Origin of the sequence: Allobosea sp. 2RAB26 (assembly GCF_052115465.1) — a bacterium.
In the GTDB taxonomy this organism is placed as follows: Bacteria; Pseudomonadota; Alphaproteobacteria; order Rhizobiales; family Beijerinckiaceae; genus Allobosea.
The window spans coordinates 278,857-320,409 of record NZ_JBFRGS010000009.1; the positions used below are offsets into that span (position 1 = coordinate 278,857).

The 41,553-nt window shown below is 66.2% G+C and carries 34 protein-coding genes (1 of these 34 only partly in view); 20 read left to right on the forward strand and 14 right to left on the reverse strand.

The window, feature by feature from the left end; translation table 11 throughout:
- The 11 genes from AB4118_RS19625 to AB4118_RS19675 all read left to right on the forward strand — a co-directional run.
- A protein-coding gene (locus AB4118_RS19625) for an ABC transporter substrate-binding protein (protein WP_441491328.1) crosses the window boundary here: on the forward strand, positions 1-613 show its 3' end. 956 nt of this gene lie to the left of the window's left edge; only the last 613 of its 1,569 coding nucleotides appear in the window; the start codon falls outside the window, past its left edge; its stop codon occupies positions 611-613.
- Between the two features lie 11 nt (positions 614-624).
- Positions 625-1,560: an ABC transporter permease gene (locus tag AB4118_RS19630; RefSeq protein WP_441491329.1), complete on the forward strand. Its 936-nt coding sequence runs from the start codon at positions 625-627 to the stop codon at positions 1,558-1,560.
- A 28-nt stretch (positions 1,561-1,588) separates the two neighbouring features.
- A complete protein-coding gene (locus AB4118_RS19635) occupies positions 1,589-2,518 on the forward strand; it encodes an ABC transporter permease (protein WP_441491330.1) in 930 nt (309 codons plus the stop codon).
- Entirely contained in the window at positions 2,515-3,465 is a 951-nt protein-coding gene (locus AB4118_RS19640; RefSeq protein WP_441491331.1) for an ABC transporter ATP-binding protein, read from the forward strand. The genes AB4118_RS19635 and AB4118_RS19640 overlap by 4 nt, the downstream gene beginning before the upstream one ends.
- A gap of 1 nt (position 3,466) precedes the next feature.
- Positions 3,467-4,459 (forward strand): ABC transporter ATP-binding protein, encoded by a 993-nt coding sequence (locus AB4118_RS19645; protein WP_441491332.1) that lies wholly within the window; start codon positions 3,467-3,469, stop codon positions 4,457-4,459.
- A complete protein-coding gene (locus AB4118_RS19650) occupies positions 4,456-6,564 on the forward strand; it encodes a hydantoinase/oxoprolinase family protein (protein WP_441491333.1) in 2,109 nt (702 codons plus the stop codon). The genes AB4118_RS19645 and AB4118_RS19650 overlap by 4 nt, the downstream gene beginning before the upstream one ends.
- 4 nt (positions 6,565-6,568) lie before the next feature.
- Positions 6,569-8,428, forward strand: a complete 1,860-nt coding sequence (locus AB4118_RS19655; protein ID WP_441491334.1) for a hydantoinase B/oxoprolinase family protein — start codon at positions 6,569-6,571, stop codon at positions 8,426-8,428.
- On the forward strand, positions 8,425-9,636 hold the full coding sequence (alr, locus tag AB4118_RS19660; RefSeq protein WP_441491335.1) for an alanine racemase: 1,212 nt from the start codon (positions 8,425-8,427) through the stop codon (positions 9,634-9,636). The genes AB4118_RS19655 and alr overlap by 4 nt, the downstream gene beginning before the upstream one ends.
- 1 nt (position 9,637) lies before the next feature.
- On the forward strand, positions 9,638-10,687 hold the full coding sequence (locus tag AB4118_RS19665) for a LacI family DNA-binding transcriptional regulator (protein ID WP_441491369.1): 1,050 nt from the start codon (positions 9,638-9,640) through the stop codon (positions 10,685-10,687).
- A gap of 69 nt (positions 10,688-10,756) precedes the next feature.
- Positions 10,757-11,689 carry a pyridoxal-phosphate dependent enzyme gene (locus AB4118_RS19670; RefSeq protein ID WP_441491370.1) on the forward strand — a complete coding sequence of 311 codons (933 nt, stop codon included), beginning with the start codon at positions 10,757-10,759 and terminating at the stop codon, positions 11,687-11,689.
- A gap of 65 nt (positions 11,690-11,754) precedes the next feature.
- The gene (locus AB4118_RS19675) at positions 11,755-12,306 is read left to right on the forward strand and encodes a cysteine hydrolase family protein (RefSeq protein ID WP_441491336.1); all 552 of its coding nucleotides are present in this window, start codon (positions 11,755-11,757) and stop codon (positions 12,304-12,306) included.
- Between the two features lie 219 nt (positions 12,307-12,525).
- Here AB4118_RS19675 and AB4118_RS19680 read toward each other — a convergent pair whose 3' ends face one another.
- Positions 12,526-12,813 (reverse strand): hypothetical protein, encoded by a 288-nt coding sequence (locus AB4118_RS19680; protein ID WP_441491337.1) that lies wholly within the window; start codon positions 12,811-12,813, stop codon positions 12,526-12,528.
- A gap of 363 nt (positions 12,814-13,176) precedes the next feature.
- Entirely contained in the window at positions 13,177-14,040 is an 864-nt protein-coding gene (locus AB4118_RS19685) for a LysR substrate-binding domain-containing protein (RefSeq protein WP_441491338.1), read from the reverse strand.
- Between the two features lie 190 nt (positions 14,041-14,230).
- Here AB4118_RS19685 and pbfA point away from each other — a divergent pair, with 190 nt between their 5' ends.
- Complete coding sequence (gene pbfA / locus AB4118_RS19690; protein ID WP_441491339.1) at positions 14,231-15,592, forward strand: (R)-1-hydroxy-2-aminoethylphosphonate ammonia-lyase; 1,362 nt, start codon at positions 14,231-14,233, stop codon at positions 15,590-15,592.
- Positions 15,593-15,626: 34 nt separating this feature from the next.
- Positions 15,627-16,637: a 2-hydroxyacid dehydrogenase gene (locus tag AB4118_RS19695; RefSeq protein ID WP_441491340.1), complete on the forward strand. Its 1,011-nt coding sequence runs from the start codon at positions 15,627-15,629 to the stop codon at positions 16,635-16,637.
- Between the two features lie 32 nt (positions 16,638-16,669).
- Here AB4118_RS19695 and AB4118_RS19700 read toward each other — a convergent pair whose 3' ends face one another.
- Positions 16,670-17,569 (reverse strand): LysR substrate-binding domain-containing protein, encoded by a 900-nt coding sequence (locus AB4118_RS19700; RefSeq protein WP_441491341.1) that lies wholly within the window; start codon positions 17,567-17,569, stop codon positions 16,670-16,672.
- Positions 17,570-17,684: 115 nt separating this feature from the next.
- Here AB4118_RS19700 and AB4118_RS19705 point away from each other — a divergent pair, with 115 nt between their 5' ends.
- The 4 genes from AB4118_RS19705 to AB4118_RS19720 are packed head-to-tail and all read left to right on the forward strand — an operon-like array spanning position 17,685 to position 22,586.
- On the forward strand, positions 17,685-19,055 hold the full coding sequence (locus AB4118_RS19705; protein ID WP_441491342.1) for a M20/M25/M40 family metallo-hydrolase: 1,371 nt from the start codon (positions 17,685-17,687) through the stop codon (positions 19,053-19,055).
- A 48-nt stretch (positions 19,056-19,103) separates the two neighbouring features.
- Entirely contained in the window at positions 19,104-20,714 is a 1,611-nt protein-coding gene (locus AB4118_RS19710) for an ABC transporter substrate-binding protein (protein WP_441491343.1), read from the forward strand.
- A gap of 58 nt (positions 20,715-20,772) precedes the next feature.
- Positions 20,773-21,753 (forward strand): ABC transporter permease, encoded by a 981-nt coding sequence (locus tag AB4118_RS19715; protein ID WP_441491344.1) that lies wholly within the window; start codon positions 20,773-20,775, stop codon positions 21,751-21,753.
- Positions 21,750-22,586 carry an ABC transporter permease gene (locus tag AB4118_RS19720; protein ID WP_441491345.1) on the forward strand — a complete coding sequence of 279 codons (837 nt, stop codon included), beginning with the start codon at positions 21,750-21,752 and terminating at the stop codon, positions 22,584-22,586. The genes AB4118_RS19715 and AB4118_RS19720 overlap by 4 nt, the downstream gene beginning before the upstream one ends.
- Before the next feature lie 186 nt (positions 22,587-22,772).
- On the opposite strand, the gene mnhG is transcribed toward AB4118_RS19720, so the two are convergent.
- The 6 genes from mnhG to AB4118_RS19750 are packed head-to-tail and all read right to left on the reverse strand — an operon-like array spanning position 22,773 to position 28,770.
- Entirely contained in the window at positions 22,773-23,141 is a 369-nt protein-coding gene (gene mnhG / locus AB4118_RS19725; RefSeq protein WP_441491346.1) for a monovalent cation/H(+) antiporter subunit G, read from the reverse strand.
- The gene (locus tag AB4118_RS19730) at positions 23,138-23,419 is read right to left on the reverse strand and encodes a K+/H+ antiporter subunit F (protein WP_441491347.1); all 282 of its coding nucleotides are present in this window, start codon (positions 23,417-23,419) and stop codon (positions 23,138-23,140) included. The genes mnhG and AB4118_RS19730 overlap by 4 nt, the downstream gene beginning before the upstream one ends.
- Entirely contained in the window at positions 23,416-23,901 is a 486-nt protein-coding gene (locus tag AB4118_RS19735) for a Na+/H+ antiporter subunit E (RefSeq protein WP_441491348.1), read from the reverse strand. Before AB4118_RS19735 ends, AB4118_RS19730 begins: the two co-directional genes overlap by 4 nt.
- Positions 23,898-25,532: a monovalent cation/H+ antiporter subunit D gene (locus AB4118_RS19740; RefSeq protein ID WP_441491349.1), complete on the reverse strand. Its 1,635-nt coding sequence runs from the start codon at positions 25,530-25,532 to the stop codon at positions 23,898-23,900. The genes AB4118_RS19735 and AB4118_RS19740 overlap by 4 nt, the downstream gene beginning before the upstream one ends.
- Positions 25,532-25,873, reverse strand: a complete 342-nt coding sequence (locus AB4118_RS19745) for a Na+/H+ antiporter subunit C (RefSeq protein WP_441491350.1) — start codon at positions 25,871-25,873, stop codon at positions 25,532-25,534. The genes AB4118_RS19740 and AB4118_RS19745 overlap by 1 nt, the downstream gene beginning before the upstream one ends.
- Positions 25,864-28,770 (reverse strand): monovalent cation/H+ antiporter subunit A, encoded by a 2,907-nt coding sequence (locus AB4118_RS19750; protein ID WP_441491371.1) that lies wholly within the window; start codon positions 28,768-28,770, stop codon positions 25,864-25,866. The genes AB4118_RS19745 and AB4118_RS19750 overlap by 10 nt, the downstream gene beginning before the upstream one ends.
- A 1,049-nt stretch (positions 28,771-29,819) precedes the next feature.
- Between AB4118_RS19750 and AB4118_RS19755 the strand changes: the two genes are divergently transcribed.
- From AB4118_RS19755 to purU, 3 genes are all read left to right on the forward strand, one after another.
- On the forward strand, positions 29,820-30,590 hold the full coding sequence (locus AB4118_RS19755; RefSeq protein ID WP_441491351.1) for a DeoR/GlpR family DNA-binding transcription regulator: 771 nt from the start codon (positions 29,820-29,822) through the stop codon (positions 30,588-30,590).
- 73 nt (positions 30,591-30,663) lie between these two features.
- Complete coding sequence (locus tag AB4118_RS19760; RefSeq protein WP_441491352.1) at positions 30,664-33,093, forward strand: GcvT family protein; 2,430 nt, start codon at positions 30,664-30,666, stop codon at positions 33,091-33,093.
- A 4-nt stretch (positions 33,094-33,097) separates the two neighbouring features.
- Positions 33,098-34,000, forward strand: a complete 903-nt coding sequence (purU, locus tag AB4118_RS19765; protein ID WP_441491353.1) for a formyltetrahydrofolate deformylase — start codon at positions 33,098-33,100, stop codon at positions 33,998-34,000.
- 338 nt (positions 34,001-34,338) lie between these two features.
- Here the strand turns inward: purU and AB4118_RS19770 are convergent, their stop codons facing one another.
- The 5 genes from AB4118_RS19770 to phnY form a co-directional block, all read right to left on the reverse strand.
- Positions 34,339-36,003 carry a Na/Pi cotransporter family protein gene (locus AB4118_RS19770; protein WP_441491354.1) on the reverse strand — a complete coding sequence of 555 codons (1,665 nt, stop codon included), beginning with the start codon at positions 36,001-36,003 and terminating at the stop codon, positions 34,339-34,341.
- 43 nt (positions 36,004-36,046) lie between these two features.
- On the reverse strand, positions 36,047-37,762 hold the full coding sequence (locus tag AB4118_RS19775) for a putative 2-aminoethylphosphonate ABC transporter permease subunit (protein ID WP_441491355.1): 1,716 nt from the start codon (positions 37,760-37,762) through the stop codon (positions 36,047-36,049).
- Positions 37,759-38,850, reverse strand: coding sequence for a putative 2-aminoethylphosphonate ABC transporter ATP-binding protein (locus AB4118_RS19780; RefSeq protein WP_441491356.1), 1,092 nt, complete (start codon positions 38,848-38,850; stop codon positions 37,759-37,761). Before AB4118_RS19780 ends, AB4118_RS19775 begins: the two co-directional genes overlap by 4 nt.
- A gap of 156 nt (positions 38,851-39,006) precedes the next feature.
- Positions 39,007-40,026 (reverse strand): putative 2-aminoethylphosphonate ABC transporter substrate-binding protein, encoded by a 1,020-nt coding sequence (locus tag AB4118_RS19785; RefSeq protein WP_441491357.1) that lies wholly within the window; start codon positions 40,024-40,026, stop codon positions 39,007-39,009.
- A 102-nt stretch (positions 40,027-40,128) separates the two neighbouring features.
- A partial coding sequence (gene phnY, locus AB4118_RS19790; protein ID WP_441491358.1) for a phosphonoacetaldehyde dehydrogenase occupies positions 40,129-41,553 on the reverse strand: 1,425 nt, incomplete at its 5' end.

Here is a 41,553-nt window from a genome sequence, read left to right on the forward strand (position 1 = left end):
CGAGCCCTCGGCGGTGCCGGCTCCTGCCTCGGCCTGGTGGTACAATGCCAAGGCGGCTGATGTCCTGGCCTTCAACCTTGAAAAAGCGAAGGCTCATCTCGCCAAATCCCGTTATGCGTCCGGGGCCGAATTCGAGTTGCTCTATTCGTCGCAGGGTTATCTGCTGGACGTCGCGGACGCGGCCCTCTTCATCCAGGCATCGCTGGCCCGGCTCGGCATCAAGGTCAAACTCCAGCCGCTCGAGACCGGCCAGCTCATCGAGCAGGTTTTTGGCGGCAACCAGACCTCCGCGCTCATGGCGGTGATCGGTCCCTCCGATCCAACCTTCATCATTCAGGGCATCTATACACCGAACCAGGTGATGACGCGCAGTTCCGGCTACAGCAACGAGCGGCTCAATACGCTTCTGACCGAGAGCTTCCGTGTCGACGACGAAAAGTCTCTGGGACCGATCCTGGCCGATATGCAGGCGATACTGGCGGCGGACTCGCCCTCGACCTGGATCGGCGCGGTCCACAGCTTCAACCTCTGGCGCAGCAATGTGCAGGGCTTCGAGCCGAACACCGGGATCACGCTGCGCCTGACCGATGCGGCCGTGGCCGATCTCCGCTGAGGCGAGAAACCATGTGGTTTGCCAGTCGCATACTCAGCAGTCTTGCCGTGCTCGTCGTGGTCAGCGCGCTCCTCTTCGCGCTCACGCGATTGACCCCGCTCTCGCCCGCGCGGATCGTGCTCGGCACGGACGCCACCGTCGAGCAGATCCATGAGTTCGAGCGCGATCGCGGTCTCGACCGCGCTCTGCCCGCCCAATACGCAGCATGGGTTGCGCAGCTTCCCCACTCGGGCTTCGGCACCTCCTACATCACCGGCCGTTCGATCGATCTCGAGTTGCGCGAGAGCCTGCCGGTCACCGTCGAACTGGTGGTCGCGACCTTTCTCCTGACGCTGGTCGGCGCGATTCCGCTCGGCCTGGTCGCCGGGTTGACGGAAGACCGCTGGCCGGACCACCTGATCAGGGTGCTATCCCTGATGGCGGTGTCGGTCCCGGGATTCTGGCTCGCCCTGATCCTGATCCGTGTCTTTGCCGTCAGGCTGGGCTGGGTGCCGCCGATCGGGATCACGCCGCTCTCGGAAGGCTGGCACGCCCATCTCGCCTCCCTGGTGCTGCCGGCCCTGTCGATCGCGCTCTACTATATCGGTGCGCTCAGCCGCCTGATGCGCGCCTCCGTCATCGAGATCCTGGGCCAGGACTACGTCCGCACCGCCCATGCTCTCGGCTTGAGACGCAGTCTCGTCGCGCGCTACGTGGTGAAGAACGCGCTTCCACCCTTCGTCAGCGTCGCCGGCATGTCGTTCGGCTACATGTTCGGCTGGGCGATCATCATCGAGCTGGTCTTCAACATACCGGGTCTTTCGCGGGCCCTGCTGACCGCCATCACGCAACGCGACTATCCGATGATCCAGGCCACCGTCCTGGTCGTCACGGTGATGTTCATCCTCTCAAATCTCGCTGCCGATCTCATCCAGCGGCTGATCAATCCGAGGCTGAGACATGCTTGACGCCGCGCGTTCGACAGCACCTGCGCCAATGGCATCGGCCGCCGGCATCCGCGCCGTGCCCCGGCTGTCCGGGCTCACCGGCACGATGTGCCGCCTTGCTCAGACGCGCATCGGCCTGGTCGGGTTGGTCATTGTCGGCTTCGTCGTCCTGGCTGCGCTTCTCGCCCCTTGGCTCCCTCTGCACGATCCCCTCGATCTGATGATGGAGCATCGGCTGGAGCCTCCGGGGCCGTCATTCCTGCTGGGCACGGACGAGGTCGGCCGCGACATCCTCGCCCGGCTCGTCTGGGGTGCGCGCGGATCCCTGATGATCGGCGTGCTGACCGTCGCGATCGGCCTCTCCGGCGGGCTCTTGGTCGGTATCCTCTCCGGGTATTACAGCGGCACGCTCGTCGAGACCGTCCTGCTCGGCCTGATGGATATCTTCGCGGCGATCCCGCTGCTCGTCTGGGCGATCGCGATCGTCGGAATCTTCGGCACCGGGTCGGTGCAGCTGGGGCCGCTCGTGCTCCCCAACGAAGCCAAGATCATTCTCCTCGTCGGCTTGCTGTTCATCCCCGGGCTGGCGCGCGTCGCCCACGGCCTGGCCCTGGCCGAGGCCAGGGCGGATTACGTAGCAGCGCGGCGCCTGCAGGGCGCGGGGTCCTGGTCCATCATGGCCAGCGATATCCTGCCCAACATCCTCTCGCCGATCTTCGTCCAGGCGAGCGTCCTGATCGGCATCGGCATCATCATCGAAGCCTCGCTCAGCTTCATCGGTCTCGGCGTGCAGCCACCGACCCCGAGCTGGGGTGGAATGCTGGCCGATGCGCGCTCGCTCGCCTTCTCCGACGAATGGTGGGTCGCGACCTGGCCGGGCCTGGCGATCTTCCTGACCGTGATCGGCTTCAACCTCGTCGGCGACGCCCTGCGGACGGTGCTCGATCCCCGGCGGCGTGATGGGGGACCGGCACTATGAGCGCGCCCGTGCTGTCCCTGAATGACCTGTCCATCGCCTTTGGTCAGGGCGCCGCGGCCCGGACGGTGGTTCACGGCGTCACCCTCCAGGTGCGGGCCGGCGAAAAACTCGCGATCGTCGGCGAGTCGGGCTCGGGCAAGAGCGTCACCGCGCTGGCGATCATGCACCTGCTTGGGCGCTCGGGCCGGGTCGTGGGGGGCGCGATGAGCCTCGAAGGGCAGGACATCACGGCCATTCCCGAGAGCGCCTGCCGCGACCTGCGCGGCCGCAAGGTGGCCATGATCTTCCAGGATCCGATGACCGCCCTCAATCCCGCCTTCACGATCGGCCGGCAGCTCGTCGACGCCATTCGCAGCCATGACGATCCGGGCCCCGGGGCGGCCCGGTCGGAGGCCGAACAGCTCCTCGGCAAGGTCGGCATCGACGATCCGCGCCGCCGGAGCGGCCAATATCCCCATGAGCTCAGCGGCGGCATGCGCCAGCGCGTGCTGATCGCGATGGCCATCGCCTGCCGGCCGCGCCTGCTGATCGCAGACGAGCCCACGACGGCGCTCGACGTCACCGTTCAGGCCCAGGTGGTTGCGCTGCTGCGCGACATCAGCGCGACATTCGGGATCGCCCTGCTGTTCATCTCGCATAATCTCGATCTCGTCGCCGAGTTCTGCGACCAGATCGCGGTGATGTATCGCGGCCGGATCGTCGAATCCGGCAGCACGCAGGCGATCTTCACGTCTCCGCGTCACCCCTACACGCGCCTCCTGCTGGACTCCGTGCCAAGGCCAGGCCGCCCGCTGCGCGCCGCTGAGCCCGGTCGCCTGACCGGGGCCCCCGGCGAAGGCGCCTGCGATTTCCTGCCGCGCTGCCCTCTGGCTGACACGGACTGCAACTTGCGGCCGAGCCTGCGGGGTGAGGGCGGCCATGTCAGCGCCTGCTGGCGGAGCGCCTGAGATGAGCCAAGCCGAAACAGTCCCGCCGCCGCTCCTTGCCGCCGCAGGCGCAAGCCGGCGCTACCCCCTGGCGCGTTCGGCGCTGGCGCGCCTGCTCGACCGGAGGACGACGTCGGCTCTGCTCGGGGCGAGCTTCGACGTCCGGGCCGGCGACGTGCTCGGCATCGTCGGCGAAAGCGGCAGCGGCAAGTCGACGCTCGCGCGGCTTCTCGTCGGGCTCGACCGCCCGAGCAGCGGTCAGGTCTCGTTCGAAGGACGCGATCTTGCGAGCTTTGCGGCCGCGGACTGGCAGCGTTTCCGAAACCGCGTGCAGTTTGTCTTCCAGGGCGCTCACACGGCCTTGAACCCGCGCAAGACCGTCGCGCGCAGCCTGAGCGAAGCCTTCGGCGGGCCGCTCGCGCCGGGAGCGCTCGATGCCCTGCTGGCGCAGGTCAGCCTCGGGCCGGAACTGCTCGATCGGCTGCCGCATCAGCTATCGGGCGGCCAGAAGCAGCGGATCGGGATCGCCCGCGCGCTCGCCCGACAGCCGGAGGTGTTGATCGCCGACGAGCCGACATCGGCTCTCGACGTCTCCGTGCAGAACGAGATCATCGCGCTGCTACAGCAGCTGCATCGCGACAGGCACCTGACGCTGGTGATCATCAGCCACGATCTCGGGCTCGTCGGCGCGTTCTGCGACCGCGTGCTGGTGATGTATGCCGGCAGGATCGTCGAGAGGGGGCCCGCCGCGGAAATCCTGGCGGAGCCGGCGCATCCCTATACGCAGCGCCTGGTCGCTGCCATTCCGCGCGGGCTCGCCGGGCGCAATCGCCCGGCCGAACCGCCACTGCCCGAAGCGGCCCGCCATGGCGGCTGCCCCTTCGAACCCCGTTGCAGCAACCGGATTCCGATCTGTGCGCAAAGCGAGCCACCCGAGGTTCACCTCGGCGATCGGCTCGTCCGTTGTCACGCAGCGCCCATCTCGGTCCAAAACCTAGCGGAGACCAACCTATGACAGCGCGCTCGTTTCGAGTGGGTGCCGATATCGGCGGCACCTTCACGGATATCACCTTCCTGGAGAACGGTCAGACGGTCCATTCGTTCAAACGACCGTCGACGCCCGACGACTACAGCCGCGGCATCGTCGAGGGCGTGCTTGCGTTGCTGGCTCGCATCGGCGGCAAGCCGACCGAGATCGAGGAGGTCGTGCACGCCACGACCGTGGCAACCAACGCGATCCTGGAGGGCAAGGGCGCCACGACCGCGCTGCTGACGACGCGCGGATTCCGCGACGTCCTCGAGCTTGGCCGGCTGCGCATGCCGGAGCTCTACAATCTGAATTACGAGAAGCCGACGCCGCTGGTGCCGCGCCATCGGCGCTACGAGATTGCCGAGCGCATGGGAGCCCATGGCGACATCGTCCTGCCCCTGGACGAGGACAGCGTCGTCGAGGCGGCGCGCAGCATCGCGGCGAGCGACACACGCGCGGTCGCGGTCAGTTTCCTGCACGCTTATGCCAACCCGCAGCACGAGCGGCGGGCCTGCGAGATTCTCGCCGGGATGCTCGGCCCCGAGGTCTTCGTCAGCTGCTCCAGCGATGTCCTGCCGGAGATCCGCGAATACGAGCGTACGAGCACGGTGGTGGTCAACGCCTATCTCGGGCCCGTCGTGCGCTCCTATCTGCGTGCCCTGTCGACGCGGCTGCGCGACGCCGGCATTCACGCACCGCTGCAGGTCATGCAGTCGAGCGGAGGGGTGATGAGTGCCTTGTCCGCGAGCGAGAAGCCGGCCTGCATCATCGAGTCCGGTCCCGCTGCCGGCGTCATCGCCGCCGCCCGCATCGGCGCGGCGGGAAGTTCGAACGATATCATCACGATCGACATGGGCGGGACGACCGCCAAGGCCGCGATCATCGAGCAGGGCCAGCCCGCGCGCACGACGGAGTACGAGGTCGGGGCCGGGATCAACATATCGAGCAAGCTGATCAAGGGCGGTGGGCACGCGGTGAAGCTGCCCTTCATCGACGTCTCCGAGATCGGCGCCGGCGGCGGCAGCATCATCCGGGTCGATGCCGGCGGCCTGATCCAGGTCGGTCCCGACAGTGCCGGCGCCGTCCCGGGCCCGGCCTGCTACGGCACGGGCGGAACCCGCCCGACGCTGACCGACGCGCTCGTCGTGCTCGGCTACATCAATCCGGAATACATCGCCGGCGGCGCCGTGCGCCTCGATGCGGAGCGCTCGCGGCGTGCGATCAGCGAGCAGGTCTGCGCCCCCACGGGGCTCGACCTCGAGACGGCCGCCCATGGCGTCTACGCCATCGCGGCCTCGACGATGATGCGAGCCGTCAAGGCGGTCTCGACCTATCGCGGCCGCGATCCGCGCGACTTCACCCTCTTCGCCTTCGGCGGCAACGGTCCGGCGGTGGCCGCCGAGATCGCGCGTCTCCTCGACATGAAGCGTGTCGTCGTCCCGTCCCATCCCGGCGTCTTCAGCGCGCTTGGCCTGCTCTACTCGACGACCGAGCACGACCTGATGCAGACCTATTTCTGCGCGCTTGAGGCGATCGATTCCGACAGGCTCGATACGGCCTACCGCAAGCTCGAGACCAGCATGTTCGCCGGCCTCGAGGCCGATGGCTTCACCAGAGCGGACATCGAAATCGACCGCCTTGCCGACCTGCGTTACGCCGGACAGGCCTATGAGCTGACGATCGGGCTGACAGACCGTCCGGGCGACCCCATCGACATCGCCGCCATGGGCGCGGCCTTCCACCGTGAGCACAAGCAGACCTATGGCCATGCATCGACGAGCGATCCGCTCGAGATCGTCAATATCCGCGTGACCGGCCGTCCCCGCAGCGACAGGACCGACGCCTATCGGCCGTCAGCCCCGGACGCGCGAACGGGGGTGGCGGGTTCTCCATCGATGCGGACCTGCTGGTTCGGGCAGGACTGGGGGCACCTGGAGACGCCGATCATCACGCGTCTCGACCTCGCGGCCGGCGACCGGGAAAGCCCGCTGATCGTCGAGGAATACGACGCCACCTGCGTGGTTCCTCCTGGCTGGACGGCGGGTCTCGACGAATTGGGCAATCTCGTACTCACAGCCTCGGAAAGGTGACGTCATGCTCGCCCCTCACAGTGCCCCCCATTCTGCCCCTGAAATCTCGCGCTCCGATCCGGTAACCCTGGAGATCGTCAAGAACGCGCTCGCGTCCATCGCCGACGAGATGGCGCTGGTCATCCTGCGCAGCGCCTATTCGCCGATCGTCCGGGACTCGATGGACTACTCGACGGCGCTCTGCGATCGAAACGGCCTGATCATCGCCCAGGGCCTGACCAATCCGGTGCATCTCGGCTCGTTCCCGAGCGTGATGGTCAACATCCTGAAACGCTTCGGCGGGACGATGCAGCCGGGCGACGGCTACATCACCAACGACCCCTACGGGGCCGGAGGCATGCATTTGCCGGACGTCTATCTGGTCAAGCCGGTGTTCCACGCCGGCCATGTCGAAGGCTTCGTAGCGAGCCTCGTCCACCACACTGATCTCGGCGGCATGGCGCCGGGCAGCATGGCCCTGCATGCCACTGAGATCTTCCAGGAAGGATTGCGGATCCCGCTTATCAAGGTGATGCACGAAGACCGGATGGACGAGAACCTCCTGGCTTTCCTGGAGGTCAATTCCCGCGTTCCGGAACAGGTTCTGGGCGATCTTCGGGCCCAGATCGCCGCCTGCGCCGCCGCCGAACGCGGCTTCGGCAAGGTGCTCGAAAAATACGGCGCGCCGGCCATGCGCGGAATGCTGGCGGAACTGCACGACTACGCGGAAAAGCTCGTCCGCGACGAGATCCGCGCGATGCCTGACGGCGTCTATGAGGCCGAGGATTTCATCGACGGCCTCGGCGAGGGCGGCGGGCCGATCCGCTTCAAGGTCACGATCACGGTTGCAGGCGACGAGCTTGAGATCGACTGGACGGGAACCAGCGGGGAGGTGCCGGGCGCCATCAACGGACCTGTGGCGATCACCTATTCGGTCGCCTATGCCGCCTTGCGCTGCGCCGTCCAGGCGGCGGTTCCAAACTGCGAGGGTTATACGCGGCCGGTTCGGGTCGTGGCTCCGCTCGGCACCATCGTCAACCCGCGTCCGCCGGCGGCCTGCGCAGCCCGCGGCGTCATGGCCTATCGGATGCTCGATGTGCTGTTCAACGCGTTTGCCCAGATCGTGCCGGACCGGATGCCGGCCGCCGGCGAAGGCGGACCATCCGCCGTGTCGCTCAGCGGCATCCACGAGGGGAAGACCTGGCTGATCACCGATGGCATTCTCGGAAGCTGGGGCGGCCGGGCCACGAAGGACGGAGTCGACGGTATCGCCAACCCCGGCGCGAACCTCTCGAACATGCCGATCGAACTGATCGAGGCACGCTATCCCTTGCGGATCGAGAGCTATGGTCTCGTCGCCAATTCAGGCGGTGCCGGCCGCCGCCGTGGCGGCATGGCGATCACGCGCTCGTACCGTATCCTCGGGGATGACGCGCAGCTGACGATCCGTTCCGACCGGCGCGCGCATCTGCCGCCGGGCCTCTTCGGCGGATGTCCGGGCTCTCCATCGCTCAATATCATCGATCGGAACGGCACGACTGAACTGCTCCCGGTGATGCCGATGCGGACGCTCGCTCTCAGCAAGGGCGATCTCTTCACCCATGTCGCCCCGGGTGGGGCAGGCAATGGCGATCCGCTCGAGCGTGACCCGGACCATGTCGCAGCCGATGTCCGCGACGGCCGCTTCACCAGGGAGTTCGCCCGCGACGTCTATGGTGTCGTCACCGGAGCGAACGGTCGCGCAGACCGGGTCGCAACGGACATTCGTCGCGATGGCCTGGCGTCCGATTTGCCGAAACTGGCGGAAGCGCAGCTCCGTCTCTTCATGGAAGGGGATCAAGGCCGGGCGGCGCTGAGCCCGGAATATGAGGGAGAGCTGGCATGACGGCGCAAGTCGCACTCTCGGCAATCGATCCGGGCCACAACCGGACCGATTGCCGCCGGCACGATCTCGCCCGGCTCCTGCGCCCAAGCTGGGCGGAGCTCGATTTCGGTGCATTGAGCCGGAATGTCGCGGCAACGCGCAGTCTGGTCGGACGGGATGTTCGCATCTACTTCGTCTGCAAGGGCGACGGCTTCGGCTTTGGCGCCGCCGCGGTCGCGAAGGCCGCGGAACGGGCCGGCGTCGACGGCTTTTGCGCCGGCAGCCCTGACGAAGTCGTTTCGATCCGCAGCACCGGCACGACGCTTCCCGTCCTGTTGTTCGCGTCGACCACGCCGGGCGATCTGCCGGCCGCCGCCAGGCTCGGCGCCACGGTCACGGTCCAGAGCATGGCCGATATGGACGCGGTGCTGACGGCTGGCGAGCGGATCGAGGTCTTTGTCGAGGTCGATTGCGGGCTCGGCCGCTACGGCCTGCGCCCCGAGCAATGGCCCGGCGTGCTGCAGCGTCTTCGTGCCGCCGATCATGTCAGGGTGCGCGGCCTGTACTCGCATCTCAGCACTCCGGATGATCCGGGCGTCAGCAGGCGCCAGGCAGAGCTCTTCCGGCAGGCGGCAGCCGCTGCTGCGGCAGCCGGCCACGACGATCTCATCCTCATGCTGGCGTCGAGCCGGGTGGTGCTGGCCTATCCCGACATGCTCTTCAATGCGGTCGACCCTGGGCGCCTGATCTATGGCGGCGGGCTTGACGAGCACTGGATGGAGAGCGGCGGCCTCTCGCCTCTGCTCACCGCCGTGAAATCCCGGATCATCCAGGTCCAGGAGCATCCTCCGGGAACGGTGCTGGGGATCGGCTATGGCGCGCCGATCGCCATCGAACGCGGCATGCGGACCGCGGTCGCGCCGATCGGCTTCTGGGATGGGCTGAACCATGTTCCGCCGCTCGGGGAGGTTCTGATCCACGGCCAGCGCTGCCCCGTGCTCGGGCGCCGGACCTTTCAGCATTCGGTCATCGACGTGACGGGGATCTCCAACGTCGCCCCCGGCGATGAGGTCGTGGTCCTGGGGCGGCAGGGCACCGACGAGATCTCGATCCATGATCTCGCGGAGGCGATCGGCATCACGGTCATCGAACTGGTCCCGCGGCTCGCGCGCTCCTTGCCGCACGTGTATGTCGGCCAGGGGCAGGAGAGGGACGGTTGGCGTGGCTAAGATGGGGACGAGGCAGTCGGCGGACGAGCCCAGGCCGATCACGATCAAGGACGTCGCGAGCCGGGCCGGTGTCGGGCTCGGCACCGCTTCACGGGTTCTCAATGGCAACGAGAATGTCGCGCCTCATTTGCGCGAGCAGGTTTTCAAGGCCGTCCAGGACCTGGGCTATCACCCCAATTCCGTGGCGCGCTCGATGCGGCTCGGCAAGAGCTACGCGGTCGGCTGCCTCGTCACGGATATCCGCCAGCCCATAGCCGCTGAAATGATCGCGGCCGCGGAAAACACCCTGCGTCGCGCCGGCTACACGCTGATCGTCGCCAGTACGCATTTCGACGACAGCCGCGAGGCCGAGATCCTGTCGCTGCTGCAGAACCGCGTCGTCGACGGCATGCTCCTGGCGGTCAATCGCGACAATGATCCGGAGACGGCGCGGCGGCTTACCGCCATCACCATTCCCATGGTGCTCTGGGAGCGCAGCCCCGATGGCGGTTTCGATACCGTCCTGACGGAGCATCGTGTCGGCGCTCGCAGGGCAACCGAGCATCTGCTCGCGCTGGGGCACCGCGAGATCGCGCTCGTTGCCGGTCATCTCGACACCTGGGTCGGCCGGGAGCAGCGCGCCGGATTCGATGCTGCGTTCACGGACCGGGGGCTGGAACCGCCGGCAGGCCGTATCTTCGAGGTGGGCGCATTCGGGGCTCGCAAGCTTGAGGCCCTATGCCGTGGCGAGCGGCCGATCACGGCGATCATCGCCAATATCGACGAGATCCCCGGTATCCTGCATTTCTGCGCGAAACGCGGCCTCGTGCTGCCGCGCGACATGTCGATCGTGTCGATCGGTGACGCCAGTATCCTGGAAGTCATGACGCCATCGATCACGGCCGTGCGCGGCAATGGCACGAAAGTAGCCCAGCTCGCAGCCACGCTTCTGCTAAAGAAAATGTCCGACAAGCAGCCGGAAACGGCATCGGAGCGCTTATCCGTCGGCATGCAACTCAAGGTCCGGCATTCCACGGCGCCTTTGAACGATGGCGGCGGCGGGCATGTCTAGCGTCCGCAAAATCGTTGCTGATCACTGATCGATCGTCTCGGCTCCACGATGGTGGAGAGGAAAGTCATGATGTCCCTCCATGTCAGAACACCGACTTACCACTCGTCTGCTCTCTCCCGGGCGAGCGGGCGAAGGGTGTGGCTGAAGCTTGAATCCCTTCAGCCCTCGGGGTCCTTCAAGCTCCGCGGAATTGGCCTTGCGTGTCAGGACCATGCCAGGCGCGGGGTCAGGCGTTTCGTCAGCTCGTCTGGCGGCAATGCCGGGATCGCCGTCGCCTATGCCGGGCGTGAGCTCGACATCCCCGTCACGGTTGTCGTCCCCGAGACGACATCGCCAAGGGCCTGTCGCCTGATCTCGGACATGAAGGCCGACGTCCTGATCCACGGTGCGTCCTGGCAGGAGGCAAACGAGCGCGCGCTTGCGATGCTGGGCGACAGCGATGCGTTCATCCACCCCTTCGACGACCCGGTGGTGTGGCGGGGGCACTCGACGATCATCGATGAGGTGGTCGAGGATGGAGTGCAGCCTGACCTCGTCATCCTCTCCGTCGGCGGCGGCGGATTGCTGAGCGGCGTCATCGAAGGCTTGCAGCGCCACACGCTGAACTGTCCGGTTCTTGCGGTGGAGACGACGGGCGCGTCCTCCTTTGCCCAGTCGGTTGCCCGGGGCGAGCGCATCGTTCTGCCAGCGATCGAGAGCATCGCCACCTCGCTCGGTGCGCGCCAGGTCTCGGAGCATGCCTTTGCTCTCCTTGCACAGCATCGCATCGACTGCGCCGTGGTCTCGGATCTTCAGGCGGTGGAGGCGTGCCTGCGGTTCCTGGACGACCATCGCATCCTGGTCGAACCAGCATGCGGGGCGAGTCTCGCCACGCTTTACCAGAATGTCGCGGAACTCGCCGATTATCAAAAAATACTGGTCATCGTCTGCGGCGGGGCGACATCGACGGTGGAGCAATTGACTGCATGGCGCCACGGCCTCGCGTCAGAAAGTGAAATCTAGGACGAGGCCTGTGTTTCCGCAGCGCGTGTCAAACAACGATTGAAATTCAACTTGGGGTGATTGTGATGTCGGTCGATATTCGGGGCGAATACATCGCGAGAGCGGCCCTCGTTGTCATGCATTATCAGGTCGACGTGTTCGAGATCCTGTTCGGGGAGAAGCCATCGCCCTTGCTGGATCGGTGCAACGCACTGATCCGGCGCTGGCGCGCCACGGGCCGGCCGGTGCTGTTCCCGAATTTTTCGCTGGGCGCAGACTATGAACATGCCCCGCCGGGAACCAACCGCCAGATCACGCCCTATCTCCCGAGCGGACGATTTCGCACCGGTCTGCCCGTCGCGGGCCTCGCGATCGAGCGGGGCGACCTCGTCTATGCCTGTCCGCGCGCCAGCGTCTTCCACGGCACGTCACTCGACGCCGACCTTCGCACGCGCGGTGTCAGCACGCTCGTCATGGCCGGGATCAGCACCACCGGCGTGGTCCTGTCCAGCGTCGCCTGGGCCTGTGATGCGGATTACGATCTGCGTCTGGTTCAGGACTGCTGCTTTGATCCGGATCAGGAGGCCCATGACGCCCTGTTCCGCTCCGGGTTCGGCGGACGCGTCCTGGTCCTGTGAGGCGGAATGCAGCTTGACCTGCGGCGGGACGCTGGGCCGTTCGAAGGACGCGGAGGGAGGGGCCGACGCGCAGGATCACAGGCAGCGTCGTCATGCCGACAATCCCAACTGGCGCGCCCTGTGCCCGGATTTCGCGGGGAAGGGAACCGCGAGCGGACACCGCAAGACCCCGGTAGAGTGTGCCAGGCTTGGCGGATGCTGACAGGCGTTGCCTGTCTGTCAGCGGGGCGGCTTGTCGGACTCCGAGGATGCCGATGGCGTTGGCTGCGGACTGGCCGCCTTGGCGGTGGGGCCGGGGTCCGGAACCGCCTCGGCCATTGCGATGGCGTCGCTCTCGATCGAGGCGGCGAGGCGGCGGTAATCGTCGAAGTTGAACATCGCGCAGCGCCCGTCCTGGGACCACTGGGTGATCACCTCCCAGACGAGATCGTACTCCTCGCAGACGCTGCGAAACCGTAGATCCTGCATTCGTGCGAAGCGATTGCGGAACGCAGGAATCTTAAGCATGAGACGGGCAAGCCCGCGTTCTTGAGCCGACATGGTACGCCCCTCGTGAACCCACCAGAAGACATAGGCAAGGAACGCATAGGCAAGGGCGGAAGGCGGCAGCGATATCGAGTGTCGCAATTTCTGCCGGGAATACTGACACGAAGCGACATCCGCTTCAAATATACTTTCAAGTGACGTCGACCATTTGTGTATGGGATGCGGGATCGTAGTTAAGGCAGGTTTGCCGGATTCGCAGAGAGTCGCCACCGGGTTTCCAATGCTGCGTTCAAAGCAACGATTTGGACCGGCTGCGTTGCCGTCAGCCCTTGGCGCGCGCGGGCGTGGTGCGAGACGGAACGGGGCGGGTTTAGTCCAGCCTGATCAAGAAAGATCCCGCGCGACGTCCAGAAAGGCCTTGATCGCCTTGTTGTCCCGGCGTTCGCTCAAGCAGATCAGGGATTCCTCCATCAGGATCGGCGGCCCGTCGAGGGCGATGCGCACCAGGCCGCGATCGCCGCGCAGCTCGGCCTCCGAGACGAAACCGATGCCGCCACTCGCCGCCACGATGTCGAGCGCAGCCTCGCGCCCTTCGACCTCGATGGCGTAGGTCAGCCTGACGCCGGTCTCGGACGCGCGCTGTTCGAGCAGCCGGCGCGTCCGCGAGCCGCTTTCCCGGATCACGAGCGCCATGCCGGCAAGCTCCGCCAGCGACAGCGACCGGCGCGCGGCAAAGGGATGGTCGGCTGCGACGACGGCGATGATCCGCGCTGCATTCAGCGCAATGATCTCGAAATCACGGTGCGGGGCCATGTCGCCGAGGACGCCGATATCGGCCTCGTAGCTTTGCAGTTGCGCCACGATGGTCTCGGTATTGCCGGCGCTCACCGTGATCCGCACACCCGGATAGATCTCGCGGAACGCCGTCAGCACATGCAGGACATGATGGACGGAATCGGCCGCGAGCCGCAGGGTCCCGAGCCGCAAGGCGCGCGACTCTAAGAGCAGCCCGCGCGCCTGGTCCTCGGCATCGAACAGGCGGTGCGTGATCGAAAGCAGCCTTTCGCCCATCGCGGTCAGGGCGATCTGCCTGTGCTGCCGGCTGAACAGCAGCACGTCATACTCCTCCTCGAGCTTGCGGACCTGATCGGAGATCGCCGGCTGCGTCAGGTTCAGCTCGCTCGCGGCGCGTGAGAAGCCGCCGGCGAGCGCGACCTGGTGGAAGGCACGGAGCTGGACATAGCGCATGGCGGGATCCGGGCAGGGTGGAGCCGGGGAGGCGATACGCATCAATGCAACGATTCAATTTATGGGTCGATCGAAAATAACGATTTTTCAGATGCTGTATTGCCGACGATGATGCCGACATCGAAAGCAGTCGCCAGGGGAACAACACGCCGCAACGCCGGTGCGTCGCCTTGGCCCGGGAGTTTCAGATATGTCAGGTCTTTCCGCCAAGCTCGTGCATACCGAAGGCGAGTCGAACACCTCGGCGGCGCGCGGCGCCTGGTCGGCGCGGCTCGATGACAAGGCGACGCAGAGCCTGCTGAAGCGCGACGCGGACGCCTTCCTGCACCAGAGCCTGTCGAGCCCCTGCGTCACGGCGATCGCCAAGGCCGAGGGCATCTGGATCCAGGACACGGCCGGGCGCCGCTACATGGATTTCCATGGCAACAGCGTCCACCATATCGGCTATGGCCATCCCCGCCTGAAGGCTGCGATCAAGCAGCAGATCGACGATCTCTGCTTCGCGCCGCGCCGCTTCACCTGCGAGCCCGCGGTCGAGCTGGCCGAGACGCTGGGCCGCCTTGCCCCGGGCGATCTCGGCAAGGTGCTGTTCACGACGGGCGGTTCGGATGCGGTGGAGGTGGCGCTCAGGCTCGCGCGCGCCGCAACCGGGCGCTTCAAGACCTTGTCCTTCTGGGATGCGTTTCACGGTGCGGGCTTCGGCGCCTCGAGCGTCGGCGGCGAGGCGACCTTCCGCTCCGGCATTGCCGGGCCGCTCCTGCCGGGCGCGGAGCATGTCGCGCCCTGGGCGAACCATCACTGCGCCTATGGCCATAACAGCCTGGAGGATTCGGCTCGCGCCTGCGCCAGCATGATCTCCTATGTGCTCGGCCGGGAGGGCGATTTCGCGGCTCTCGTCGCCGAGCCGATGCGGGCGACCCCGAACCCGCCGGCGCCCGGCTTCTGGAAACTGGTGCGTGAGGCTTGCGACCGCCACGGCACGCTCCTGATCTTCGACGAGATCCCGACCGGGCTCGGCAAGACCGGCCGCTTCTTCACCAGCGAGCATGACGGGGTGACGCCGGACATTCTCGTCGTCGGCAAGGCGCTGGGCGGCGGCATCCTGCCGATCGCCGCGGCGATCGCGCGGCGCGACCTCGATGTCGCCGGCGATTTCGCGATTGGCCACTACACCCATGAGAAGAACCCGGTGACGACGCGCGCGGCGCTGACCACGATCGCGATCATCCGCGAGGAGGGTCTGCCGGAGCGCGCAGCTGAGCTCGGTGGCCTGGCGATGGCGCGCCTGCGCGCCTTCGGCGAGGGCTCGCCCCATGTCGGCGACGTGCGCGGGCGCGGGCTGATGTTCGGGGTCGAGATCGTGGCCGACAAGGCGGACATGGCGCCCGACAACGCGCTCGCCGAACGGGTCTATTATCGCTGCCTCGAAGCCGGGCTGAGCTTCAAGATCAGCCAGGGCAACGTGCTGACGCTCTCGCCGCCGCTGGTGATCCCGCAAGCCGACCTGGACCGCGCGCTCGACATCGTCGAGACCGCGATCGCGGCCGGCTGAGGCGCCTCTGACTTCCCGACCGAAAGGGTCCGCTATGAAAGCCGTCCGCACGGACCGTGAACTGGAATGCCCCGAGATCGACGCCGGCCTGCGAGCCCGCGGCGTCGAGCTCGTCACCTTGCCCGATGGCATCCCGGAGGCCGCGCTGATCGAGGCCGTCGCCGACGCCGAGCTGATCCTGATGTGCTACACGCCGATCACGGCTCGCGTCATCGCGGCTGCGCCCAGGCTCAAGGGCATCGTCAAATACGGCGTCGGCATCGATGCGATCGATATCCCCGCCGCAAGCGCGCGTGGCATCCCGGTCGTCAATGTTCCTGAATATGCCGAGGAGACCGTCGCGGAGGGCGCCTTCGCCCTGATGATCGCGCTGGCCAAGCGCCTGCCCGAAATCGGCCGCGCCATGGCGACTGAGGGCTGGATCTGGCCGGAACAGCGCTGGATCGGCCGCGATATCTCCGGCGCCACGCTCGGGCTCGTCGGTGCTGGCAAGATCGGCCGCAGCATGGCCCGGATGGCGGGGCAGGGCTTTCGGGCCCGGGTTCTCGGCTACGATCCCCATGTCGACCGGGCAACGCTCGCTGAGGCCGGCATCGAGAAGGTCGACGATCTGCATGCGATGCTGCGCCAATGCGATTTCGTCTCGCTCCATTGCGTGCTGAACGCGGCGACGCGCGGCTTGATTGGCCGCGCCGAGCTCGCCTGCCTGAAACCCTCCGCCGTGCTGGTCAACGTCTCCAGGGGAGCGCTGATCGACGAGGCGGCGCTCGTCGAGGCCGTGCTGGCCGACCGTCTCGTCGGCGTCGGGCTCGACGTCTATTCGACGGAACCGCTGGCCAAGGCCGGGCATGTGCTCAGCCCGCTCTTTGGCCGCGACGACGTCATTCTCTTCCCGCACCTGACCTTCTTCACGGTCGAGGCGATGCGGCGCCTCTCGGAGGATACGCTCGCCCGCTGCTTCGAGGTTCTCGACGGGCGGCCGGTCGAGGTGCGCTCGCGTGATCCACGGCTCCGCGCGCAGCGCGAGAACGTCGCCTTCGCCTGACGCGCAAATGTACCCGCTTCACCCGGGCGGCTTCATCCCGACCGCAGCGCGCGGATGTCGCTGCGGTCGTCCGGCAGCTTGGCCGTGACGTCGAAGAAGGCTTTGACGACGGAACGCATCCGCTCGCTCTTGAGGCAGGCGACATAATCCGTGCTCGCCACCTCGCCATCGCTGAGCTGCAGGGTGGTGAAGCGTCCGGAGCCATAGGCTTCGAGCTCCCAGACGATGCCGTGGCCGAGGCCGGCCGCCACCGCCTCGCACAAGGCCTCGCGGCTGCCCAGTTCGAGGACATAGCGCGGCTTGGCCTTGGCGCGGGCGAAGGCGGCGTCCACGAGCTTCTGCGTCATCGAGCCGTCTTCGCGACCGATCATCGCCTCGCCGTCCAGCTCGGACAGCGAGATCGATTGGCGACCGGCCCAGCGGTGGCTGTTGGCGACGATCACCACGCCGCGGTGATGCCAGAGCGGCATCGCGTGGATATGCGGATGGTCCGCGACGGCGGGCAGGATGCCGATATCGACATGGCGGTCGAGCAGCGCCTGCCGCACCATCCGGCTGTTGCCGGTCGAGACCGAGAGCCTGACCCGCGGATGCAACGCCATGAAGCGGGCGAACAGGCCCATCACGATATGGGGGCCGTCCACAGCCAGCCGCAGGCTGCCATCCTGCAGTTCCTGCGACGCCGCCAGCGTTTCCTCGATCAGCTCGTCCAGGCTCGCGAGCTGGCGCGACAGCGAATAGAGCCGCTCGCCCGCCTCGGTGAGCCGGACACGCCGTCCTTCGCGATGCAGCAGCTTGATGCCATGCCGCTCCTCCAGGGCTTTGACCTGGATCGTCAGCGCCGGCTGCGTCAGCCCGAGCACCTCGGCTGCCCGCGAAAAGCTGCCTTCGCGCGCCACCGCATCGAAGGCCCGGATCTGCGTGTAGATCATCGGTGATCGCACTCGTACCCATTAATTTCTCTATGTATCGATATAAAACTTCTAATTTGTCTAATAGTTTTAGCGCTGCGACGTTCGGCTCATGGATCAACCCGAGGCGAACATCGTGGACAGCGCAGAAACACATTCGCAGGCAGCAGCAGCACTCGCGCTGGCCAGGAGCCGGCGCGCCCAGAGCGTCGCAGCCCTGGCCGAGATCGTCCGGATCCGCAGCCTCACGGGAGAGGAGGGGGCGGCGCAGGGGCGCATGGTCGAGATCCTGTCTTCCGCCGGGGCTGCCGTCACGCAGGCCGAGCCGGATGTCGAGGCGATGTTCAAGGCCTTCCCCGATGTCGCGCAGTATCCGACGCATTGGCAGCACGACCTGATCCTGCCCTATGCCGGGCTCCCGACCTTCGAGGCCCTGCGCGACAGCGGCCTCGAGCCGGTGCTGAACTATGATGGCAGGCCCAATGTCGTCGGCACCTGGCGGGGCACGGGCGGCGGGCGCTCGCTTATTCTCAACGCCCATATCGATACGGTCACCGTCGAGCCCCTGGCGCAATGGACGCGCGATCCCTTCGGCGCGGAGATCACTGACGGCCTGATGTATGGCCGCGGCACCTCCGACATGAAGGGCGGTCTGATGGCCGCGCTGCTGGCGATGCGCTATCTCAGCGAGGCCGGAACGCGCCTGAACGGCGACGTCACGCTGCACTGCGTCGTCAACGAGGAGCATGCCGGCAACGGCACGCTCGACCTCGTCACGCGTGGGGCTGCGGCCGATGCGGCCGTGGTGCTGGAACCGACCAGCAACACCATCGCCTACAGCCATCCCGGCGGTCTCTACTGGCAGGTCACGCTGAGCGGGGTCCAGCGCTCGCCGGGCGCGCGCTGGAACGGCGGCACGCTGGAGGGGCTGGGAGCGGTCGACATGCTGCCGCCGGTGATCGAGGCGCTGCTCGGGCTCGAGCGCCGCTACAACCAGGGCACGCCGGCCGGCGCCAAGCCGCCCTTTTCACTGACCATGGGCAAGATCGCGGGCGGCCATTACGAGACGGTTACGGCCGGGGAGGTGGTGATCAAGGGCGGTGCCTATTTCGCGCCCTCGCTCGGTGCCGTGACCGATATCATGGATGGTTTCCGTGACGCGATCGCAGGCGCCAACGCCGCCGACGAGAGGCTGCGCCGCCATCCCGCCAGGCTCGAATTCCTGCATCATGACGACAGCACGGATCAGCCCGCTGACCTTCCCGTTGCGCGTGTGATGGGGGAGGTGCTGGCGCGACGGGGGGGAGACGGCACGGCCTATCCCGGCCATTTCTGTTGCGACATGCGCCATCTCGTGAACCAGGGCGGAATCCCGAGCATCATCTTCGGGCCGGGCTCCATCGCCCAGGCGCACAAGCCCGACGAGCATATTCCGATCGACGATTTTCTCGCGGCGATCGAACACCTGATCGCGTTCATCGCGGAGTGGTGCGGCACGGAACGGTAGGAGGCGGCCCAGCAAGGGTTCGCCCAATCATAAAGGGGATGTCCAGACATGGGTATGAGCAGGCTTCCGGCTATCCTCGCAGCAACGCCGCTGGCGCTCGCTCTTTGCGGCGCCGCTGCGCTGGCACAGAGCTGTCCCAAGACCGGCGGGACGCTGACCTATGTCTATTCGCTCGAGCCGACCTCGCTATCGACGATCGCCACCTCGGCCGTTCCGGTCGCGCTGATCTCGACCAAGATCTATGAGAGCCTGCTGACCTATGAGGGCCCGGCCCTGACGCCGAAGCCGGGCCTCGCCGAATCCTGGACGATCTCCGACGACAAGAAGACCTATACGTTCAAGCTGCGGCCGGGCGTGACCTGGCATGACGGCAAGCCCTTCACGGCGCAGGATGTGAAGTTCAGCGTCGAGGACATCATCCGCCCCTATCATTCCCGCGGAAAAGTCTATTTCGGCGACGTCGAGGCGGTCGAGACGCCCGATGACCTGACCGTGGTGTTCAAGCTCAAGGCGCCGGTGCCGTTCTTCATGAACGTCTTCCAGCCCGGCGAGGCGCCGATCATGCCAAGGCACGCCTTCGACGGCGTCGACGTGAAGGCGGTGGCTGCGGTCCGCGCTGCGCCGATCATGCAGAACCCGGTCGGGACCGGCCCGTTCCGCTTCAAGGAATGGCGCAAGGGCAGCCACATCACGCTGGAGCGCAATCCAGGCTACTGGCGCAAGGGCTTCCCCTGTCTCGACCAGGTCGTGCAGCGGATCATGCCGGACGGCGCGGCGCGCGCCATCGCCATCGAGACCGGCGAGGTCGATCTCGCCCCGATGAGCAGCCTGCCCGAGGCGGAGGTGCAGCGGCTCGAGAAGATCCCGGCGCTGGAGGCCTCGCAGGCCGGAGCCGAGGCGCTCGGTCCCAATCTCTGGCTCGAGGTCAACATGCGCGATAAGCCGCTCGCCGATCTCAAGGTCAGGCAGGCGCTCAGCCTCGCGCTTGACCGCGAGCGCATCGTCGATGTGATCTGGTACGGCCAGGGCAAGCCGGCGCGCGGTCCCGTCGTCAGCACGAACTCCGCCTTCAACACGGCGCTGAAGCCCTATGAGTACAACCCGCGCAAGGCCAACCAGCTTCTCGACGAGGCCGGCTATCGGCGCGGTGCCGACGGGGTCCGCTTCAAGATCACCCAGCATTTCCTGCCCTATGGCGAGAACTGGGCCCGGCTCGGCGAATATGTCCGCCAGGAGCTCGGCAAGGTCGGCATCGCGGTCGAGACCCAGAGCGCCGATCTCGGCGGCTGGCTGAAGGCCGTCTACACCGACTGGAGCTTCAATCTCACCAGCACCTTCTCGCATAACTATTCCGATCCCTCGATCGGCGTGGAGCGCACCTTCCATTCCGACTTCATCAGGAAGGGCGCCACCTTCACCAACTCGATGGGCTACCGGAATGCGCGGGTCGACCAGCTCTTCGGGCTCGCCGCCCGCGAGATCGATCCGGCTGCCCGGAAGAAGCAGTTCGACGAGCTGCAGCAGATCCTGCACGACGAGCTGCCGGTGATCTTCCTGATGGAGATGTCCTACACCCATGTCTGGAACCGCAAGGTGAAGGGTCTGATCACCAACGGCATCTCGATGTATTCATCCTGGGACGGGGTCTCCAAGGACTGATGGGAACGCTGATGCGCTCGCGCCCCGTCATCACCTCCTCGTTCCGGGAAACGGCCTGATGTCCTCCCTGTCACTCGGTTTCGTGTCCGTTCGCCTGCTCCAGGTGGTTCCGAGCGTGCTGGGCATCGCGGTGCTGAACTTCGCGCTGCTCCACCTCGCGCCCGGCGACGCGGCCGAGATCATCGGCGCGCAGTCCGGCGGTGCATCGAAGGAGTTCGTCGACGAACTCCGGCGCTCGTTCGGCATCGACCGGCCGCTCTACCAGCAGTTCTTCATCTATCTCGGCAAGCTGCTGACCTTCGATCTCGGCGTCTCCAACGTCCAGCAGCGGCCGGTGCTGGACCTGATCGCAGACCGCATGCCGGCGACGCTCCTGCTGATGCTGACGGCGATCGGGATTGCCATCGTGGTCGGCGTGCTCTGTGGCGTCGTCGCGGCGATGCGGCACCGCAAATGGGTCGACACGATCGTCTCGGTGCTGGCGCTGCTATGCTATGCGATGCCGCAGTTCTGGCTCGGCCTGATGCTGATCGTGCTGTTTTCGGTGACGCTGGGCGTGCTGCCTTCGGGCGGCATGATGACGATCGGCGCGCAGATGGGGCCGCTGGCCCGCGCGCTCGACATCGCCCGCCACCTCGTGCTGCCGGCGCTGACGCTCGGGCTCTTCTATGCCGCGGTCTATGCCCGGCTGATGCGGGCCTCGATGCTCGAGGTCTATTCATCCGATTTCATCACCACGGCCCGCGCCAAGGGCCTGTCGGAGGGACGTATCAGCCTGACGCATGCAGCCCGCAACGCGCTGATGCCGGTTGTGACGCTGGGCGGTGTCCAGATCGGCCATATGCTCGGCGGTTCGATCCTGGTCGAGACCGTGTTCGGCTGGCCGGGCCTCGGGCGCCTGCTGTTCGACGGCCTGCTGCAGCGCGACCTGAACCTGCTGCTCGGCATCCTGTTCATCTCGTCGATCCTGGTCGTGCTCTGCAACCTGCTCGTCGACCTCGTTTATGGCCTTATCGACCCGAGGATCCTGGCGCGATGAAGCGGAGCTTGCATTTCTGGCGGCGTTTCCGCCGCAACCGGGGCGCGGTTGTCGGCCTCGTCCTGCTGCTGGCGATCGTGCTCGCGGCGATATTCGGCCCGATGGTCTACACGGTCGATCCCTTCGACATGATCGGGCGACCGGCGCAGACGCCCTCCGCGCGCTTTCCGCTCGGCACCGACGTCACCGGCCGGGATATCCTCGCCGGCCTGCTGCATGGCGGCCGGGTCTCGCTGCTGATCGGGGTGGCGGCGAGCCTGTGCGCGACGATCCTGGGTGTCGTCGTCGGGGCGGCCGCCGGCTATTGCGGCCGGGGGAGCGACATCCTGCTGATGCGGCTCACCGATTTCTTCCTGACGATTCCCTCCTTCGTCCTGGCGGTCGTGATCATCGCGATCTTCCGGCCCTCGCTGATCAGCGTGATGAGCGCGATCGCGATCGTGTCCTGGCCGCCGGTCGCGCGGCTGGCACGGGCCGAATTCATGGCCCATCGCGACCGGGAATACGTCCAGGCCTGCCGCTCCATGGGGATGTCCGATTTCCGCATCGCGGCGCGGCATATCCTGCCCAACGCCCTGCCACCGGTCATCGTCGTCTCGTCCCTGCTCGTGGCGACGGCCATCCTGACGGAATCCGGCCTGTCCTTCCTCGGGCTCTCGGACCCGAACGTCGTCTCCTGGGGCTATATGATCGGCATCGGCCGGACCATGCTGCGGACGGCGTGGTGGATGTCGGCGATCCCCGGCATGGCCATCCTGCTGACGGTGCTCTGCATCAATCTCGTCGGCGAGGGCCTGAGCGACGCGCTCAATCCGAAGCTGCAGGAGCGCTGAGGCAACACCCGCTGAACTGGCATGTACGGCATGGGGCGACCATGCAGAAGTCGCTCCGGACGGCGCTCTGCTGGTGAGCGACGACGCCACCGCAGCGATCTTTCGCGTCGCGCCGGGCTCTCGCCGATAGTGTTTCGCTGCATCGAGGGCTGCGCCGGCTGCCGGCTCCAGGTTGCGACGCAGCGCCTATCCACCGTGCGTGCGGCGCAGGAGCGAGCGCGGAGGCGCCTCTCCGTTTCCCTCCGTTCGGTCGCGATAGAGGGCCGCGCGGGCGAGCAGCATGAGGGTGACCGGCGTCGTGACGATCATGAAAACGCCGATCAGGAGTTCATGCACCACCGGCCGGGAACCCAGCACCGAGAAGCAGACAATGGACGCGAGCCCGATCGCACCCGTCCCCCAACTCGTGCCCAGCGTGGGTGCATGAACCCGCTCGAAGAACCTGCGAAAGCGCAATGTTCCGATGGCTCCGAGGAGTGTCAGCCCGGAACCGAGAAAGACGAGGAAGGCCGTCACCAGGGCCGCCCAGGCGGGGAGGTTCTCGGCGTGGGTCATTCGATCACCTCGCCGCGCATAAGGAATTTGGCGAGCGCGATGCTCGATACGAAACCCAGTACTGCGATGATCAGGGCCGCCTCGAAATAGATCGCGCTTCCCGAGCGGATGCCGATCGTCAGCACCAGGAGCATGGCGGTAACATACATGGCGTCCAGGCAGAGGACCCGGTCCTGCGCTCGCGGCCCCCGGATGACCCTGTAGGCGTAGCACCCCATGGCGACGACGAGCATGGCCTGGGCGGCCGTCACCGACCACAGGAGGATCGCGGCCGTCATTCGAAAATGTCCATAAGCAGCGCCTCATAGCGGTTCTTGATCACGGCGATCCACTCGGCCTCGTCGGCGAGGTCGAGGACATGGAGCAGGAGCACGCCGGATTCGGGGGCATATTCGACCCAGGCCGTCCCCGGCGTGCTGGTAACGATGCATGCCAGCACTGCCAGCGCCGTCCTGTCGCGCAGGTCGAGCGGTATGGCGACGAAGCCCGCGACACGATCGCGACGATCTCCGCGGATGATGATGCCGGCGACGGCGATGTTCGACTGCAGGATATCCAGCGTGACGATGCCCAGAAGCTTCGGAAGAAGCTGCCATCGCCTCAGCCGGGGCTTGGATGGATGGAGCGCCGCCATCGCAAGGGAGGCCCCGATCGCGACGGCCGCCCCGACGAGGAATTGCCCGGTCGAGAAAGAGGTCAGCAGGAGCCACATCAGCAGCAGCGCCGCGGTCAGCAGCGGATAGGGGAGAAGGCGGTTCATTGCGCACCGCCCGGCGGATGACCCGTTCCCAGCACGCTCTGGATATAGGTCGACGGGGCGTGAAGGGAACGGGCCGCAGCCTCCGTGTAACTGAGCATCGGACCGCCCCACACGGCCAGGACCGTGCAGAGCGCCAGCAGTGCGACGATCGGCGCGACCTCAACCATGACCACGCGCGGAACGAGTTCCTCGAGGGGCGCCCAGAAGATCCGGACGCCGCTGCGCATCATGGCCACAAGGGTCGCAAGGCCCGACAGGATGATCAGCGCAACCAGCAGCCAAATGCGCCCCGGGATCTCGGCGAGAGAGCCGAGTCCGTCCGGATTCAACATGCCCGTCAGCATCGCGAACTTGGCGATGAACCCCGATAGCGGCGGCAAGCCCGCGAGCAGGAGCGCGACGCATCCAAACGAGACGCTGAGGATGGCGAGCGCCCCCGGTACGGTCACGCCGACCTCCTGATCCTCGTGCTCCTCGCTCTCGTCCGTCTCGTCGCCATACGCCTCCATGGTGACCGACAGCACGTCTGCCGCTGGTTCACGTGTCCGCTCGACCAGCTCGATCAGCAGGAAAAAGGCAGCGACGCTGAGGCTCGAACTGACGAGGTAGAACAAGGCGCCCGACACGACCGCAGTGTTGCCGATGCCGACGGCCGCGAGCAGAGTCCCCGAGGAGATCAGAACGCTGAAGCCCGCGAGCCGGCCCAGCGCCTGGGACGAAAGCACCCCGGATGTCGCGAAGAGGATCGTCGCCATCCCGCCCCAGAGCAGCACCGTCCCGCCGAAGCCCGCCGTGCCCCCGGCCTCGGGGGCAAAAAGCAGCAGGGAGAGGCGCAGAAGCACATAGGTGCCGACCTTGGTGAGCACGACGAAGATCGCGGCAACGGGGGCGGCCGCCGCCATATAGGCGGAAGGCAGCCAGAAGCAGAGCGGCCACATGCCGGCCTTGACCAGGAACGCGATGCCAAGGATCGCGGCGCCTGTGTGAAGGAGCGCCCGGTCCTCTGCGGACAGTCCCGGGAGGCGGACGGCGAGGTCTGCCATGTTCAGCGTTCCGGCGGTCCCATAGATCAGGCTGACGCCGATGAGGAAGAGAAGCGAAGCGGCCAGGTTGATCGCGATATAATGGAGGCCGGCTCGTACCCGGAACGCGCCCGATCCGTGCAGCAGCAGGCCGTAGGACGCCGCCAGCGTGACCTCGAAGAAGACGAAAAGATTGAAGAGGTCGCCCGTGAGGAACGCGCCTGCGAGCCCCATGAGCATGAACTGGAAGAGCGTGTGGAAATGCGGGCCGGCCCGGTGCCAGCGCGCCGTCGAGAAGACAAGCGCGGCGACCGCCAACGTGGATACGAGGGCGAGCATCAGCGCCGACAGCCGATCGAGCACGAGCACGATGGCGAACGGCGCCGGCCAGTTGGCGAGGGCATAGGATGAGGAGAGGGCGCCGCCTCCGTCGGCAACCCCGTCCGCCAGTCGCATCAGAACGATCGCGGTCACCAGGAGCAGCACGCCCGACGCAATGCTGAGACACGCCTTCAGTGTGTGGCGCAGCTCGTCGATCAGCAGGAGAGCCGCCCCCGTGATCAACGGGAGCAGGATCGGGACGATGAGAAGGTGTCTCGTCCAGTCCATCAGTTCGGCTCTCGCCCGTCGACGTGATCGTTGCGGGTCAGCCCGCGGGCGACGAGCAGCACCACGAGGAGGAGGGCGGTCGTCGCAAAGCTGATCACGATCGCCGTGAGCACGAGCGCCTGCGGAACCGGGTCGGCCAGATCCGCCGGATTGCCTGCACCGCCGGGCCCCAGCACGGGCGCTGCAGCGACCCGCAAACGGCCCATGCTGAAGATGAAAAGGTTCACCGCATAAGAGAGGAGCGAAAGGCCGATGACGAGCTGATACGTGCGCGGACGCAGGACCAGCCAGACTCCCGATCCGGTGAGCACACCTATGGCGATCGCAAGCGTCAGTTCCATCGCTGGCGCTCCTCTTCGAGACGGGCCGCGCGCAGGCGGCGGATGGATTGATGGGCGATAGCGATCAGCATCAGGACCGTCGCCCCGACCACGACGCCGAACACGCCGAGATCGAACAGGGTCGCGCTCGCCAGAGGGACCTTCCCGACGATCGGCAGCTCCAGATACCGGAAATACGAGGTGAGGAAGGAATCGCCCAGGAGCATCGAGGCCGCTCCGGTGGACGCCGCAAGCAGGAGACCGCCGCCGATCCAGGCAACGGGAAGGATGCGCAGCCTGTCCTCGACCCAGATTGTCCCCGCCGCCATGTATTGCAGGATGAAGCCCGCCGCCATCGCGACGCCTGCGGCGAAGCCTCCTCCCGGAGCGTCATGACCGCGCAGGAAGAGATAGGCGGCCAGTACGATCACGACCGGGAACATCCACTGCATGATGACGGACGGCACGTAGAGATATTCCGCCTTGGTCGCTCCGACCTCCGTGTCCGGCTCAGCCTCGTCATTGGAGCGCTGGATGCGCTGCTGCTCGGGCCTCTCGATGCTGTCCGGTGCGGGGCGGAAACGCCGGAGCAGCGCGAAGACGGTCAGTGCCACGACGGCGAGGACCGTGATCTCGCCAAGCGTGTCGAAGCCGCGGAAATCGACGAGAATGACGTTGACGACATTCAGGCCGCCGCCTTCGCTATAGGCCTTCTCGACGAAGAATTTCGCGATCGAGTCCGGCGGCGTCCGCGTCATCACCGCGTAGGAGATCGCCGTCATGCCCAGGCCTGCGACGACGGCGATGGCAAGGTCCCGGAAGCGGCGCAGGCGCGGTTGCCAGCCCCTCGGTTCGGGCACGTCCTGCGAGCGCTTGGGCAGCCACCGCAGACCGAGCAGGATGAGCACCGTGGTCACGATCTCGACGACGAGCTGGGTGGCCGCAAGGTCCGGCGCAGAAAGCCAGACGAAGGTCAGGCAGGTCACGAGCCCTGTCCCGCCGAGCAAGGCAAGGGCTGCGAGCCGATGGAACTTGGCCTGATAGGCGGCAGCGACGGCGCAGATCATGCCGACGGACCAAAGGCCGGTGAAGGCGAAATCCGTCGTCCCATTGCCGGAAGGACCGAAGGAGAGGCCTGAAGCGAGCAGCGGGACGGTCCCTGCGGCGACGGCCACCGCCACCAGCAGGCGCATCTGGGGCTGAAGACGATTGGTGCCGAACGCGCCCTCGAACAGATGCGCCCATCGCCACGAAATCGCGACCATGACCCGCTCGAAGATGCGCTGTCCCTGAATCCGACCAAAAAGGGGGGGACGCTCGCAACGTTCGAGGTAAGCGCCGGCGACGCGATACAAAAGCACGCCAGCGACCAGCGCGACGATGCTCATCGCCAGGGGAAGATTGAAGCCGTGCCACAGAGCCAGGCTGTATTCCGGCGCGGCGCCGCCGAGCACGGACGACACCGCGACATGCAGGAACGGGCCGATGGTGTAGGCCGGGAAGATCCCGACGACGAGGCAGGCGACGACCAGGAACATGACCGGGAACCGCATCCAGAACGGCGGCTCGTGGGGTTCGCGGGGAAAGCTCTCGGGCGGCGCTCCCAGGAAGATCGAATGGATCAGCCGTAGGGAATAGGTCACGGCCAGGGCGCTGCCGAGCACGGCGGCGTAGGGGGCGGCGGTGTCCAGCCAGGAATCGGCGTGGGTCTCCACGGCTTCGGCGAAGAACATCTCCTTCGACAGGAAGCCGTTCAGCAGCGGTACGCCAGCCATGGCGGCGCAGGCCACCATGGCCAGCGTGCCGGTGATCGGCATGTACCGGAACAGTCCGGAGATCCGCCTCATATCGCGCGTGCCGGTCTCGTGGTCGATGATGCCGGCCGCCATGAACAGCGATGCCTTGAACGTCGCGTGGTTGAGCATGTGGAAGATGGCCGCGCCGGCGGCGAGCGGGCTGCCGAGGCTGAGCAGCAGCGTGATCAGGCCCAGATGGCTGATCGTGGAGTAGGCGAGAAGTCCCTTCAGGTCGTTCTGGAACATGGCGAGGTAAGCGCCGAGCACGAACGACGTCATTCCCGCGATGCCCAGGATCATGAACCATTCCGGCGTACCGGAGAGCACCGGCCACAGCCGCGCCATGAGGAAGACCCCGGCCTTGACCATGGTGGCCGAATGCAGGAACGCCGATACGGGCGTCGGCGCCGCCATGGCGTTGGGCAGCCAGAAATGAAAGGGAAACTGCGCGCTTTTCGTCAGCGTGCCGAGGAGGATCAGCAGAAGCGCCGGGACGTATAGAGTGTGCGAACGGATGAGGTCGCCCGATCGGAGGACGTCGTCGAGGTCATAACTGCCGACGATATGACCGACGATCAGGACGCCACCCAGCAGGGCGAGGCCCCCCATGCCCGTGACCGTCATGGCCATGCGGGCGCCGTCGCGCGCTGCCTGGCTCTGCTGCCAGTAGCCGATCAGCAGGAAGGAAAAGATGCTGGTCAGTTCCCAGAACACGACCAGAAGCACCAGGTTGCCCGAAAGGACCACGCCCAGCATCGAGCCCGTGAATGCCAGAAAGAACAGATAGAAGCGCCGGACCGGATCGTCGGCGGACATGTAATACCGGGCGTACATGACGACCAGGAGGCCGATACCGCTGACGAGAGCCGCGAAGATCCAGGCGAAGCCATCCATCCTCAGCGTGAAGTTCAGTCCGAGAGACGGGATCCAGTCGATCTGATGCCGGAGGGCATCTCCGCCGCTCACGGATGGGTAGAGCGACAAGGTCACGATGAGGCAGGCCAGCAAGGTGAGACCGGTGATCCAGGTCACCGGTTCGCGGGAGGCCCCCGGGGACAGGACCACCGCCAGGCTGGCTACGAAAGGCAGAATGAGGATCAGCAGTAGCGGGGAAAGTTCCATCATTCTCCTTTGCCTGGGAGGCGTCGTCCGTTCTTAGGCCATCGAGGCTGATCCGCCAACGACGAGTGGATCGTGCGCGCATTCGAGGGGGCAGCCCTCGGACGATCCCCGACGTCGTCACAGGGTCGACCGCCAAGACGTCGACCCATGGCGGCGCGCGAACGTCGGCCCCGATCATCGGGGCCCGATCGCCCACCGAAAGCCCAAGCACTGTGATGCCCAGAGGCGTGATCACCGATAACTCAGCGGGCGGCCACATTCCGTCTGCGGGATCGATCAAGCGTCGGCGTTCGGGCTGCCCCGTGCCCCCGACACGATAGGTGACGAAACCATCCAGCAGGACCGTTTGCTCCGGCATATCGTCCGCCTCACGCCACGCGGCGCGGTCCAGCTTGCGCAAAAGCGCGGACGCGAGCGGATGAATTTGCTCGCCGAGCAAATGCGCCAGCTCTTGCAGCCGCACATAATGGCTGGCCGGAAGCACGGTGACTGGTCGTTTCAATGCGCAAATCATGTTTGCCACCAGCGAGTTGCAGGCAGTCATGAGAGGAAGGTCTGAATGGGTTGCCGCTCTGTGTGACCTGCGCAACCCGCGGTACGCGGGACTGCCAGCCTCTGCCCGGACCGGGCCGCGACGCAGCCGGGTCGGGTTCAGTCCCCCGTGATGGGGCACACCCGCTCGAAGAGAAGAGTAGGGGAATCGATACGCATGAGATGTACGTGAAAGGTCACGGCCGCGAAGTCAAGTGAGATGATTGCGGCCGTGCTCGAGTTCTATCTCTCAGACGGTGAATGGGGTTTTTGAATAATGCGGGTTATATTCAGTGTATGTGGAGGTGATTGTTCGATTATGTAAGTTTATGTCGATTTTTATAATCTAAATGATCTATGGCCGTTGGCCATCTATCGGCGCTATAGCTTGGCGGCACTCGATTCCGTTGGTGCCTGTCATGTTTTTCCATCCCCGTTCGATTGCCAAGCGCGAATCGACGACATGTGGCAGATTGGGACGGCTTCTTCCGCCGACCAGGATTTTTGGCTCCGTTTCCATGACCCGCGACATCGCTGCGCGACGGCATCGCATCATCCTCGACAGTCTCGAAAGACAGGAATCGATCAGCGTCGAGGAACTGGCCCTGTCGCTCGACGTCTCCCGCGAGACGATCCGGCGCGACCTCAAGGCCTTGTCGGCCGAGGGGCTGCTCGCTGTCGTTCATGGCGGAGCGATCCGGGCCGAACGTTCGGAAGCCTCCTTCGCCAGCCGCCGGACCGTGAACCGCACAGGCAAGGACCTGATCGCCACGCTCGCCGCCTCCATGCTGGGCGACGGCATGACCATTCTGCTCGATTCCGGCACCACGACCGAGGCCGTGGTGCGCGCGCTGGCGCGGTCGGACCGGAAGCGGCTGGTCGTGCATACCACGTCGCTCGAGAATGCGCGGCTGGCCAGCCGGCTGCCGGGCGCCCGCGTCTTCCTGATCGGTGGCGAATTCGACCCCAACGAGGATGCGACCTCGGGCACGGAGGCCCTGCGGGCGATCGGGCGCCTTTCGGCGGATGTCTCCTTCGTCAGCGTCGGCGGCGTCGACACGGAAGGGCGGCTGACCGACTACACGCGCGCCGGAGCGGCCATCCGAAGCGCTCTCCTGAACGCGGCGGAGCAAGGCTTCCTGATGGCCGACAGCAGCAAGTTCGGCCTTGTCCTTCCCAGCCGGATCGGCGGCGACGAAACCTGCGCGGGACTGCTGGTCGACCGGCTTCCGCCGGAGCCGATCGCGGCGAACCTGACCAGGAACGGAGTGCGCCTGCTCGTTTCCTGATTTTGCCCGTTTTGTGGTTTTTTGTTGTTTTGTGGATTTTGCCTGCTAGGCTGTCTCCATCGCGGAGGCGCTCATGTCCATTCCCACCCAATCTCGCGTCGTCATCATCGGCGGCGGTATCGTCGGCTGTTCCGTCGCCTATCATCTGACCAAGCTCGGCTGGCGCGATGTGCTCCTGCTCGAGCAGGGGCGCCTGTCCTCGGGCACCACCTGGCACGCGGCCGGCCTGGTCGGGCAGCTGCGCAGCCAGTCGAGCATGACGCGCCTGATCCGCTATTCCACCGAGCTTTACGCGTCGCTGGAGCAGGAGACCGAGCTCGCCACCGGCTGGAAGCGCTGCGGCTCGGTTTCGGTCGCTCGCACGCCCGAACGCATGACGCAGCTGCGCCGGACCATTTCGGCGGCGCGCGCTCAAGGGGTGGAGATCGAGGAGCTGAGCCCGAAGGAGGCTGGCGAGAAATGGCCGGTGATGCGCACCGACGATCTCGTCGGCGGCGTCTGGCTCCCCGGCGACGGCAAGGCGAACCCGTCCGACATCACCCAGGCGCTGGCGCGCGGCGCCCGTAGCCGTGGCGCAATCGTGCGCGAGGGGATCCGCGTCACCGGCGTCGAGACTGAGAAGGGCCGGGTGAGGGCGGTGCAGACCGATCAGGGCCGGGTCGAATGCGAGGTCCTGGTGATCTGCGCGGGACAATGGTCACGCGCGGTCGGGCAGATGTGCGGCGTGTCCGTGCCGCTGCATTCGGCCGAGCACATGTACATCGTCACCGGCAAGATCGCGGGCGTGACGCCGGACCTGCCGGTGATGCGCGATCCCGATGGCTACACCTACTACAAGGAGGAGGTCGGCGGCCTGGTGATGGGCGGCTTCGAGCCCGACGCAAAACCCTGGGGCATGGACGGCATCCCCTATCCGTTCGAGTTCCAGCTCCTGCCCGATGACTGGGACCAGTTCGCCATCCTGATGGAAAACGCGCTGCAGCGCGTGCCGGCCCTGGAGACGGCCGAGATCAAGACCTTCCTCAACGGTCCCGAGAGCTTCACGCCGGACAACAATTTCCTTCTGGGCGAGGCTCCGGAAGTGGCGGGTGTCTATGTCGGCGCCGGCTTCAACTCGATGGGGATCGCCTCTGCCGGCGGCGCCGGCAGCGCGCTGGCCGAATGGATCGTCGCGGGCGAGGCCACGAGCGATCTCTGGCCCGTCGACATTCGCCGCTTCGCGAGCTTCAACAACAATCCGGCCTGGCTGAAGGATCGCATCAAGGAGACGCTTGGCCTTCACTACGCCATGCCCTGGCCGAACCGCGAACTCGATACCGCAAGGCCCTTCCGCCGCTCGCCGCTCTATGAGCGCCTGGCCGCCAAACAGGCTGTCTTCGGCTCCAAGATGGGGTGGGAACGCGCGAATTATTTCGCCCGCACCGAGGATGAGCGCAGGATCCGCTATTCCTTCGGGCAGCAGAACTGGTTCGAAACGGTCGCTGCGGAGCATCGAGCCTGCCGCGAGACGGCGGGGCTCGTGGACATGAGCAGCTTCGCCAAATTCCTGCTGCAGGGTCCGCAGGCCGAAGCGGCCTTGCAGCGCCTCTCCGCCAATGATGTCGCGGTTCCGGTGGGCAGCTCGGTCTACACGGCCTTGCTCAACGCGCGCGGCACCTTCGAAAGCGACCTCACGGCCGCCCGCATTGCGCCCGACACCTACCTGCTCCTGACCGGCACCGCCCAGGCGACGCGCGACGCGCACTGGATCAGGCGCCAGCTTCCGGAGGGAGCGACGCTGACGGACGTGACATCGGCCTATGCCGTGCTCTCGCTGGCCGGCCCGAAGGTCGTCGAGATCCTCGCTCGCGTCTCGCCCGTCTCCTTCGATCCCGTTGATTTCCCCGCCAACGCGATCCGGCAGATCACCATCGGCTATGCCACGACCTGGGCTTGCCGCCGCTCCTATCTGGGGGAGGGCTTCGAACTCTACGTGCCCGCGGAATTCGCAGCCGCGATCTACGATCTGCTGCACGAGGCCGGAGCCGATCTCGGTCTCGTCGATGTCGGATACTACGCGGTCGACTCGCTGCGCATCGAGAAGGGCTTCCGCGCCTGGGGACGCGAGCTGACGCCGGACGTCAATCCCTACGAGGCTGGCCTCGGCTTCGCGGTGAAGCTGAACAAGGGCGATTTCATCGGCCGCGACGCCCTCACCATTGCCCGCGCGGCGCCGCGCACCAAGCGGCTGGTCGCGCTTGTCGGCCCCCGTCCGAATGGTCAGATGGCCTGGGGCGGCGAGGCGATCCTGGCCGATGGCAGGCCGGTCGGCGAGATCACCTCCGCGGCATTCGGCGCAACCCTCGACGGAATCGTCGCACTCGGCTGGGCCCAAAGCCATGAGCCGATCGATCAGGCCTGGCTCGACGCGCGCAACTGGGCGATCGATCTCGCGGGCACGGCGATCCCCGTGACGGCGAGCCTCGCCGCACCGCTCGACCGCGGTCAGGCGCGCGGAGCCTGAGGGGATGACCGATCTCACGCCGCTCGCCCCCGCCATTCCCAGGGATATCGTCCTGCGCAAGCCCGCCCGTGTCCTCAACCTCGCCTGCGAGGACCGGCCGGGAATCGTGCATGCCGTCAGCGGCGTGCTCTACCGGCACGGCTGCAACATCCTGGAAAGCGCGCAGTTCAGCGATCCGCGCGACGGCCGCTTCTTCATGCGCGTTGCCTTCGCCGCCGGCGACCGCTTCGACGACACGGCGTTCCGGCGTGAGTTCGACGGCGTGGCCGGCACCTTCCAGATGAGCTGGGACGCGGTCGATACGGCCCGTCCGGCCCGCGTCCTGCTGATGGTGTCACGCTTCGGCCATTGCCTGAACGATCTGCTCTTCCGCCAGGCGACGGGGAACCTCAACATCACGATTCCCGCGATCGTCTCGAACCATCGGGATTTCGAGCCGCTGGCGCAGAATTACGGCATCCCGTTCCACTATCTGCCGGTCACGGCGGAGACCAAGGCGGAGCAGGAGGCAAGGCTGCTGGAGCTGGTTGCGCAGACCGATGCGTCGCTGGTCGTGCTCGCCCGCTATATGCAGGTGCTCTCCAACGATCTCTGCCGTGCGCTCGACGGGCGGGCGATCAACATCCACCATTCCTTCCTGCCGAGCTTCAAGGGCGCCAAGCCCTACCATCAGGCCTATGATCGCGGCGTGAAGCTGATCGGCGCGACGGCCCATTACGTCACCCCCGATCTGGACGAAGGCCCCATCATCGACCAGGACGTCGCGCGCGCCGATCATTCGCTGGCTCCCGACGATCTCGTCAGCGTCGGGCGTGACATCGAGGCGGTCGTCCTGGCGCGTGCGCTGCGCCTGCATATCGAGCGGCGGGTGATGCTGGCCGGCCGGCGGACCGTCATTTTTCGCTAGAGCGTCGGCCCGAAAGGTGGATTGCGGTTTTCGGGGCAAAGCCGATGCAAAGACAAAGGGTTAGATCATCGGGCTGGATACGGTATCCGGTCCGATGATCTACAGCGTTTCCGGTGAAAATCGGATTCACCTGCAATCCCTTAGCTCTTTGTCTTCACGCAATTCCGGAGGCAAAGCCGCGACGCAGTCTTGCTGTCATTGCTCCAGGAGCCCCTCCATCACGCCCGTTCCGGGCGTCGGCGGTCCGGTAACGGTCACCATGCTGCTGGTGAACACGGTGGAGTGCGGGAGCAGGATGATTTCATCGCACCCGAAGAGTGGGCAAGCCGCAAGTGCGCTCACTCGGCCGCCCGCATCAGGCGGCTTCCCATCAGGGCTCCCCGCTGTTCGAGAAGTCCGTGCACGGTGGCGGCGATATGGGCGTCGATGCGCTTCAGATCGCGCGCGATATCAAGCTGGAGCGCGCTGACGATCACCGCTTCGCGGCTGCCGGTGCGCATCTCGGCGAGATGGGCCTCGATCGCTTCCCGCTCCAGTTCGCGGAAGGTTTCCTTCTCGCGCACGATCCGGCGCGCGGTGGCTTCGTCCTGCGAGATGAAGACCGTGAGCGCCAGGCGCAGGTGATCCCGCAACCGGTCATGGGTATCGGCGATGCGGGCAAGCGCGTCCTCGGGCAACCGGCGCTGGTCGCGGATGCGCTTGCCGGCCATCTGCATCAGGTTCTTCTCGATGATGTCGCCGATATGCTCGAGATTGATCGCCAATGTCAGCACCTCCGAGAGCCGGTGCTCGTCGGATTGCGACAGCGTCTCATGCGCGATCGCGCCGACATAGAGCTGGATCTGGTTATAGAGGTTGTCGAGCACGTCGTCGGCGCGGCTGACCTCGGCCACCCGGGCCGGATCGTCGCCCTCGAACGCCATGAGCGACGTCTTCAGCATCCCGTCGACGACATCGGCCATATGCAGCACCTCGCGGGTCGCATTGGCGAGCGCGAGCGTCGGCGTCGTGAGCGCTGCGGTGTCGAGATAACGCGGGCGCGAGGGGTCGGCTTCCGGCGCGGGATCGGGCAGCAGGCGTGTCAGAATGCCCGCGAAAGCCGGCAGCGGGACAAGGAAGAGCACAGCCATCACGATGTTGAAGGCAAGGTGGAACAGCGCCGCCGATTGCGCCGGATGGCTCGCGAACCGCTCCACGACCGGTGTCAGCACGGGCAGAAGCAACAGGCCGGCCGTGCAGCCCAGGATGCGGTTGGCGAGGTTGCCCACCGGCACGCGCCTGGCCGCGGCATTCCCGTTCATGGCCTGAACCAGGGGATTGAGCGCCGTGCCGAGATTGCAGCCCATCACCATCGCCAGCATGGTCTGGGTTCCCACGACCCCGGTCGCGGCAAGGCTCATCACGACCAGAATCGCCGCAAGCGAGGAATGGGCGGCAAAGCTGAGCACCGCGGCCAGGAGCAGGGCGATCAGCGGATCGCCCGAGAGCGCGCCGAGAACCGCGCGCAGCACCTGCGAGTGCTCGACCGGCGCCATGGTGGCCTGCATCAGGCGCAGCGACAGCAGCATCAGGCCCAGCCCGAACAGCGCCTTCGCCATTTCATTGGCAGCCAACCGGCCGAAGCGGCGCATGCCGAGATAGCCGACGAGGAGCAGGAGCGGCACCATCATGCTGGTGTCGAAGCCGACGAACTGGACGATCAGCGTCGTCCCGACATTGGCGCCGAGCATCATCGCCAGGGCCGGCGCCAGCGCGATCAAACCGGCGCCGGAGAACGAGGCGATCATCATCGCGGTCGCCGTGCTGGATTGCAGGCCGGCCGTCACCATGAGACCCGCGCCGAAGGCCCGCCAGCGACTGTCGAGACCTGTCGCCAGCAACGCGCGCAAGCGGCTGCCGAAGGCGGCCGAAACGCCTGCCGTCACCAGCTGCACGCTCCAGAGCAGCAGGGCGACCTCGCCGGCGAGCGCAAGCAGGATCTGGGTTGGCGTCTGCGCTGCCATGGTCACGTTCTCCCGCGCGCCGCTAAAGCATCGGCCCGAAGATCTAGCGTTGCCGCCAGTGCTGCAGGCGGCCGAAGACCAGGCGGTCGAGGCCGGCATGGGCGAGTTTCACGGCAATGGCCGTGAACATGATGATGCTTGCCATGCCCGCCGCCGACGCCATGGCTCCGGCCTCATCCATATGGACGATCGCGATCGAGGCGAGCTTGGTGTCGGCGCCATAGAGGAAGATCACGGCCGAGACCGTGGTCAGTGCATTGACGAAGACATAGACGGCGATGTCGAGGATCGCCGGCATGCAGATCGGCGCCGTCACCCGGCGGAACGTCGACCAGAACGGCACCTTGAGCGAGGCGGAAACCGACTCGAACTCGCTGTCGAGCTGCTTCAGGCTCGTCAGCGCCGTGATGTGCCCGACCGTGTAGAAATGGGCGATGGTGTTGATCACGAGGATCGTCAGCGTCCCGTACAGGAAGCCGAGCGGATTCCAGCCCGCATTGAAGAAGAAGACATAGCCCAGGCCGAGCACCAGGCCGGGCACGGCCATCGGCAGCATGGCCAGGAACTGGGCGAAGGCGCGCAGCCGCGGGTAGAGCTTCACCTTCTCGATCAGATAGGCGCCGGTGAAGATCAGTGCCGTGCCGATCACCGCCGTCAGGGACGCGAGCAGCAACGAGTTGGCATAGGTCTTCCAGCCATCCGGCTCGACCGCGGCGAAGTTGTAATTGCTCAAGGTCAGAGACAGGTTGTAGGGCCAATATTTGACGAAGGAGCCCCAGAAGGCGATCGCGTAGGGGCTGACGATCGCGAAGGCGATCACGCCGACGAAGCCGAGCAGGGCGAGATCGCGGCGCTGGTCAGGGCGCGGCACATAGGGAACGGCGCGGGCCGAGAGCATGGCGCCCTGGCGCCGCTGCACCACGCGGTCGACGAAGAAGGCCAGCACCGCCGGCACCAGCAGGATGATGCCGACCACGGCGCCCATCGGGAAATTCTGCTGGCCGACGACCTGCTTGTAGGCGTCGGTCGCCAGCACGTTGAACTGCCCGCCGATCACCTTGGGAATGCCGAAATCGGTGATGACCAGCGTGAAGACGACGAAGACGGCGCTGATCACGCCGTAGCGCGCGCCGGGAAGGGTGATCGTCCGGAAAATGCGCCAGCGCGAGGTGCCCATCGCGTCGGCCGCTTCGCGCAGCCGGCCGTCCGAAAGGGCGAGCGCCGTGACGAGGATCAGCATGGCGTGCGGAAAGCTGTAGAGCGTCTCCGCCGCGATGATGCCGACCGGGCCGTAGAGCGAGGCGCCCATCATCCAGGACTTGAGCAGCCCCTGGTTGCCGAAGACATAGATCAGCGCGAGGCCCGACAGCAGGGACGGCGCGAAGACAGGGATCATCGCCGCCGCATAGAAGACGCCCTTGGCGGGAATGCAGCTGCGGCGCAGCGCATAGGCGTAGAGGAAGGCGAGGGGCACCACGATGACCGTGGTCGCACTGGCGACCGCGAGGCTGTTGAGCAGCGAGAAGAACAGCGTCGGCGTCGTCGCATAGCTGACGAAATTCGCCAGGCCGACGAAGTTCCCGTGCGTATCCTCGAGACTCTTGGAGAGCAGCGCCCAGAGCGGCAGGGCGATGATCAGGACCAAAACCGCGCAGAGCGCGACGATCAGGACCCCGGCGACATGGCGCTCGCTGATCCGCACCGGCGATACCTTCACGGACGCATCGATCATGGTCAGCCGTGGTGCGAGGTCGCTCATCGTGCGCCCCCCGCAAAGACATGCAGGGCCTCGGGCGGAAAGGCGACGGTGCAGACCTGTCCCGCCGTGATGCCGAGATCGCGCATCGCATTGGTCGAGAAATCGGCCGCGATCCGGGTCGAACGGGAGCTGGTCGGCTCGAGATGCGCCCGGCAGTAGGAGCCGAGGAAAGCCAGATCCCCGATCCGCGCCTCGAAGCGGTTCGGCGTATCCTCACCGATGCTGCGGGTGCGAACCTCTTCGGGCCGCATGGCCAGCCGCACCGGCGTCCCCACGGCGAAGGGGGTGGCATTGGCGACGAGCAGGTCGAGCTCGTCGACACGGACCCGGCCGGGCCCGGTCACGATCGCATCCATGAAGGTCATGTGCCCGACGAAGTCGGCGACGAAGGGCGTGGCGGGGCGCCGGTAGATCTCTTCGGGCGTGCCGATCTGCTCGACCTCACCGTCCCGCATCACGACGATGCGGTCGGCCATCGCGAGCGCCTCCTCCTGGTCATGCGTCACCATGATCGTGGTCACGCCGAGCCGCTGCTGCAGCGAGCGCATTTCGTCGCGCAGGCGCACCCGGACCTTGGCGTCGAGGGCCGAAAGCGGCTCGTCGAGCAACAGCAGCTCCGGCGAGGTGGCAAGCGCGCGCGCCAGCGCCACGCGCTGCTGCTGCCCGCCCGAAAGCTGGACCGGGTATTTCTTGCCCTGCTCCGGCAGGCCGACGAGCGTCAGCAGTTCCTCGACGCGGCGCGCGATCTCGGCAGACGAGCGACGCCGGTTGACGAGGCCGTAGCCGATATTGTCGGTGACGGTGAGATTGGGAAACAGCGCGTAGGACTGGAAAACTATGCCGAAGTCGCGCTCCGACGGGCTCGCTCGCGACACGTCGCGCCCGCCCATGAGGATGGTGCCGCCATCCTGCTGGTCGAGGCCGGCGATGGCCCGCAGCAATGTCGTCTTGCCGCAGCCCGACGGCCCGAGAAAGCAGACGAACTCGCCGCGGCGGATGTCGAGATCGATATCGTGCAACGCCCGGAACGCGCCGTAATTCTTGGCGAGGTCGCGGATCGAGAGAAACGGGGGCGCAGTCGTGGACATGATGCCGACCTTCATCTGAACAGGCAGTGATCAGGCTCGCCGGCAACGGCGAGGCCGCACTCTTGCGTGGTGCACGGACTTGCTTCGTGCACGGACTTGCGTCTTGCACAGACCATGCCGCCGGCCGCTCGCGCGGGCCGGCGGCGTGGCAAAGGCTCAGTTCTTCGGCGCCGACTTCGACTCGTAGCGCTTCGACCATTCGGCGAGCACGCGCTCGCGATTATCGGCCATCCAGCTCAGGTCGTTCTTGATCATCCCCGCCTCGGCATTGACGGGATAGTTGGCCGGCTTGTTCTCGACACCCGGCGCAGCCACGATGGCGTAGGTCTGCGAGTAGAGCTCGTTCGCCGCCTTGGTCGTCGACCAGTCGGCGATCTTCTTGGAGACGGCGAGGTTCTTGCTGCCCTTGACGATGGCGCTGGCTTCCATTTCCCAGCCCACGCCCTCCTTCGGAATCACGACCTCGATCGGTGCGCCCTTGGTCTTCTCGGAGGCGCCGCGCATGTCGAGCGCCAGACCGATGGTGCGCTCGCCGCGGGCTGCCTGGACGCAAGGGGCGGAACCGGAATGGAGATAGGCGCCGATATTCTCGTGAAGCCCGTCCATGAACTTCCAGCCTTCGGCCTCGCCCATGCTCTGCAGCCAGCCGGCGACCATCAGATAGCCGGTGCCGGAGGAGGCCGGATGGGGCATCACGATCTTGCCCTTGAACGCCGGGTTGAGCAGGTCCTTCCACGAGGCCGGCACGGGCACGCCCTTGGCCTCGGCGGTATTGTAGCACACGACGCCGAGATAGGCGTCCATGCCGGTCCAGGTATAGGGGCTGTTGGGATCGCGGAAGACCGGCTTCAGCGCATCAGCGCCGGCCGGCTTGTAGGTTTCCAGCAGCCCGGCCTTCTCGAACATGAGCAGGCTCGATGCGGCCAGGCCCATCACCATGTCCGCCCGCGGATTGTCCTTTTCGGCCAGGAAGCGGGCGGTGATGACGCCGGTGGAGTCGCGGACCCAGACCACCTCCGCGTCCGGCACGGCCTTCTCGATCGAGGCCTTGAACGGTCCGAGCTGGTCGTTCTCGAGAGCGGTGTAGATCGTTACCTTCGTCTTCTGCGCCTGGGCGACACCAGGCAGCGCGAGCGCGAATGCGCCGATGACGCAGGAAGCAAGCCAGTTCTTCATCTTCTCATCCCCTCGTGGTGATCGATTAGAGCGCTCTTTCGGCGTTTTCCCCTGAGATCGTAAAACACAGGCGGATCGCTCCGCCTGTGCTGGTCTTCTTCGTCATGCGGTCCAGGGCAGGGACCAGGTCTTGACGTTGGTGAAGCTCTTCATGGCTTCGACGACGCCCTCCTTGTAGCCGAGGCCTGAATCCTTGATGCCGCCGAAGGGGGACATCTCGATGCGGTAGCCGGGAACCTCCCAGAGGTTGACGGTGCCGACCTCGAGCTCCGCGACGAAGCGCTGGATGTAGTCGAAGCGGTTGGTGCAGACGCCCGAGGACAGGCCATAGGCCGTGGAATTCGAGATCCGGATCACCTCGGCGATGTCGTTCGGCACGCGGATGATCGGGATCACCGGGCCGAAGGTTTCCTCACGCACGAGCTCGCAGGTGTAGGGGATGCGGTCGACCACGGTCGGATGGAACAGCGCACCCTCGGCCCGCTGGCCGTAGAGCACTTCGGCGCCTTGCGTCACCGCGTCGTCGACGCGGGCCTGGAAGAGCGCGGCCGAGCGGGCATTGATGACGGTGCCGACATCGGTTGCCGGATCCATCGGGTTGCCGCATTTCAGCGTCTTCGCCTTCTCGACGACCAGTTTGGCGAAGGCGTCGGCGACGCTCTCGACCACCAGGATGCGCTTCACCGCGGTGCAGCGCTGGCCGGARTTCTTGGTCGCACCGGTGACCGCRAGCTCGGCCGCCTTGTCGAGRTCGGCATCCTCCATGACGATCAGCGGGTCGTTGCCGCCGAGTTCGAGCACGATGCGCTTGTAGCCGGCGGTATTGGCGATGTGCTTGCCGACCCGGACCGAGCCGGTGAAGGTCACCAGATCCGCATCGGGATCGGTGATCATCGCATCGCCCATGGTCGASGGGTTGCCGGTGACGACCGAGAGCATCTCGGGCGGCAGSCCGGCCTCGTAGAGCACGTCGGCGAGYGCGAGCGCGGTCAGCSGCGTCAGCTCGGTCGGCTTCAGCACGAGGCGGTTATTGGTGGCGATCGCCGGCGCCAGCTTGTGGCTGACCATGTTGAGCGGGTGGTTGAACGGCGTGATCGCCGAGATCACCCCGAGCAAGGGCTGGCGCGTCGTGAAGATCTTGCGTGCCTTGCCGTTCGGCGAGATGTCGCAGGAGAACATCTCGCCATCATCCTTGATGGTGAGCTGGGCCGCAAAGGACCAGACGTCATAGGCSCGGCTCGCCTCRTAGAGCGAATCCTTCCAGCACAGYCCGGCTTCGGCCGTGATCAGCCGGGCGAACTCTTSCYTGCGGTCGCGCAGCAGCTCGGCCGTCTTCTGCAGGATCTGCTGGCGCTCATAGCGGGTCAGTGTCGGCYTGAAGGCGCGCGCCTTGGCGAAGGCCTCGCGGACATGCTCGGGCCGCGCCGCCGGCACCAGGCCGACGACGGAATTGTCGTAGGGATTGCGGACCTCGACCATGTCGTCGGTCGAGACGAGCTTGCCGGCGATCCGCATCGTCTCGCGGCG

Coding starts and splice junctions, on each gene's coding strand:
- AB4118_RS19630 (WP_441491329.1), top strand. CDS start 625: ATGTGGTTTGCCAGTCGCATACTCAGCAGTCTTGCCGTGCTCGTCGTG.
- AB4118_RS19635 (WP_441491330.1), top strand. CDS start 1,589: ATGGCATCGGCCGCCGGCATCCGCGCCGTGCCCCGGCTGTCCGGGCTC.
- AB4118_RS19640 (WP_441491331.1), top strand. CDS start 2,515: ATGAGCGCGCCCGTGCTGTCCCTGAATGACCTGTCCATCGCCTTTGGT.
- AB4118_RS19645 (WP_441491332.1), top strand. CDS start 3,467: ATGAGCCAAGCCGAAACAGTCCCGCCGCCGCTCCTTGCCGCCGCAGGC.
- AB4118_RS19650 (WP_441491333.1), top strand. CDS start 4,456: ATGACAGCGCGCTCGTTTCGAGTGGGTGCCGATATCGGCGGCACCTTC.
- AB4118_RS19655 (WP_441491334.1), top strand. CDS start 6,569: ATGCTCGCCCCTCACAGTGCCCCCCATTCTGCCCCTGAAATCTCGCGC.
- alr (WP_441491335.1), top strand. CDS start 8,425: ATGACGGCGCAAGTCGCACTCTCGGCAATCGATCCGGGCCACAACCGG.
- AB4118_RS19665 (WP_441491369.1), top strand. CDS start 9,638: ATGGGGACGAGGCAGTCGGCGGACGAGCCCAGGCCGATCACGATCAAG.
- AB4118_RS19670 (WP_441491370.1), top strand. CDS start 10,757: ATGTCCCTCCATGTCAGAACACCGACTTACCACTCGTCTGCTCTCTCC.
- AB4118_RS19675 (WP_441491336.1), top strand. CDS start 11,755: ATGTCGGTCGATATTCGGGGCGAATACATCGCGAGAGCGGCCCTCGTT.
- AB4118_RS19680 (WP_441491337.1), bottom strand. CDS start 12,813: ATGCTTAAGATTCCTGCGTTCCGCAATCGCTTCGCACGAATGCAGGAT.
- AB4118_RS19685 (WP_441491338.1), bottom strand. CDS start 14,040: ATGCGCTATGTCCAGCTCCGTGCCTTCCACCAGGTCGCGCTCGCCGGC.
- pbfA (WP_441491339.1), top strand. CDS start 14,231: ATGTCAGGTCTTTCCGCCAAGCTCGTGCATACCGAAGGCGAGTCGAAC.
- AB4118_RS19695 (WP_441491340.1), top strand. CDS start 15,627: ATGAAAGCCGTCCGCACGGACCGTGAACTGGAATGCCCCGAGATCGAC.
- AB4118_RS19700 (WP_441491341.1), bottom strand. CDS start 17,569: ATGATCTACACGCAGATCCGGGCCTTCGATGCGGTGGCGCGCGAAGGC.
- AB4118_RS19710 (WP_441491343.1), top strand. CDS start 19,104: ATGGGTATGAGCAGGCTTCCGGCTATCCTCGCAGCAACGCCGCTGGCG.
- AB4118_RS19715 (WP_441491344.1), top strand. CDS start 20,773: ATGTCCTCCCTGTCACTCGGTTTCGTGTCCGTTCGCCTGCTCCAGGTG.
- AB4118_RS19720 (WP_441491345.1), top strand. CDS start 21,750: ATGAAGCGGAGCTTGCATTTCTGGCGGCGTTTCCGCCGCAACCGGGGC.
- mnhG (WP_441491346.1), bottom strand. CDS start 23,141: ATGACCCACGCCGAGAACCTCCCCGCCTGGGCGGCCCTGGTGACGGCC.
- AB4118_RS19730 (WP_441491347.1), bottom strand. CDS start 23,419: ATGACGGCCGCGATCCTCCTGTGGTCGGTGACGGCCGCCCAGGCCATG.
- AB4118_RS19735 (WP_441491348.1), bottom strand. CDS start 23,901: ATGAACCGCCTTCTCCCCTATCCGCTGCTGACCGCGGCGCTGCTGCTG.
- AB4118_RS19740 (WP_441491349.1), bottom strand. CDS start 25,532: ATGGACTGGACGAGACACCTTCTCATCGTCCCGATCCTGCTCCCGTTG.
- AB4118_RS19745 (WP_441491350.1), bottom strand. CDS start 25,873: ATGGAACTGACGCTTGCGATCGCCATAGGTGTGCTCACCGGATCGGGA.
- AB4118_RS19750 (WP_441491371.1), bottom strand. CDS start 28,770: ATGGAACTTTCCCCGCTACTGCTGATCCTCATTCTGCCTTTCGTAGCC.
- AB4118_RS19755 (WP_441491351.1), top strand. CDS start 29,820: ATGACCCGCGACATCGCTGCGCGACGGCATCGCATCATCCTCGACAGT.
- AB4118_RS19760 (WP_441491352.1), top strand. CDS start 30,664: ATGTCCATTCCCACCCAATCTCGCGTCGTCATCATCGGCGGCGGTATC.
- purU (WP_441491353.1), top strand. CDS start 33,098: ATGACCGATCTCACGCCGCTCGCCCCCGCCATTCCCAGGGATATCGTC.
- AB4118_RS19770 (WP_441491354.1), bottom strand. CDS start 36,003: ATGGCAGCGCAGACGCCAACCCAGATCCTGCTTGCGCTCGCCGGCGAG.
- AB4118_RS19775 (WP_441491355.1), bottom strand. CDS start 37,762: ATGAGCGACCTCGCACCACGGCTGACCATGATCGATGCGTCCGTGAAG.
- AB4118_RS19780 (WP_441491356.1), bottom strand. CDS start 38,850: ATGTCCACGACTGCGCCCCCGTTTCTCTCGATCCGCGACCTCGCCAAG.
- AB4118_RS19785 (WP_441491357.1), bottom strand. CDS start 40,026: ATGAAGAACTGGCTTGCTTCCTGCGTCATCGGCGCATTCGCGCTCGCG.